The 55,635-nt window shown below is 71.9% G+C and carries 54 protein-coding genes (2 of these 54 only partly in view); 39 read left to right on the top strand and 15 right to left on the bottom strand.

All coding sequences use genetic code 11. The features are described 5' to 3' along the window. A protein-coding gene (locus tag Q7L65_RS20720; protein ID WP_304724068.1) for an Rrf2 family transcriptional regulator crosses the window boundary here: on the top strand, positions 1-44 show its end. The gene continues 349 nt to the left of window position 1, outside the view; the window shows 44 of its 393 coding nt (coding positions 350-393); its start codon lies beyond the left edge, outside the window; it ends in the stop codon at positions 42-44. A gap of 26 nt (positions 45-70) precedes the next feature. Beyond that, positions 71-1,024 (top strand): hypothetical protein, encoded by a 954-nt coding sequence (locus Q7L65_RS20725; protein WP_304724069.1) that lies wholly within the window; start codon positions 71-73, stop codon positions 1,022-1,024. A gap of 29 nt (positions 1,025-1,053) precedes the next feature. Here the strand turns inward: Q7L65_RS20725 and rsgA are convergent, their stop codons facing one another. Then, positions 1,054-2,100, bottom strand: a complete 1,047-nt coding sequence (gene rsgA, locus Q7L65_RS20730) for a ribosome small subunit-dependent GTPase A (protein WP_304724071.1) — start codon at positions 2,098-2,100, stop codon at positions 1,054-1,056. A gap of 59 nt (positions 2,101-2,159) precedes the next feature. On the opposite strand from rsgA, the gene add reads away from it, so the two are divergent. Then, entirely contained in the window at positions 2,160-3,149 is a 990-nt protein-coding gene (gene add, locus Q7L65_RS20735) for an adenosine deaminase (RefSeq protein WP_304724073.1), read from the top strand. A gap of 93 nt (positions 3,150-3,242) precedes the next feature. On the opposite strand, the gene Q7L65_RS20740 is transcribed toward add, so the two are convergent. Then, positions 3,243-3,644 (bottom strand): hypothetical protein, encoded by a 402-nt coding sequence (locus tag Q7L65_RS20740; protein WP_304724075.1) that lies wholly within the window; start codon positions 3,642-3,644, stop codon positions 3,243-3,245. Between the two features lie 99 nt (positions 3,645-3,743). Then, entirely contained in the window at positions 3,744-4,406 is a 663-nt protein-coding gene (locus Q7L65_RS20745; protein ID WP_304724077.1) for an HAD family acid phosphatase, read from the bottom strand. 26 nt (positions 4,407-4,432) lie between these two features. Between Q7L65_RS20745 and cysK the strand changes: the two genes are divergently transcribed. After that, on the top strand, positions 4,433-5,362 hold the full coding sequence (cysK, locus tag Q7L65_RS20750) for a cysteine synthase A (RefSeq protein ID WP_304724079.1): 930 nt from the start codon (positions 4,433-4,435) through the stop codon (positions 5,360-5,362). A gap of 39 nt (positions 5,363-5,401) precedes the next feature. Beyond that, entirely contained in the window at positions 5,402-6,163 is a 762-nt protein-coding gene (epsC, locus tag Q7L65_RS20755) for a serine O-acetyltransferase EpsC (RefSeq protein WP_304724081.1), read from the top strand. Between the two features lie 53 nt (positions 6,164-6,216). Here the strand turns inward: epsC and Q7L65_RS20760 are convergent, their stop codons facing one another. Next, a complete protein-coding gene (locus Q7L65_RS20760) occupies positions 6,217-7,020 on the bottom strand; it encodes a polyprenol monophosphomannose synthase (protein ID WP_304724083.1) in 804 nt (267 codons plus the stop codon). A gap of 109 nt (positions 7,021-7,129) precedes the next feature. On the opposite strand from Q7L65_RS20760, the gene Q7L65_RS20765 reads away from it, so the two are divergent. The 7 genes from Q7L65_RS20765 (at position 7,130) to gatB (ending at position 15,019) form a co-directional block, all read left to right on the top strand. Further along, the gene (locus Q7L65_RS20765) at positions 7,130-8,083 is read left to right on the top strand and encodes a polysaccharide deacetylase family protein (protein ID WP_304724085.1); all 954 of its coding nucleotides are present in this window, start codon (positions 7,130-7,132) and stop codon (positions 8,081-8,083) included. Between the two features lie 91 nt (positions 8,084-8,174). After that, positions 8,175-10,421 (top strand): ATP-dependent helicase, encoded by a 2,247-nt coding sequence (locus Q7L65_RS20770; protein ID WP_304724086.1) that lies wholly within the window; start codon positions 8,175-8,177, stop codon positions 10,419-10,421. Positions 10,422-10,452: 31 nt separating this feature from the next. Continuing rightward, positions 10,453-11,307 (top strand): bifunctional methylenetetrahydrofolate dehydrogenase/methenyltetrahydrofolate cyclohydrolase FolD, encoded by an 855-nt coding sequence (gene folD / locus Q7L65_RS20775; RefSeq protein ID WP_304724088.1) that lies wholly within the window; start codon positions 10,453-10,455, stop codon positions 11,305-11,307. Positions 11,308-11,318: 11 nt separating this feature from the next. Beyond that, positions 11,319-11,804 (top strand): hypothetical protein, encoded by a 486-nt coding sequence (locus Q7L65_RS20780; protein WP_304724090.1) that lies wholly within the window; start codon positions 11,319-11,321, stop codon positions 11,802-11,804. A 37-nt stretch (positions 11,805-11,841) separates the two neighbouring features. Then, complete coding sequence (gene gatC / locus Q7L65_RS20785; protein ID WP_304724091.1) at positions 11,842-12,129, top strand: Asp-tRNA(Asn)/Glu-tRNA(Gln) amidotransferase subunit GatC; 288 nt, start codon at positions 11,842-11,844, stop codon at positions 12,127-12,129. Further along, positions 12,129-13,592 carry an Asp-tRNA(Asn)/Glu-tRNA(Gln) amidotransferase subunit GatA gene (gatA, locus tag Q7L65_RS20790; protein ID WP_304724092.1) on the top strand — a complete coding sequence of 488 codons (1,464 nt, stop codon included), beginning with the start codon at positions 12,129-12,131 and terminating at the stop codon, positions 13,590-13,592. The genes gatC and gatA overlap by 1 nt, the downstream gene beginning before the upstream one ends. Next, entirely contained in the window at positions 13,592-15,019 is a 1,428-nt protein-coding gene (gene gatB / locus Q7L65_RS20795) for an Asp-tRNA(Asn)/Glu-tRNA(Gln) amidotransferase subunit GatB (RefSeq protein ID WP_304724093.1), read from the top strand. The genes gatA and gatB overlap by 1 nt, the downstream gene beginning before the upstream one ends. Positions 15,020-15,027: 8 nt before the next feature. Here the strand turns inward: gatB and Q7L65_RS20800 are convergent, their stop codons facing one another. Then, positions 15,028-16,347 (bottom strand): M20/M25/M40 family metallo-hydrolase, encoded by a 1,320-nt coding sequence (locus Q7L65_RS20800; protein ID WP_304724095.1) that lies wholly within the window; start codon positions 16,345-16,347, stop codon positions 15,028-15,030. Between the two features lie 53 nt (positions 16,348-16,400). Between Q7L65_RS20800 and Q7L65_RS20805 the strand changes: the two genes are divergently transcribed. The 5 genes from Q7L65_RS20805 (at position 16,401) to Q7L65_RS20825 (ending at position 20,918) form a co-directional block, all read left to right on the top strand. Then, positions 16,401-16,592, top strand: a complete 192-nt coding sequence (locus Q7L65_RS20805; protein ID WP_304724097.1) for a hypothetical protein — start codon at positions 16,401-16,403, stop codon at positions 16,590-16,592. 20 nt (positions 16,593-16,612) lie between these two features. Beyond that, the gene (locus Q7L65_RS20810) at positions 16,613-16,930 is read left to right on the top strand and encodes a hypothetical protein (RefSeq protein WP_304724098.1); all 318 of its coding nucleotides are present in this window, start codon (positions 16,613-16,615) and stop codon (positions 16,928-16,930) included. Positions 16,931-17,180: 250 nt separating this feature from the next. Then, on the top strand, positions 17,181-18,857 hold the full coding sequence (ilvB, locus tag Q7L65_RS20815; protein ID WP_304724099.1) for a biosynthetic-type acetolactate synthase large subunit: 1,677 nt from the start codon (positions 17,181-17,183) through the stop codon (positions 18,855-18,857). 9 nt (positions 18,858-18,866) lie between these two features. After that, positions 18,867-19,424 carry an acetolactate synthase small subunit gene (gene ilvN / locus Q7L65_RS20820; RefSeq protein WP_304724100.1) on the top strand — a complete coding sequence of 186 codons (558 nt, stop codon included), beginning with the start codon at positions 18,867-18,869 and terminating at the stop codon, positions 19,422-19,424. 27 nt (positions 19,425-19,451) lie between these two features. Then, positions 19,452-20,918: an isochorismate synthase MenF gene (locus Q7L65_RS20825; protein WP_304724101.1), complete on the top strand. Its 1,467-nt coding sequence runs from the start codon at positions 19,452-19,454 to the stop codon at positions 20,916-20,918. A gap of 46 nt (positions 20,919-20,964) precedes the next feature. Here the strand turns inward: Q7L65_RS20825 and Q7L65_RS20830 are convergent, their stop codons facing one another. After that, positions 20,965-21,786, bottom strand: coding sequence for an RDD family protein (locus Q7L65_RS20830; RefSeq protein WP_304724102.1), 822 nt, complete (start codon positions 21,784-21,786; stop codon positions 20,965-20,967). Between the two features lie 54 nt (positions 21,787-21,840). Next, on the bottom strand, positions 21,841-22,131 hold the full coding sequence (locus tag Q7L65_RS20835) for a hypothetical protein (RefSeq protein ID WP_304724103.1): 291 nt from the start codon (positions 22,129-22,131) through the stop codon (positions 21,841-21,843). A gap of 166 nt (positions 22,132-22,297) precedes the next feature. Between Q7L65_RS20835 and efeU the strand changes: the two genes are divergently transcribed. From efeU to efeB, 3 genes are read left to right on the top strand one after another with little or no spacing between them, the layout of a single operon-like run. Then, positions 22,298-23,182, top strand: coding sequence for an iron uptake transporter permease EfeU (gene efeU / locus Q7L65_RS20840; protein ID WP_304724104.1), 885 nt, complete (start codon positions 22,298-22,300; stop codon positions 23,180-23,182). Between the two features lie 30 nt (positions 23,183-23,212). Further along, positions 23,213-24,424, top strand: a complete 1,212-nt coding sequence (gene efeO / locus Q7L65_RS20845) for an iron uptake system protein EfeO (RefSeq protein WP_304724106.1) — start codon at positions 23,213-23,215, stop codon at positions 24,422-24,424. 4 nt (positions 24,425-24,428) lie between these two features. Continuing rightward, entirely contained in the window at positions 24,429-25,823 is a 1,395-nt protein-coding gene (gene efeB, locus Q7L65_RS20850) for an iron uptake transporter deferrochelatase/peroxidase subunit (protein WP_304724108.1), read from the top strand. A gap of 7 nt (positions 25,824-25,830) precedes the next feature. Here the strand turns inward: efeB and Q7L65_RS20855 are convergent, their stop codons facing one another. Then, a complete protein-coding gene (locus tag Q7L65_RS20855; protein WP_304724110.1) occupies positions 25,831-26,946 on the bottom strand; it encodes a hypothetical protein in 1,116 nt (371 codons plus the stop codon). Positions 26,947-27,157: 211 nt separating this feature from the next. Continuing rightward, positions 27,158-28,939, bottom strand: a complete 1,782-nt coding sequence (gene menD, locus Q7L65_RS20860) for a 2-succinyl-5-enolpyruvyl-6-hydroxy-3-cyclohexene-1-carboxylic-acid synthase (RefSeq protein WP_304724112.1) — start codon at positions 28,937-28,939, stop codon at positions 27,158-27,160. An 86-nt stretch (positions 28,940-29,025) separates the two neighbouring features. On the opposite strand from menD, the gene menH reads away from it, so the two are divergent. The 3 genes from menH to Q7L65_RS20875 all read left to right on the top strand — a co-directional run bounded on the left by menH (position 29,026) and on the right by Q7L65_RS20875 (position 33,368). Continuing rightward, positions 29,026-29,745 carry a 2-succinyl-6-hydroxy-2,4-cyclohexadiene-1-carboxylate synthase gene (gene menH / locus Q7L65_RS20865; RefSeq protein ID WP_304724114.1) on the top strand — a complete coding sequence of 240 codons (720 nt, stop codon included), beginning with the start codon at positions 29,026-29,028 and terminating at the stop codon, positions 29,743-29,745. Positions 29,746-29,901: 156 nt separating this feature from the next. After that, a complete protein-coding gene (locus tag Q7L65_RS20870; RefSeq protein ID WP_304724116.1) occupies positions 29,902-31,011 on the top strand; it encodes a ScyD/ScyE family protein in 1,110 nt (369 codons plus the stop codon). Positions 31,012-31,094: 83 nt separating this feature from the next. Then, complete coding sequence (locus Q7L65_RS20875; protein ID WP_304724118.1) at positions 31,095-33,368, top strand: MMPL family transporter; 2,274 nt, start codon at positions 31,095-31,097, stop codon at positions 33,366-33,368. Here the strand turns inward: Q7L65_RS20875 and Q7L65_RS20880 are convergent. The 3 genes from Q7L65_RS20880 to menB are packed head-to-tail and all read right to left on the bottom strand — an operon-like array spanning position 33,325 to position 36,073. Beyond that, positions 33,325-34,356, bottom strand: coding sequence for a mandelate racemase/muconate lactonizing enzyme family protein (locus Q7L65_RS20880; RefSeq protein WP_304724119.1), 1,032 nt, complete (start codon positions 34,354-34,356; stop codon positions 33,325-33,327). The two genes, Q7L65_RS20875 and Q7L65_RS20880, sit on opposite strands and share 44 nt — an antisense overlap. A gap of 23 nt (positions 34,357-34,379) precedes the next feature. Further along, entirely contained in the window at positions 34,380-35,237 is an 858-nt protein-coding gene (locus Q7L65_RS20885; RefSeq protein WP_304724121.1) for a 1,4-dihydroxy-2-naphthoate polyprenyltransferase, read from the bottom strand. Positions 35,238-35,251: 14 nt separating this feature from the next. Then, a complete protein-coding gene (gene menB, locus Q7L65_RS20890; protein ID WP_370552606.1) occupies positions 35,252-36,073 on the bottom strand; it encodes a 1,4-dihydroxy-2-naphthoyl-CoA synthase in 822 nt (273 codons plus the stop codon). A 56-nt stretch (positions 36,074-36,129) separates the two neighbouring features. On the opposite strand from menB, the gene Q7L65_RS20895 reads away from it, so the two are divergent. Genes Q7L65_RS20895 through ilvC form a run of 3 tightly spaced genes read left to right on the top strand, consistent with a single transcriptional unit; the run spans position 36,130 to position 39,357 of the window. Then, positions 36,130-37,437 carry an AMP-binding protein gene (locus tag Q7L65_RS20895; RefSeq protein WP_304724125.1) on the top strand — a complete coding sequence of 436 codons (1,308 nt, stop codon included), beginning with the start codon at positions 36,130-36,132 and terminating at the stop codon, positions 37,435-37,437. Positions 37,438-37,447: 10 nt separating this feature from the next. Next, a complete protein-coding gene (locus Q7L65_RS20900) occupies positions 37,448-38,317 on the top strand; it encodes a class I SAM-dependent methyltransferase (RefSeq protein WP_304724126.1) in 870 nt (289 codons plus the stop codon). Between the two features lie 38 nt (positions 38,318-38,355). Further along, positions 38,356-39,357, top strand: a complete 1,002-nt coding sequence (gene ilvC, locus Q7L65_RS20905) for a ketol-acid reductoisomerase (protein ID WP_370552607.1) — start codon at positions 38,356-38,358, stop codon at positions 39,355-39,357. Positions 39,358-39,450: 93 nt separating this feature from the next. Here the strand turns inward: ilvC and Q7L65_RS20910 are convergent, their stop codons facing one another. Continuing rightward, a complete protein-coding gene (locus Q7L65_RS20910) occupies positions 39,451-40,137 on the bottom strand; it encodes an MBL fold metallo-hydrolase (protein WP_304724131.1) in 687 nt (228 codons plus the stop codon). Positions 40,138-40,280: 143 nt separating this feature from the next. Here Q7L65_RS20910 and serA point away from each other — a divergent pair, with 143 nt between their 5' ends. From serA to Q7L65_RS20930, 4 genes are all read left to right on the top strand, one after another. Next, positions 40,281-41,891 (top strand): phosphoglycerate dehydrogenase, encoded by a 1,611-nt coding sequence (serA, locus tag Q7L65_RS20915; RefSeq protein WP_304724133.1) that lies wholly within the window; start codon positions 40,281-40,283, stop codon positions 41,889-41,891. Positions 41,892-41,987: 96 nt separating this feature from the next. Then, positions 41,988-42,686 (top strand): hypothetical protein, encoded by a 699-nt coding sequence (locus Q7L65_RS20920; RefSeq protein WP_304724135.1) that lies wholly within the window; start codon positions 41,988-41,990, stop codon positions 42,684-42,686. 182 nt (positions 42,687-42,868) lie between these two features. Next, the gene (locus tag Q7L65_RS20925) at positions 42,869-44,458 is read left to right on the top strand and encodes a 2-isopropylmalate synthase (protein ID WP_304724137.1); all 1,590 of its coding nucleotides are present in this window, start codon (positions 42,869-42,871) and stop codon (positions 44,456-44,458) included. A 248-nt stretch (positions 44,459-44,706) separates the two neighbouring features. After that, entirely contained in the window at positions 44,707-45,459 is a 753-nt protein-coding gene (locus tag Q7L65_RS20930; protein WP_304724139.1) for a hypothetical protein, read from the top strand. 108 nt (positions 45,460-45,567) lie between these two features. Here the strand turns inward: Q7L65_RS20930 and Q7L65_RS20935 are convergent, their stop codons facing one another. Both Q7L65_RS20935 and Q7L65_RS20940 read right to left on the bottom strand, forming a co-directional pair. Next, positions 45,568-46,653 carry a patatin-like phospholipase family protein gene (locus Q7L65_RS20935; protein WP_304724141.1) on the bottom strand — a complete coding sequence of 362 codons (1,086 nt, stop codon included), beginning with the start codon at positions 46,651-46,653 and terminating at the stop codon, positions 45,568-45,570. After that, positions 46,599-47,336 (bottom strand): TetR/AcrR family transcriptional regulator, encoded by a 738-nt coding sequence (locus tag Q7L65_RS20940; protein ID WP_304724143.1) that lies wholly within the window; start codon positions 47,334-47,336, stop codon positions 46,599-46,601. The genes Q7L65_RS20935 and Q7L65_RS20940 overlap by 55 nt, the downstream gene beginning before the upstream one ends. A 164-nt stretch (positions 47,337-47,500) precedes the next feature. Between Q7L65_RS20940 and Q7L65_RS20945 the strand changes: the two genes are divergently transcribed. From Q7L65_RS20945 to cimA, 9 genes are all read left to right on the top strand, one after another. Beyond that, positions 47,501-48,697, top strand: coding sequence for a multicopper oxidase domain-containing protein (locus tag Q7L65_RS20945; RefSeq protein ID WP_304724145.1), 1,197 nt, complete (start codon positions 47,501-47,503; stop codon positions 48,695-48,697). Positions 48,698-48,732: 35 nt separating this feature from the next. Further along, positions 48,733-50,103 carry a right-handed parallel beta-helix repeat-containing protein gene (locus tag Q7L65_RS20950; protein WP_304724147.1) on the top strand — a complete coding sequence of 457 codons (1,371 nt, stop codon included), beginning with the start codon at positions 48,733-48,735 and terminating at the stop codon, positions 50,101-50,103. Between the two features lie 12 nt (positions 50,104-50,115). Continuing rightward, the gene (locus tag Q7L65_RS20955; RefSeq protein ID WP_304724149.1) at positions 50,116-50,478 is read left to right on the top strand and encodes a cupredoxin domain-containing protein; all 363 of its coding nucleotides are present in this window, start codon (positions 50,116-50,118) and stop codon (positions 50,476-50,478) included. 106 nt (positions 50,479-50,584) lie between these two features. Beyond that, on the top strand, positions 50,585-51,175 hold the full coding sequence (locus tag Q7L65_RS20960; protein ID WP_304724151.1) for a helix-turn-helix domain-containing protein: 591 nt from the start codon (positions 50,585-50,587) through the stop codon (positions 51,173-51,175). Positions 51,176-51,226: 51 nt separating this feature from the next. Further along, positions 51,227-52,597, top strand: coding sequence for a 3-isopropylmalate dehydratase large subunit (gene leuC, locus Q7L65_RS20965; RefSeq protein ID WP_304724152.1), 1,371 nt, complete (start codon positions 51,227-51,229; stop codon positions 52,595-52,597). A 9-nt stretch (positions 52,598-52,606) separates the two neighbouring features. Next, on the top strand, positions 52,607-53,167 hold the full coding sequence (leuD, locus tag Q7L65_RS20970; protein WP_304724155.1) for a 3-isopropylmalate dehydratase small subunit: 561 nt from the start codon (positions 52,607-52,609) through the stop codon (positions 53,165-53,167). Between the two features lie 31 nt (positions 53,168-53,198). Next, on the top strand, positions 53,199-54,224 hold the full coding sequence (gene leuB / locus Q7L65_RS20975) for a 3-isopropylmalate dehydrogenase (protein WP_304724157.1): 1,026 nt from the start codon (positions 53,199-53,201) through the stop codon (positions 54,222-54,224). A 9-nt stretch (positions 54,225-54,233) separates the two neighbouring features. Beyond that, positions 54,234-55,166, top strand: coding sequence for a branched-chain amino acid transaminase (locus Q7L65_RS20980; protein ID WP_304724159.1), 933 nt, complete (start codon positions 54,234-54,236; stop codon positions 55,164-55,166). A 7-nt stretch (positions 55,167-55,173) separates the two neighbouring features. Continuing rightward, positions 55,174-55,635, top strand: the 5' portion of a protein-coding gene (gene cimA, locus Q7L65_RS20985; RefSeq protein ID WP_304724161.1) for a citramalate synthase. 1,155 nt of this gene lie beyond the right edge of the window; only the first 462 of its 1,617 coding nucleotides appear in the window; the start codon lies at positions 55,174-55,176; its stop codon lies off the right edge, out of view.

Consider the following 55,635-nt stretch of genomic DNA (forward strand, 5'->3'; position numbering starts at 1 on the left):
AGCGCGAAGCGCGCGACGCCGGCGCGGCGATGTACTACATCTGAGCCGTCGCGGCTCCTCCGACGGCCCTGTGACCCCGATCGCCGGCAACCCGCTCGCGACGCTCGCCTCGACCCCCACCGGACGGCGGCTGCTCGCGGTCGCGAGCGATCCGCGGGCAGAGACGGGCCGCACCGGCCGGCGCGCGCCCGCGATGGCCGGTGCGATCGAGGGCGTCGCCGTGATCGGCGACGCGCTCCCCGACCTCGTCGACGGGCGGACACCCGCGCGGATCGAGCTGACCTGGCCGGGCGAGCCCGCGGAGCTGGCGCAGAAGCTGCGCCGGCGCTTGGGCGGAGATCTCCGCCGACGGGCGTGGCACGACCTCATCGAGCTGCGGGCCGTCGACGGCTCGCTTCAGACGCTGCGCGTCATCCCGCACGGTCGCGGCGCTGGCGGCGCCTGGAGCGATCCCGTGCTGACGGTGCGGGCGGCGAAGCTCGGGCTCGACGGTCGCATCGAGGACCCGACCGGGGACCTTGCGAGACGCTGCGTCCGCTTGGTCGATCCCGATGGGTTCCGCCGCCGGCCTGAGGCCGTCGTGCACCTTGCGCGGCTGGGTGCGCGCCCGAACTGGACAATCGAGCCGGCGACGCTCGCGGCGGCGTGCGAGATTCGCCGCGACGGGGCCCCGGCGACGGCGCCGGTCGTCCACGTCGGCGCGGCGCTGGCGACCCTGCTCGTCTGCGCGGAGCCGATCGCGGCGCTGGAGCTGCTGCAGCAGCTCGCGCCGGACGTCCCGCTCGCCGACGGCGTCGAGGTCGACGGGGAGCGCCTGCGCGCGGCCTTCGCCGCACCGCCGGCCACGCGTGTCGACGCCGTCCTGCGGGCGCTCGCGCCGGGCGCGAGCCGCCACCGCATCGTCGCGTTCCGCGCCGGCGCGGGTCTGCGGACGCTGAACGGCGTGACCGAGCCCGCGCACGGCCGCTCCGACTACGGCACGTGGTCGTGGTCGTCGCGTCTTGCCGGCTGCGCGCCGCGCTGACCCGGCGGGCGTCGTCGCTCCCGTCCGTCCTACTCGTCGCCCTTCACCCACCTGGCGTCGCGCTGGACGCCGCGCAGGGAGCGGCCGAGTCTTTCGCGGTTGCGGGCGGCGGCGCGTCTGTCGTCGACCCAGGCCTGCTCTCTGGCGAGCTTGCGCCAAGCTTCCAGGCGCTCGGGCGGGACCACTTCGCGCACCGCGCAGCCCGGCTCGGTGTCGTGCTGGCAGTCGGAGAAGCGGCAGGCGAGCGCCAGCTCGACGACGTCCTCGAAGGTGTCGTCGACGCCGCCGTCCCACATGCCGACCTCGCGCATGCCGGGGGTGTCGATCAGCAGGCCGCCGTTGGGCAGCGACAGCAGCTCGCGCGTGACCGTCGTGTGGCGGCCGCGTCTGTCGGACTCGCGCACCTCGCCGGTCGCCTGGCGCTCCTCGCCCAGCAGCGCGTTGACGAGCGTCGACTTGCCGGCGCCCGAGGGACCCAGCAGGACCGCCGTCGCGCCCGGCGGCAGCAGGCTGCGCACCGCGCCGATGCCGTCGCCGGTGCGGACACTGACGGCGATCGCGTCCGGCACGCCGATCTCGCGCGCCAGCCGCAGCGCGGTCGCGTCGGCCTCGGGGTCGAGGTCGGACTTCGTCAGCAGCAGCGCGACCGGCACGTCGCCGGCGCCGGCGATCGCGACGAGCCGCTCGGCGCGGCGCTCGTTGGGCTCGGGCAGCGGCTCGGCGACGAGCGCCAGCTCGACGTTCGCCGCCAGCACCTGGCGCTCGGCCCGGCCCTCGCCGACCGCGCGCCGCACGACGACGCCGTGGCGCGGCAGCACAGCGGCGATCGCGTCGCCGTCGTCGAGCGCGACCCAGTCGCCGGTGACGGGCGGGCCGTCGGCCTCCTCTCTCAGCTTCGCGCGGGCGTGCACGAGCCGCGGCTCGAGCGCGTCGGGCTCGGCCACCAGCCAGACGCCGCTGTGCTGCGACAGCACGCGCGCGGGGATCAGCGCCTCTTCGTCGAGGGCGTCGCAGGCCGCGCGCAGATCTGTGCCGAGGTCGTCGCGGCGGCCGATGCCAGCGGGGAAGAGCGTCACGGTGGGGATCTTGACACGCGCCCGGCGAGCGGCCGGGCGGCCGCTGTCAGAATCCGCGCATGAGCGCCGACGACTACCCGAAGATCGAGCTGCACGTCCACCTCGAGGGTGCGGTCTCACCCGAGCTGCTGTTCGCGGCTGCGGCGCGCAACGGCTTCGCGCTGCCGGTCCAGACGCCGCAGGAGCTGCTCGAGTTCATGCGCTTTCGCGACTTCGACCACTTCATCCGCTCGTGGTTCGCGACGACGCCGGCGCTGCAGACCGAGCGCGACTACCGCGAGCTGGTCGTCGACTACGCCCGCCGCGCGCAGTCGCACGGCGCGGTCTACCTGGAGGGGATCTTCTCGCCGACCGACAAGGTCTCCTCCGGGATCGCGATGGAGACCGTCTTCGCAGGCTTCACCGACGGCGTCCAGCAGGCGCGCGAGGAGCTCGGGATCGAGGTCCGCCTGACGCCCGACATCACCCGCAGCGTCGACCTCGACGTGGCGAAGGCGACCGCCGAGCTGGCCGTCCGCTACAAGGACCGCGGCGTCGTCGGGCTCGGGCTCGGCGGCCCGGAGGCGCAGTGGCCGCCCGAGCCGTACGGGCCCGCCTTCGAGATCGCGCGCGCCGGCGGGATCGGCTCCGTCCCGCACGCCGGCGAGGTCGCCGGCTCGGAGTCGGTCCGCGGCGCGCTCGACGCGCTGCACGCCGATCGCATCCGCCACGGCGTGCGCGCGGTCGAGGACCCCGGCCTGCTGCGCGAGCTGGCCGACCGCCGGCTGGTGCTCGACGTCTGCGTGTTGTCGAACGTCTGCCTCGGCGTCGTGCCCGACGTCGCGCATCATCAGCTGCCGCAGCTGATCGCCGCCGGCGTGCCGTTCACGGTCAACACCGACGACCCGACCTTCTTCGCCTGCGAGCTGGGCGACGAGCACGCGGCGGCCCGCTCGCTCGGCGCCGATCCGCGGGCGCTGTTCGACGCCGGCGTCGCCGGCGCGCTCTGCGAGCCGGAGCTGAAGCAGCGGCTGCGGGCGCTCGGCGACGCGTACGCGTGGGGAGGGTGAGCGGCGCGCGCCGCGCATGCGCGGGCGGCTGCGCCGTCGCGCGGGCCGCGTACGCGTCGGTCGGCCGAGCGCGGCCGCCGGGCGCGTCGTCCGCTACGCCGCGACGGCCTCGCGGCGCGCGTGCTCTTCGTCGACGAGCTGCTTGATGACGGTGAACTCGCCGGTCGGCAGCTCGTGCACGGTCGTGAGCGCGGGCGCGTCGGTCGCGACGGCGACGGCGGGCATCGACGCGACCGGCTGCCGGTAGCGGATCACGCAGGCGAGCGCGACCGCGGCGAACGTGCCGGCGACGACGTTGCCGACGCCGAGCAGCACGGCGCCGAGGCCCGCGAGGTTGACGTAGCCCGTGATGACGTTGACGGCGATGCCGATCAGCCAGCCGGTCGGCGACTGGCCGTCCGACGAGCGCGTGCGCACCATCGTGCGGATGTGCGGCACCGTGCCGGCGAAGCCGAGCACGATCGCGAGGGTCGAGGCGATGGAGATGAGGGTCATGGCGAGCGAGGAGGATCGAGGTACCGAAATCGCAGTATGCGCGCGATCGTTGCGTGCGCAAGGGGTCTGTGACCTCACTCACAGCGCCGTCGACGCGCGCTACCGGTTCGAGTACATCCCGTTCGGCAGCTTGAAGAACGTGCCGCAGGCGCCGAGCTCGCAGTCGGCGTACTGGTCGCCGATGTTGAGCGTGATCACCTGCCCGCCGCGCTCCAGTCGCTTGCGCACGCCGGACTTGAACGGCCGCACCGATTCGCGTCTGTCGCGGGTGGGGCGCAGGAACAGCTGGTATCTGCCGCGATAGCCGGCCGCCCGCAGTTGCTGCAGCGTCTGTCTGCGGACGTAGTCGGGGCGGTCGCTGATGAAGACGATCGTCACCCCGGTGCGCCGCACGAAGCGGTACAGCTCCAGCACCTGCGGGATCGGCGGATGCGGGTCGAGCACGACGCAGGCGTTTCTGCGCGCCCATCTGAATCTGCCGCGCTTGATGCACTCGTAGGACGTGATCGCGGTCTCGTCGACGTCGAAGACCGCGACGAGTCTGGCTGGATCTGCGGCGCGTCTGACGCGCTGGCGCAGATACGTTCTCGCCTGCTTCGTCGCCTCGGTGACTTCGCCGGCGTAGGTGCCCTCGTACTGCGCTTCGATCTGATCGATCTCCTGCGCGTTGGGCCCGATGCGGTCGGCTCCGACACCGGGCGCGACGGCCACCCCGAGGGTCAGAAGCGCGGCGATCGCAAGCGTCCGTGCGGATGTCGACATGGCAGACCATTATGGTTCCTCGCGCAATGCCGCGAATTCCGATCAACATTGCCGACCACGTTGGGCGCACGCCGATGGTCCAGCTGACCCGGATCGCGCCCGAGGGTTTGCACGCGGACGTCTTCGGCAAGCTGGAGGCGTTCAACCCCGGCGGCTCCGTCAAGGACCGCATCGGCGTCGCGATGATCGAGGCGGCCGAGCGCGACGGGCTGATCGAGCCGGGCCGCACGACGATCGTCGAGGCGACCAGCGGCAACACCGGGATCGCGCTCGCGTTCGTCTGCGCCGCGAAGGGCTACGACCTCGTGCTGACGCTGCCGCAGGGGATGAGCCGCGAGCGCGAAGGGCTCCTGCGCCTGTACGGCGCGCGCTTCGAGATCACGGAGTCGCTCGGCGGCATGAACGAGGCCGTCGACGCCGCCCGCGCGATGGCCAGAAGCGACGAGGTCTTCCTGCCGGACCAGTTCAGCAACCCGGCCAACCCGGCCGCGCACTTCCGCACGACCGGTCCCGAGATCTGGGAGACGATGGACGGGCGCGTTGACGTGCTGGTCGCCGGCGTCGGCACCGGCGGCACGATCACCGGCACCGGCGAGTTCCTGCGCGAGCGCAACCCGCAGCTGCAGGTGATCGCGGTCGAACCGCGCACCTCGGCGGTGCTGTCGGGGCGCCTGCCCGGGCCGCACAAGATCCAGGGGATCGGCGCCGGCTTCGCGCCGCCCGTGCTCAACCGCGCGCTGCTGGACGAGGTGATCGCGGTCGACGACGAGGACGCGATCCGCACCGCCCGCCTGCTCGCCAGCCGTGAGGGCGTGCTCGCCGGCATATCCTGCGGGGCGGCCGTCTGGGGCGCGCTGGAGGTCGCCAAGCGGCCCGCATCGAGAGGCAAGCGGATCGTCACGATCCTGCCGGACTCCGGCGAGCGCTACGTCTCGACGCCGTTCTTCGCACCGTAGACCGCGGCGGCCTGCGCGCGCTCGACTACGCTGTTGGTCATGGCCGGATTCCGCACGCTCGCACGCGTCGCAGGCGAGATTCGCAGGGACGTGCGCGCCGCACAGGAGCGCGACCCCGCCGCGCGCGGTGTCGGGCCCGCCGAGGTGCTCGCGATCTGGCCCGGCGTCCACGCCGTGCTCGCCCATCGCGTCGCGCACGCGCTGTTCGAGGCGGGCGTGCCGATCGTGCCGCGCGTCATAGCCGGCTTCTCGCGCGCGCTGACGGGGATCGAGATCCATCCGGCGGCGAAGATCGGCTCCGGCTTCTTCATCGACCACGGGATGGGCGTCGTCGTCGGCGAGACCGCGGTGATCGGCGACGACGTGACGCTCTATCAGGGCGTCACGCTCGGCGGCACCGGCTTCGCGACCGGCAAGCGCCACCCGACCGTCGAGGACAACGTCACGATCGGCTCGGGCGCGAAGCTGCTCGGCCCGATCACGATCGGCCACGGCTCGAAGATCGGCGCCAACACGGTCGTGATCCACGACGTGCCGCCGAACTCGACCGTCGTCGGCAACCCCGGCCACCCGGTGCGGATCGACGGCAAGCGGCCCGAGGGCCCCGACGCCGACTGGGTCCACCTGCCGGATCCGGTCGCGGACGCGATCAAGGGGCTCGCGAGCCGCATCGGCGCGCTGGAGCGGGCCGTCAGCGAGCAGGCCGGCGACAACGGCGCCGACGCGCGCGGCAAGCGTGAGCCGGAGCCGGAGCTGCCGCAGGTGCGGCCCGCGCGCGGGCCGAATCCGGCCGGCGGCTGAGCGGCGCGAGAGCGGGCCGGATCCGGCCGGCGGCCGGCGCGAGAGTCGTCCGGCTAGGAGGCGTTCGCCGCGCCGTCGGACGCGGGCGTGGCGGTCGCGGCCGCGTCGCCGGCCGTCACGCGTGCCAGGGCGGCCGGTGCGCTGCTGCGCAGCTGCGGCACGCGCCACATCGCTTCCAGCGCGATCGAGGCCGACATCTTGCTCGTGCCGATCGTGCGGTCTCTGAAGACTATGGGGACCTCGGTGACGCGGAAGCCCGCGAGCACGGCGCGGTAGGTGATCTCGATCTGGAAGACGTAGCCCTGCGAGCGCACGCTGTCCAGCTCGATCGCCTCCAGCACCTCGCGCCGCATGCACTTGAAGCCGCCGGTGAGATCGCGCTGCGGGAGTCGCAGCACCGTCCTCGCGTAGGTCGAGCCGCCGCGGCTGATCAGGCGCCGCAGCGGACCCCAGTCGCTGACGCCGCCGCCCGGCACGTAGCGCGAGCCGAGCACGACGTCGGCGTCTCTGGCGGCGCTCAGCAGCGCCGGCAGGTACTGCGGGTCGTGCGACAGGTCGGCGTCCATCTCGCAGACGAACTGCGCGCCGGCCGCGAGCGCGTGGGCGAAGCCGGCCAGGTACGCGCGCCCGAGCCCGTTCTTCTCCTTGCGGTGCAGCACCTCGACGATCCCGCCCAGCTCCTCGCCGAGCCGCTCGGCGATCGCTCCGGTGCCGTCCGGCGAACCGTCGTCGACGACGAGGATGCGGTGATCGCCCGGTGCGGCGAGCGCGAGCTGCTGCGCGACCAAGGGCAGCAGCAGCTGGATCGAACCGGCTTCGTTGTAGGTGGGCACGATGACCCAGACAGCTGGTGCCATGCGGCGGCGAAGCTTAGTGGACCGGTCCCCGGAGTGTGGCTTCAGCATGGACGGATCGACGGCCCGGAGCGCGGACATCCGGCCGATTCGCGATGATCCCGTGTGTCGTATGCGACTCGAGGACCTGCTCAGGCTGATCCGAGGACCGGCCCGCCCGACCCCGCGGCAGCTGCGCTACCGCCGCCGGCGCGTGACCCTGCTGGCCGGACTGGCGGGGCTGGCGCTGATCCTCGGCATGGTCGCGGGCGCCGGTGCCGGCAGCGACTCCGGCGGCGTCGCGACCGCGGCGACGAAGATCGGCTGGTACGGCCATCTGAGAATGCTCGCGGGCGCGGGCAGGGGCTCGCTGTCGCTGGAGCAGCGCGCGGCCGAGAACGCCGCGATCGACAGAGCGCTCGACAGAACGCCGTTCATCCGCATGGGCGGCAAGCAGACGAGACAGATAGCGCTGACGTTCGACGACGGCCCGGGGCAGGACACCGAGGCGCTGCTCGACCTGCTGGAGAGACTGCGCGTGCCGGCGACCTTCTTCATGCTCGGCAGGAACGTGCCCGAGTACCCCAATGCGGTGAAGCGGCTGATCGACGCCGGCGTGCCGATCGACGACCACTCGATGGACCATCCCGCGTTCGCGTCGCTGTCGGAGGCCGACCAGCGCGCGCAGGCGGCCGGCGCCGCGCAGGTGATAGAGGACGCCGGCGCGCCCTATCCGCGCCTCTTCCGCCCGCCCTACGGCTCCTACAACCAGACGACCCACGCGGTCCTCGGCAGCCTCAGAATGCTGTCGGTGCTGTGGTCGGTCGACAGCGAGGACTACACGAAGCCGGGGGTCGACCGGATCGTTCAGAACGTCGTCTCGGCGATACATCCGGGCGCGATCGTGCTGATGCACGACGGTGGCGGCGACCGCACGCAGACGATCGCGGCGGTTCAGCAGATCGTGCCGCAGCTGCGTAGAGCGGGCTACAGATTCGTGACGGTGCCGCGGCTGCTGCTCGACAACCCGCCGTCGGCCGACGACCAGGGCCTGCCGCCCGGCTTCAACCCCAGCGGCGCGGGCTGAGCCGACGCGGCCGCGCGGCCGTCGCGCCGCGTCGCCGCGCGCTGCCGCACCCGCGGGCGCACCGTCGCGCCCGCTCGCTATCGTCGAACAGATGTCCGCCCACGTCGCAGATCTCGATGCGCTGCTCGCGGGGCTCAACGAGCCCCAGCGCGAGGCCGTCGTGCACGGCGAGGGGCCGCTGCTGATCCTCGCGGGCGCCGGCTCGGGCAAGACGCGCGTGCTGACCCACCGGATCGCCTACCTCGTCGGCACGGGCCAGGCGCGCCCGGACGAGATCCTCGCGATCACGTTCACGAACAAGGCCGCGCAGGAGATGCGCGAGCGCGTCGAGCTGCTGGTCGGGCGCCGCACGCGCGCGATGTGGGTGATGACCTTCCACGCCGCCTGCGCGCGGATGCTGCGCGCCGACGCGCACCGGCTCGGCTACACGCGCCAGTTCACGATCTACGACCAGTCCGACGCGCGCCGCCTCGTCAAGCGTTGCATCGACGAGCTCGACATCGACCCGAAGCGCTTCACCCCGGGCGCGATCCACCACGAGATCTCCGACGCGAAGAACAAGCTGCGTGACGCGGAGGGCTACGGCAGACTCGTCGGCTCCTTCTTCGAGCAGACCGTCGCCGACGTCTACAAGCTCTACGAGGCCGAGCTGCATCGCATGAACGCGATGGACTTCGACGACCTGCTGGTACGCGCGGTCAACCTGATGGAGCTGTTCCCCGAGGTCCGCGAACGCTACGCCCGCGCCTTCCGCCACGTGCTCGTCGACGAGTACCAGGACACCAACCACGTCCAGTACCGCTGGCTCCAGCTGATCGCGGGGGAGCACAGAAACCTGGCGGTGGTCGGCGATGACAGCCAGTCGATCTACGGGTTCCGCGGTGCCGACATCCGCAACATCCTCAACTTCGAGGACGACTTCCCCGAGGCCGTCGTCATCAAGCTGGAGCAGAACTACCGCTCGACGCAGACGATCCTCGATGCCGCCAACGCGGTCATCCGCAACAACCGCGGCCAGCGCGAGAAGGACCTCTGGACCGATCTCGGGATCGGGGATCCGATCAAGGTGCGGGAGCTGGAGGACGAGCACGCGGAGGCGCGGTTCGTCGCGGGGGAGATCGAGCGGCTCGTCGACGAGGGGGTCTCGCGCGCGGAGCTGGCGGTCTTCTACCGCACCAACGCGCAGTCGCGGGTGCTGGAGGACACGCTCGTGCGGGCGCAGATCGGCTACCAGGTGATCGGCGGGACGAAGTTCTACGAGCGCGCCGAGATCAAGGACGCGGTCGCGTACCTGACGATGCTCGTCAACCCGCAGGACGTCGTCGCGTTCACGCGGATCGCCAACTCGCCGCGGCGCGGGATCGGGCAGACGTCGCTGTCGCGCGTCATATCGTGGGCGAACACGGCCGGCATCACGATCTGGGAGGCGGCGCTGGAGCCCGACTCCGTGCCCGGGCTCGGCACCGCCGCGAGAAAGGCCTTCCACCGCTTCATGGGCTCGATGCGCGTGCTCGGCGAGCGCGCCGCCGCGAACCCGCCGGTCGCCGAGCTGCTGAGAGAGGTGCTGGCCGAGTCCGGCTACCTCGACGCGCTGGAGGCAGAGCGCACGATCGAGGCGCAGGGTCGCACCGAGAACCTCGAGGAGCTCGTCAACGTCGCGGCGGAGTACGACGCGACGACCGACCTGCGCGAGGAGCCGCCGTCGCTGGCGGGCTTCCTGCAGCAGATCGCGCTCGTCGCCGACGCCGACGGCCGCAGAGACGACGTCGGCCTCGTGACGCTGATGACGCTGCACAACGCGAAGGGGCTCGAGTACCCGATCGTCTTCCTGCTCGGCTGCGAGGAGGGGATCTTCCCGCACCAGCGCGCGATCGAGGAGGGCGGCCTGGAGGAGGAGCGGCGCCTCGCCTACGTCGGCATAACGCGCGCCCAGCGCGATCTCTACATGACCTACGCCCGCACACGCGCGGTCTTCGGCTCGCGCTCGTTCGGCGCCCGCAGCCGCTTCGTCGACGAGATCCCGGTTGGGCTGACGGACCGCAACGAGCGGCCGGCCTTCGGCGTCGGCAGCGTGCGCGAGCGCGCGACGACGTGGGGGTCCTCGCCGAACCTGTCGCCGCTCGGCAGCGGCCCGATCCCCGGCGGGGGCTGGGACAGCGGCGCGGGCGGCGGGACCGGCTCGACCGAGTACCGGCTCGGCGACGACGTCGTCCACGCGGCCTTCGGCGAGGGCGTCGTGACGGCGGTCGAGGGGGGCGGGATCGTCGTGATCCGCTTCGCGAGAGACCGCTCCGAGCGCAAGCTCGTGGCGGACCTCGCCCCGATCGAGAAGCGCTGATCGGCTCGTCGCCGATAGGATCCGGCGCCGCATGGCAGCCACCATCATCGACGGCAGAGCGATCGCCCGCCAGGTCCGCGACCAGGTCGCCGCGGACGTCGCCGCATTCACTGCCGAGACGGGCGTCGTGCCCGGTCTCGCGACCGTCCTCGTCGGCGACGACCCGGCCTCCGCGGTCTACGTCGCGAACAAGCGCAGAGCGTGCGTCGAGGCCGGCATCGCCGACCTCCACCGTCACCTGCTGGCCGACGTCGCGCAGGAGGACGTCGTCGCGCAGTTGCAGGAGCTGAACGCCGACCCGCAGGTCAGCGGGATCCTGCTGCAGCTGCCGGTCCCGCGCCACCTCGACGCGAACCTGCTGGTCGAGCTGATCTCGCCCGACAAGGACGTCGACGGGCTCACCGCCGTCAGCGCCGGCCGGCTCGTCCAGGGCGTCCCGGGCCTGCGGCCGTGCACCCCGTCCGGCGTGATCGAGCTGCTCGACCACCACGAGGTGCCGCTGGAGGGGGCAGAGGCGGTCGTCGTCGGCCGCTCCGACCTCGTCGGCAAGCCGGTCGCGCAGCTGCTGCTGCAGCGCAACGCGACCGTCACGATCTGCCACTCGCGCACCCGCGACCTCAACGCGGTCACGCGCCGCGCGGACGTGCTGATCGCGGCCGTCGGCGTCCCGCGCCTGCTTGGCGCCGACGCCGTCAAGCCCGGCGCGGCCGTGGTCGACGTGGGCATCAACCGCACCGACGACGGCCTCGTCGGCGACGTCGACTTCGACGCCGTGCGCGAGGTCGCCGGCCTGCTGACGCCCGTCCCGGGCGGCGTCGGGCCGATGACGATCGCGCTGCTGCTGCGCAACACCCTCATCGCCGCGCGCCTGCAGCGCGGCGTGTAGCCTCGCCGCCGATGACGATCGACCTCAAACGCGTGCGGCTCGGCGAGTGGATCGCGGGGGCGGGCGGCGTGCTGCTGCTGCTCTCGCTCTTCCTGCTCGACTGGTACAGCGTCGGCGGCGGCGCCTTTTTCACGCGCGGCTCCGTCGATCTGTCGGCCAACGGCTGGCACACCCACTCGGTCCTGCGCTGGTTCATGCTGCTGACGATCCTCGCGGCGCTGATCCTGTTCGTCGCGACGCTGACGCAGCAGACGCCGGCGTTCTCGTCCGCGTGGGCGCCGGTCCTGACCGCGCTCGCGTTCGTCACGACCGTCTTCGTCGCCTACCGCGTCGTGATCAACGAGCCCGGGCCGAACGAGTTCGTCGACGTCGATGTCGGCGCCTGGATCGGCCTCTTCGCCTGCGCGCTCACGACGTACGGCGGCTACCTGTCGATGCGGATCGAGGGCGGTCCGATCGCGGACGTTCCGGTCCAGCACCGCACCCTCAGCCAGTAGCCGGCGGCGGCGCCCGCGCCGCTACACTCTCGCGCCGATGATCGATCGCGCGCAGGTACTCCACGTCGCCCGGCTCGCTCGCCTCGATCTCACCGACGACGAGGTCGGTGCGATGTCGCGCGAGCTGTCAGCAGTCCTCGACCACATCGAGAAGATCGGCGAGCTGCAGCTCGACGACGTGCCCGCCACGTCGCACGTGATCGACGTCGTCAACGCGCTGCGCCAGGACGAGCCGGTCCCGTCGCTGCCGCGCGAGCAGGCGCTCGCCAGCGCTCCCGAGGTCGTCGACGACGGCTTCGGTGTGCCGAGCCCGGGGGCGAGCTGATGAGCGGTCACGACCTGCTGGCGCTGTCGGCCAAGGAGGCGGCCGACGAGATCCGCCACGGCCACGTCTCCGCCGACGAGCTGTTCGAGGCGTACCGCACCCGCGCGGCCGCCGACGCGGCCGCCGGCGAGAACGGCCTCAACGCCTTCACCTGGGTCGCCGACGAGGCGCCCGCGCCCGCCGCGCCGCCGTCGAAGCAGGCGCCGCTGAGCGGTGTCCCGCTCGCCGTCAAGGACCTCTTCTGCACGGAGGGCGTGCCGAGCCAGTCGGGCTCGAAGATCCTCGCCGGCTACCGCCCGCCGTACAGCGCGACGGTCGTCAAGAAGCTCGCCGCGGCTGGCACGACGCTGCTCGGCAAGACGAACCAGGACGAGTTCGCGATGGGCAGCTCGAACGAGAACTCCGCCTTCGGCGACGTGCGCAACCCGTGGGACCGCAGCCGCGTCCCCGGCGGCTCCTCCGGCGGCAGCGCCGCGGCCGTCGCCGCCGGCCTGGCGCCGTGGGCGCTGGGCACCGACACGGGCGGCTCGATCCGCCAGCCGGCCGCGCTCTGCGGGATCGTCGGGCTGAAGCCGACCTACGGCTCGGTCTCGCGCTACGGGATGATCGCGTTCGCTTCGTCGCTTGACCAGGCGGGCCCGTTCGCACGCGACGTGACCGACACCGCGCTGCTGTTCCAGCAGATGGTTGGCCAGGACAGCTGCGACTCGACGTCGCTGCAGCATCCCGAGGCGATCGAGCTGCCGAAGGGCGTCGACCTGAAGGGGATCCGCATCGGCGTGCCCGAGGAGCTGACCGGCGACGGGATCGAGTCCGGCGTGCGCGACGCCTTCAACGCGTCGCTGGCGCTGGCCGAGCAGCTCGGCGCGACGATCGAGACGACGCACCTGCCGCACGCCCCGCACGCGCTCAGCGCCTATTACCTGATCGCGCCGGCCGAGGCGTCGTCCAACCTCGCCCGCTTCGACGGCGTCCGCTACGGCCACCGCGCCGAGGCCGACGACCTGCTGAGCATGTACACCCGCACGCGCGCCGAGGGCTTCGGGCCCGAGGTCAAGCGCCGCATCATGCTCGGGACCTACGCGCTCTCCAGCGGCTACTACGACGCCTACTACGGGCGCGCGCAGAAGGTCCGCACGAAGATCTCGGAGGACTTCTCCAACGCCTTCGAGACGTTCGACTTCATCGTCACGCCGACGGCGCCGACGGTCGCGTTCAGGCTCGGTGAGAAGACCGACGACCCGCTGGAGATGTACCTGCAGGACTTCTGCACGGTGCCGATGTCGCTCGCCGGCATCCCGGCGATCTCGATTCCCAACGGCCTCAGCGACGGCCTCCCGGTCGGGCTGCAGATCGCCGGCCCGGCGTTCAGCGAGAACCGCCTGCTGAGAGCCGCATACGTGCTGGAGCAGGCGCTCGGCTTCGACGGCTCGGCCGTGCGCCGCAACGGAGGTGCCTCCTGATGAGCAGCGGTTACGAGCCCGTCATCGGGCTGGAGATCCACGTCCAGCTGCGCACGAAGACGAAGATGTTCTGCGGCTGCGAGTTGTCGTTCGGCGACCCGCCGAACGTCCACACCTGCCCGGTCTGCCTCGGCCTGCCGGGCGCGCTCCCGGTCGTCAACGCGAGAGCGATCCACTACGCGCTGATGGTCGGCATGGCACTCGGCTGCGAGCTGGCGCCGCGCTCGATCTTCCACCGCAAGAACTACTTCTATCCGGACCTGCCCAAGGGCTACCAGATCTCGCAGTACGACATCCCGATCTGCAGCGGCGGCAACCTCGGCGACGTGCGGATCCACCGCGCGCACCTGGAGGAGGACGCGGCGAAGCTGATCCACGTCGGCGGCTCCGGCCGCATCCACGGCGCCGACGCCTCGGTGGTCGACTACAACCGCGGCGGCACGCCGCTGGTCGAGATCGTCACCGAACCGGACGTCAGATCGGCTGCGCAGGCGCGCGAGTGGCTGACGCTGCTGCGCGAGACGCTGCGTCAGCTCGGCGTCTCGGACGTGAACATGGAGGAGGGGTCGCTGCGCTGCGACGCCAACGTCTCGATCCGCCCGGTCGGCAGCGACGTGCTCGGCACCAAGACCGAGCTGAAGAACATGAACTCCTTCCGCTTCCTGGAGCGCGGCGTCGAGGCGGAGATCGCCCGTCAGATCGCGCTCGTGCAGAGCGGGGAGGAGGTCGTGCAGGAGACGCTGCACTACGACCCCGTGTCGGGCAGCATCTCGTCGCTGCGCTCGAAGGAGGAGGCGCACGACTACCGCTACTTCCCCGAGCCCGACCTCGTCCCGGTCGTGCTGACCGAGGCGATGATCGCCGCGGCGAGAGCTGAGCTGCCGGAGCTGCCGGCGCAGCGCGCCGCGCGCTACGAGTCGCAGCTGGGCCTGTCGGCCGACTCCGCGCGCCTGTTCGCCTTCCGCGCCGACCTCGCGCACTACTTCGAGGCGGCGCTGGCCGAGGACGACGCCAACGCGCAGGTGCTCGCGAACTGGATCTCCGGCGAGCTGGTCGCGCGCCTCGGCGACGACGACCCGGCGCAGTCGAAGGTGACGCCCGCCGCGATCGCGCAGCTGGTCGCGCTGCTGCACAGCAGAGCGGTCACGCCGGGCGCGGCGAAGCAGGTGCTCGACAGACTGGTCGCCGACGGCGGCGAGCCGGGCGCGATCGTCGAGGCCGAGGGCCTCGGCGCGATCGGCGGGGGCGACGAGCTGGCCGACGTCGTGCGGCGGGCGCTCGAATCCGACCCGTCGGCGGTCGAGAAGCTGAAGGCCGGCAACATGAAGGCGATCGGCCCGATCGTCGGCTTCGTGATGCGCGAGACGAAGGGCCGCGCCGACGGCGGCGAGGTCAACCGCCTCGTGCGCGAGCAGCTGGGGCTGTAGCAGGAGCGCTAGAAGCGCTCCAGCACCCGTGCGATCGCGGTCGTCCCGAACTCGACGGCCGCGACGGGCAGGCGCTCGTCCGGTGCGTGGACGAGCTCGTTGAAGCGCATCTCGGGCGGCAGCTGCATCGGCAGGAAGCCGTAGGTCTGGATCCCGAGGCGCGCGAAGAAGCGCCCGTCGGTGACGCCTGGCAGCAGCATCGGCACCGGCCGCGCCGCGGGGTCGACGGCGCGCAGCGCGTCGGCGAGCGTGTCGAACAGGCCGAGGTCCGGCCGCGCTGTGGCGGCGTCGTGGCGGACGATCTCGGCGTCGAAGTCGACGCCGCCGAGCGCGCGCAGCTCCGTCAGCACCTCGTCCGGGCGGAATCCCGGCAGCAGACGGCAGTCCAGCTCGGCCGTGACCGCGGCGGGGATCACGTTGATCTGCTCGCCGCCGCGCACGAGCGTCGCGCTGGCGGTGTGGTGCAGGAGCGGATCCAGCATCGCGCCGCGCTCGCCGAGCAGGTCGAGCAGGCGGTCGGTCAGGCGCGGGCGCAGCAGCCCGCGCAGCGTCGCGGCGACCGGCGCCGGCACGTCCGCGGCGAGTCCTTCGACCATCATCCGCGCCGACGGCGTGACGTGCACCGGCAGCCGTCCGCGGTCGAGCGCGGCCAGCAGCCGGCCGAGGCGGCCGGCGGCGCTGTCGCGCACCGGCATCGAGCCGTGGCCGGCGCGCCCGCGGAAGGTCGCGCGGATCCAGCAGACCTGCTTCTCGGCGACCATCACGGGATAGAAGCGGCGGCCGGCAAGCTCCAGCGTGAAGCCGCCGAACTCGCCGAGCGCGTAGCGCACGCCGGCGAACAGCTCGGGATGGTCGGCGACGACCTGCTCGGCGCCGTGCGTGCTGCCGGCCTCCTCGTCGGACAGCAGGCAGAGGATCAGGTCCCCGGGCGGCGGGGTCGCGGCCGCGTGCGCGCGCAGGAACGCCGCGGTCAGCATCGCGACGCCGCCCTTCATGTCGAGCGCGCCACGGCCCCACACGAAGCCGTCGGCGATCTCACCCGCGAACGGCGGGTGCGTCCAGTCGCCCGGCGCGGGGACGACGTCGACGTGGCCGTGCAGCAGCAGCGGGGCGGCGGCGCCGCGGCCGGCGATCCGCGCGATCAGGTTCGGCCGCTGCGGATCGCGCCCGACGATCCGCGTCTCGATCCCGCGCTCGTCGAGCAGGCCGCGCAGCCACTCGATGCAGGCGCGCTCGGCGCCGGGCGGGTTGCTGGTGTCGAAGCGCAGCAGCCGCTGCAGCAGCTCCAGCGGGCGCTGCTCGATCGGATCGGCGTGGTCGGCGGGCATCTGCGCAGCTTAATGTCGGTTGGCACCGCTGCGCGACGGAGTACGCTTAGAGGATGTCCACTCAAGACACAGAGAAGAGCGGCGGAGCGTCGATCCTCCAGAAGGCGATCGCGGCGCTGATCCTGATCATCGTCGTCGTGGTGCTGGCGAAGGTCCTGCTCAGCTTCCTCGCGGGCATACTGTGGCTCGTGATCGCCGTCGTCGTGATCGGCGCGATCCTGTGGGCCGCCAACACGTTGCTCTGACGGCGGCGGCGGCGTAGTCGATGGCGTTCCTCGTCATCCTGTTCTTCTTCGGTCTGGCCGGTGGCGTCGTCGGCCGGATCAAGGGCAGCTCGTTCTTCATCTGGTTCCTGGTCTCGTTCTGCGTGCCGGTGATAGGGCTGGCGTGCGCGCTGCTGTATCGCTGGGACAACAACGAGCTGCGGCGCGAGTGCCCCGGCTGCGGCAAGGTCGTGAAGCTGCACGACGCGCTCTGCACGAGCTGCGGGACCGAGCTGGAGTTCCCGGAGACGGCGATCGCCTCCGAGGCGCAGGTCGCCGCGGCGCGGCGGACGCGCGCGGCGGCGTCACACCAGGCGTAGGTCGAGCGCCGCACCGCGCCGCGTGGGCCGCGCCGCCCGCGCGCGCTGACGACCACGCCTACCCGCGCGCTGACGGACGGCGGCCCAGGCGCCGCGCGAACCGCCGCCGACCGCCTTCAGAGCCCGCTGACAGGCCCCGCCCAGGGGCCGGTCCGGGCGCCTGCCCGCTGGTAGGATCAGGAGATCCGCGCGCGTCGGCCACACGGCGCGCGTTCCAGTTTCCGAGCCCCTTGAGAGGAGGCGAGCGCAGATGCGTGCAGTCGACGCCCTGATGGAGTGTTTGAAAGCGGAGGGTGTCGAGGTCGTATTCGGCCTGCCCGGCGGCGCGAACCTCCCGACCTACGATGCCTTCTACGACGCTGGCATCCGGCACATCCTCGTCCGGCACGAGGCCGGCGGCGGCCACGCCGCCGAGGGCTACGCGAAGGCGACCGGCAAGGTCGGCGTCGCGTTCGGCACCAGCGGCCCCGGCGCGACCAACCTGATCACGCCGATCGCGGACGCGATGATGGACTCGGTTCCGGTCGTCTTCATCACCGGCCAGGTGCGCACGGAGCTGATCGGCACGGACGGCTTCCAGGAGGCGGACATGCTCGGCATGACGCTTCCGATCGTCAAGCACTCGTTCATGATCCAGCACCCGCTGGAGATCCCGCGCGCGATCCACGAGGCGTTCCACATCGCCCGCAGCGGCCGGCCCGGCCCGGTGCTCGTCGACATCCCGCAGGACCTCAGCCGCGCGGACATCCCGTACGAGCCGGTCACGGACGTCAGGCTGCCCGGCTACCAGCCCAACAGAGACGGCAACCAGAAGCAGATCCGGCTCGCCGCGAAGGCGCTCGCGAACGCGCGCCGGCCGGTCCTCTACGTCGGCGGCGGCGTCGTCAACGCGAACGCCTCCGAGGAGCTGCGCGCGCTCGCGCTCAGCGACCGCTTCCCGGTGACCGCGACGCTGATGGCGCTCGGCGCCTTCCCGGCGCCGCACCACCAGTGGCTCGGGATGCTCGGCATGCACGGCACGCGCGCCGCCAACTACGCGATGGACGAGGCCGACCTGATCGTCGCGATCGGCGCCCGCTTCGACGACCGCATCACCGGCAAGCTGTCGGAGTTCGCCCCGCGCGCGAAGTTCATCCACATCGACATCGACCCGGCCGAGATCTCCAAGAACGTGCCGGCGCACATCCCGATCGTCGGCGACGCCAAGAGCGTGCTCGCGAGACTGACGAGCGAGTACGTCGCGCTCGAGGCCGACCAGGGCCGGCTGGAGGAGTGGTGGACGCGGATCGACGGCTGGCGCCGTCAGTACCCGCTCACCTACGAGGACTCGGCCGACACCGAGATCACGCCGCAGCGGGGCGTGCAGGCGATCCTCGAGGCGACCGGCGGCGAGGCGATCATCACCTCCGACGTCGGCCAGCACCAGATGTGGACGGCGCAGTACTACGACTTCCCGCAGCCGCGCCGCTGGATCAACTCCGGCGGCCTCGGCACGATGGGCTTCGGCGTCCCCGCCGCGATGGGCGCCGCGGTCGGCGTGCCGGACCGCACGGTCGTCTGCGTCGCCGGCGACGGCTCGGTGCAGATGAACGCGCAGGAGCTGGCGACCTGCGCGCAGAACAGAATCCCGATCAAGGTGATCATCCTCAACAACGGCTTCCTCGGCATGGTCCGCCAGTGGCAGGAGCTGTTCTGGGACAACCGCTACTCGCACGTCGACCTCGGGCAGTACCCGGACTTCGTCAAGCTCGCGGAGGCCTACGGCTGCACCGGCCTGCGGCTGACGGACAAGACGACGCTCGTGGAGGACCTGAAGGCGGCGATCGCGACCGAGGGACCCGTCGTCGTCGACGTCCGCGTCACGAGAGAGGCCAACGTGTATCCGATGATCTCGCCCGGCCAGGCCGCGCGGGACATGGTGGGTTAGGTGACTGTCATGGGTGAACCCGGAACGCAGGAACTGATCAGCCTCGACGACCTCGAGGCGGCGGGCGGGCTGATGACCGGCCGCAAGCACATCCTCTCGATCCTGGTCGAGAACAAGCCGGGCGTGCTGACCCGCGTCGCCGGGCTGTTCGCGCGGCGTGCGTTCAACATCGACACGCTCGCCGTCGGCCCGACCGACGACCCGACCGTCTCGCGCATCACGCTGACGCTCGACGGCGCCGTCCATCCGATCGACCAGGTCACGAAGCAGCTGCACAAGCTGATCAACGTGCTGAAGATCCGCGACCTCGAGCCGGGCGAGACGCTCGCGCGCGAGCTGGCGCTGTTCAAGCTGTCCGCCGACGGCGCCGCGCGCGCCGAGGTGCTGCAGATCTGCGAGATCTTCCGCGCGAAGATCGTCGACGTCGCGAAGCGCTCGGTGATCGTCGAGATCACCGGCACGACCGACAAGATCGAGGCGTTCGAGCGGCTCGTGCGGCCGTTCGGCCTGATCGAGATGGCCCGCACCGGCGAGATCGCGATCTCGCGCGGACGCAGCGAGACCTGATCCCCGTCGAAGGGTAAGACCCGCTTCATGACGTTCAGCCTGCGTGCGCGGTCGGCGAGTCCCGAGTGGCTCGACCGTCCCGCGCGCGAGCTGCTGTCGATGCGGCTGCAGGAGGCGGTGCGGCGCGCGCGCAGCCGCGCGACCGCGCAGGCCGACCGCACCGGCGAGGCGCTCGCGGCGGTCAGCGTGCCGCTGCGCGGCGTCGATCCGACCGCGGTCGTCGTCGCCTCGCGCCAGCCCGGCGAGCCGTGGTTCGCGCTCGAGCAGCCCGACCGCGACGGCACTGCGCTCGCCGCGCTCGGCTGCGTGCGCGCGATCGAGGCGAGCGGAGAGGACCGCTTCGACGCCGTCGCGCGCACGTGGGAGCGGCTCGCGGCCGACGCCGTCGCCGACCCGCCCGACGGACCGGCCGGCACCGGCCTCGTCGCCGTCGGCGGCTTCGCGTTCGCGCCGCAGGGCGGCAGATCGCCGACCTGGTCGGGCTTCGCGCCGGGGTCGCTGCAGGTGCCGCAGATCGCCTTCGCGCGGCGCGGTCGCGACGTGCGGCTGACGGTCGCCGCGCTCGCGACGCCCGACGACGACCCCGCGCAGTTGCTGGCTGCGATCGAAGCGCGGCTCGAGGCGCTCGTCGCGGCGCCGTCGCTGCCGCTGCTGGACCCGGCGCCGTCCGGTCGCTACGACGTCGTCAGCGCGATGCCGCCGGAGCACTACGAGGGCGCGGTCGTGCGAGCGGTCGAGCGGATCAGAGCGGGAGAGCTGGAGAAGGTCGTGCTCGCGCGCGAGGTGCAGGTGCACGCGCCGCAGGCGCACGATCCCGGCGCCGTCTTCGGGGCGCTGCGCGACGGCTTCCCCGGCTGCTTCGTCTACGCCGTCGGCCGCGGCGAGGCGACCTTCGTCGGCGCGACGCCGGAGCTGCTGGTGCGGCGCGACGGCGAACGCGCCTCGACCGTCGCGCTCGCCGGCTCGACCCGGCGCAGCGCCGACCCGGCGGTCGACGACCATCTCGGCGAAGCGCTGCTGCGCAGCGACAAGGACCGCGGCGAGCAGGCGATCGTGACGCGGCGGATCGCGAGGGCGCTGCGGCCGCACAGCGTGTGGGTGACGGCGGCGCCGGAGCCGGTCGTCGTGAGGGTCGCGAACATCCAGCACCTCGCGACGCCGATCCGCGCGCAGCTGTCGCAGCCGATCGGCGCGATGACGCTCGCGAACGTGCTGCACCCGACGCCGGCGGTCGGCGGCGAGCCGTTCGCGACCGCCGAGCGGCTGATCCCGCAGCTGGAGGGCTTCGACCGCGGCTGGTACGCCGGGCCGGTCGGCTGGACCGACGCCAACGGCGACGGCGAGCTGTGCGTCGCGCTGCGCTGCGCGCTCCTGCGCGGCCCCGTCGCGCACCTCTACGCCGGCGTCGGCGTCGTGCGCGACTCCGACCCGGCCGCGGAGCTGGCCGAGACGGAGATCAAGCTGCAGGCGCTGCTGCCGGTGCTCGCGGGCTGAGCGGCGCCCGGGCGCCGCAGTGCCACTCGGCCGCGGGCCGGGCGCGTCAGGCGCCGAACGCTCTGTACGCGTCGTCGTTGTCGGGCGCCGGCGGCTTCGGCTTCTCCGGCGCGGCCGGACGCTCCGGCGCGCTCGGCGGGGCCCACGACTGCTGCGGTGCCTCGCCCGCGGGCGCCGGAGTGCGCGGCGGTTGCTCCTGCGGCACTGTGGGGGCGGGCGCGGGCGCCGGCGTCGGCGCATCCGGCTCCGGCCACGCCTGCCAGCGCTCGGTCGGCGACGGCGCGGCCGGCGGCGGCCACTGCGCCTGCGCGGGCTGCGGCCAATCCGTCAGCGCCTGCGGCTCGCGCGAGGCGTCGGCGCGGTAGACGTAGGTCTTGGCGATCTTGTCGTGCAGGCACTGCCGTCGCTTGTCGAACAGCCCGAACGGATAGTCGATCAGCGAGTAGATCCCGCTCGTCATGACGCTGAGCACGGTCGTGCCGAGCACGTCACGCAGCGCCCCGCGCCAGAACGTGACGGGCACGCCCTCGCTGGTGACGACGCGCACCTTCATCAGCTGCTTGCCGAACGTCTGCCCGTTGTGGGCGCCCCTGCGGCTGAGCGTGAGCGGGTAGTAGAGCAGCACGGCGAGCGCGTAGACGGCGTAGATCGTGATGGCCGTGGCCGTGCCGTCGGCGTCCGAGTCACCGGTGGACACCGCGACGACGATCGCGATCACGAACACGGGGATCGCGATGAAGATCCCGTCCAGCACGATCGCCCAGAAGCGGCGCCAGCGCGACGCCAGCCGCTCGTCGTCTTCGAGCGGCTGCGGCGCCTTCGCATCCGTCGAGGCGGCGTCGGTCGGGTAGGGCTCGTAGGCGCTCATGGCGCGCAGGCTACCGGCCGGCGCAGCGGCGGGCGAGCGGGTTCGGCGGACGGACTACTCGCGCTGCGGCAGCGCCGCCTTGCGCCACAGCCCGACGACTTCGCGCACGCTCGCGCTGCGGTACGAGATGCGGTTGTCGAGCGGGCGCAGCTCCAGCTCGAAGCGGCCGCTGTCGCGCTGCTGCAACGAGATCACGACCGCGTGAAAGCGGCGGCCCTTCTTGTCGACCTCGACGACGTCGCCGGGGGCGATGCCCTTCGAGCTGAGCCGCTGCGGCCTCGGCTCCGCGACCGGCTTCGGCGCCGGGTCTTCGAACTGCAGGAAGCTGATCTGGGCGTCGGACACGGCGGTCGGAAGAAGGTAGCCCTTCGTGCGGCGGAGCGGCGGCTGTGATATCAATTAGGCACACCTAACAAGGACCGGTGCGGCAGGCCCCGTCGCAACGTTCCGAGCACAACGGACCGAGGTCAGAGTCGGTCCCTGCGCCCGAGCCTTCCGTGCCGGCAATGACATGGTCATCGCCGCACTTCCCACCGTCCACTTCGTCATCGGCCTCCGTGAGGGCGTTGAAGCCGCGCTCATCGTCGGCATCATCGCCACGTTCCTGCGTCAGCAGGGGCGCTCCGACGCACTGCGTTGGATGTGGGCCGGCGTCGCCCTCGCGATCGCGCTCTGCGTCGGCGTCGCCGTCGTGCTGGAGCTGATCGACGAGAACCTCCCGCAGAGACAGCAGGAGGCGTTCGAGGCGATCGTCGGGCTGGTCGCGGTCGGGATGGTCACGTTCATGATCGTCTTCATGCGCCGCCACGCGCGCGAGCTGGGCGGGCAGCTGCGCGGCAACGCCGCCAGCGCGCTCGCCGCGGGATCCGCCGTCGGACTCGTCGCGATGGCGTTCCTCGCGGTCATGCGCGAGGGGCTGGAGACCGCGATGTTCATGCTCGCCGCGTTCCAGGCGTCGATGGGCACGAGCCCGCTGGTCGCCGGCCTCGGCGCCGTCGCCGGCGTGCTCGTCGCAGCGGTGATCGGGTGGCTGATCTACCGCAGCGGCATGAAGGTCAACATGTCGCGCTTCTTCCGCATCACCGCGGTGCTGCTGGTGATCATCGCCGCGGGGCTCGTCTCCAGCGCGATCCACCACGCCAACGAGGCCGCGCTGTTCACCTCCTTCAACACGCAGGCGCTCGACCTCTCGTGGTTCGTGATCCCGCGCTCGGACTCGATCACGACGGGGCTGATCACCGGGCTGCTGGGCGTCTATCCCTTCCCGTCGGTCGCGGAGGTCGCCGGCTGGCTGCTGTACGCGGTGCCGATGCTGATCTACGTGCTGTGGCCGCAGGGCCGCACGCTCGGCCGTCGTCGGCGCGACCCCTCGGTCGCGACCACGAGCGCGGCCTGACAGACCTTTCTTCGCCAACCAGGAGCACAGATGAACCCGAACCAGACGATCTCGCGCGGCCTGCTCGCCGTGAGCGCCGCGGCGCTGCTCGCAACCGGCCTCGCGGCCTGTGGCAGCGACGACAGCTCCGGCGGCGGCGGTTCCGGCTCCTCGACGAACGCGAACGCGAACGCGTCGACCGGTCCGGCGAAGGAGCTGAGACTGCAGCTGACCGACGACGGCTGCACGCCCGCCCAGGCGACCGTGCCGGCCGGCTCGGTCAAGGTGGTCGTCAGCAACCCGGACAGCAACAAGACCGACGAGGTCGAGCTGAAGAACGCCGACGGAATCATCATGGGCGAGCGCGAGAACATCGCGCCGGGGCTGTCGTCCGACTTCACGCTGACGCTGCAGCCGGGCAGATACGTGCTCAACTGCACCTTCCAGAACGAGCAGCGCGACAACGGCTCGGTCACGGTGACGGGCGCGGCGGCGAGAGAGGCCGCGGTCGACGACGTCGAGCTGGCGAAGGCCGTCGGCGAGTACCAGCGCTACGTCAAGGGCGAGAGCGACAAGCTGCTCACCAGCACGAGAGCGTTCGTCGCGGCGCTGAAGGCGGGCGACGTCGCCAGAGCGAAGGCGCTGTTCGGCCCGACGCGGATCCACTACGAGGCGGTCGAGCCGATCGCCGAGAGCTTCGGCGACCTCGATCCCGAGATCGACGCGCGCGTCAACGACGTCGCCGACCGCTCGAAGTGGACCGGCTTCCACAAGCTCGAGCAGATCCTGTGGCAGAGAGACACCACGGACGGCACCGGCAGATACGCGGACAAGCTGCTCGCCGACGTGACGAAGCTCGACGACAGCATCGACGGGCTGAGACTGCAGGCGGCACAGGTCGCCAACGGCGCGGTCGCGCTGCTGGACGAGGTCTCCAGCAGCAAGATCACCGGCGAGGAGGATCGCTACTCGCACACCGACCTCTCCGACTTCCAGGGCAACTTCAGCGGCGCGCGCGAGGCGTTCGAGGTGCTCAAGCCGGCGCTGGAGGCACGCGGCGACGGCGCGCTGGTGACGCAGATCGACGAGCGCATCGCGGCGGTCCAGGCCGGTCTGGACCGCTACAGACGCGACACGGCGCTCGGCTTCGCGCCGTATCAGGAGCTGACCGCGAGAGATCGCCGCCAGTTCGCCCAGCAGATCGCCGCCCTGGCCGAGCCGCTCTCGCTCGTCGCCGGGAAGGTGCTGCCAAGTCAGAGCTGACGCGATGGCCGGCGCCGACGACGCGGCTGGGCGGGACGGCATGAGCGGCGAGGCCGACGCGGCTGGGCGGGACGGCACGAGCGGCGAGGCCGACGCGACGCGGCCGACCGGCAGCGGCGCGGCTTCCTCGTCGCGCGGCCTGACGCGCCGCCGGCTGCTGCTCGGCGGGGGCGGGGTCGTCGGCCTCGCCGCCGCGGCCGCGGCGGGCTACGCCGTCGGCGACGCGCAAGCCGACGAGGGCGACGGCGGAGCGAGCGGTTCCGGCTCGTCCGCGATCGTCCCGTTCGAAGGCACCCATCAGGCCGGCATCGCGACGCCGGCGCAGGCGCGGCTGGTGTTCGGCTCGTTCGACGTCGTCAGCGACAGCGCGGACGATCTGCGCGAGCTGCTGCGCGCGTGGACCGAAGCGGCGCGGCTGATGACGGCCGGGCGTCCGACCGGCGCCGTCGCCGGTCAGCCGGAGCTGCCGCCGCAGGACACCGGCGAGGCGCTCGGGCTGGGGCCGTCGTCGCTGACGATCACGATCGGCGTGGCGCCGTCGCTGTTCGAGCGCGACGGCGAGGACCGCTTCGGCCTGCGCGCCCGCCGACCGGCGGCGCTGAAGCCACTCGGCCCGCTGCCGGGCGACCAGCTCGACCCCGCCCGCAGCGGCGGCGACCTCTGCGTGCAGGCGTGCGCGGACGATCCGCAGGTCGCCTTCCACGCCGTCCGCAACCTGCTGCGCGCCGGCCGCGGGATCGCGGAGCTGCGCTGGCTGCAGCTCGGCTTCGGCAGCAACACGGCGACGACGAGCGGGCAGCAGACGCCGCGCAACCTGATGGGCTTCAAGGACGGCACGAACAACCTCAAGGTCGACGACGGCGCGGCGCTCGATCGCCACGTCTGGGTCGGCGACGAGGAGCCGCAGGCGTGGTTTCGCGGCGGCACCTACCTGGTGGCGCGCCGCATCCGGATGCTGATCGAGAGCTGGGACCGCGACCGCCTGTCCGACCAGGAGGCGGTCGTCGGCCGGCGCAAGGTCAGTGGCGCGCCGCTGGGCGGCAGAGCGGAGCACGACAGACCGGACCTGAGCGCGAGAGGCGCCGACGGCCTGCCGACGATCCCGGTCGACGCCCACATCCGCCTCGCCGCGCCGGCGACCAACGACGGCGCCGCGCTGCTGCGCCGCGGCTACGCCTACACCGACGGGATCGACCCCCGCACCGGCCTGCTCGACGCCGGCCTCTTCTTCGTCGCCTTCCAACGTGACCCCGAGCGCCAGTTCGTCGCGATCCAGCGGCGGTTGGGCGCCAACGACGCGCTGACCGAGTACGTCCAGCACACCGGCAGCGGCCTGTTCGCGGTGCCGCCGGGCGTGCGGGGGAGGGGCGGGTTCGTCGGCGAGGGGCTGTTCGGCTAGCGGCTGCCTACCCGCGCGGCAGCGCAGCGCTTCTCGGGACACCCGCCTCCAGCCACGTGACGGTCTCAGACGTGCCCTCGGCGAACGCTGCGCCGGTAATCGAGTCCGCGTCGACCGTGGCCAGCGTGACCGCTCTGCCGCCTGGGCGGCCGGCCTCGACGCGGGTTTCGTAGTCGTAGTGCTGCTCGTACATCCCGTTGGGGGCGATGAAACCGTTCGAGCGCGTCGTCACCAGCGGGAAGGCGAGTGCGCCGTCGTCGGCCAGCGCGAGCTGCGAGATGCGCATGGCGGCGGCTTGGTTGTCGTTCACGTACGTGAACGTCGTCGGCCGCGAGCTGTCGCGGCCGACGTCAGCGACCGAGACCGACAGCTGGTCGTGGAAGGTGATGGTGTCCCCCGAGGCGGTGATCCATGCCACCCAGGTTCCGTTGACGACGACAGACCCGATAGAGCTACCGCCATAGCGGTAGTTGCTGACGGCGGTGAGCGCTCGCGGCCGGCCGGACGAGGTCAGGCAGGTGCGGATGTAGTGGTCGTCGTTGAAGCCGGTCAGCGCTTCCGACGGCGCGAAATCGGTCACCAGCAGCTCGTCGTCGCTTGCGAGGACTCTCTCGGCCGGCGCTGGCGCACAGGACGGCCGTGCGCCCGCCCCCAAGCGCATCTGCGCCTGCAGTCGCACCGTCTGGGCTCTCCCGCGGGTCCCGATGAGCGTGCAGTGGTTTGCGCGCGCCGCGACGTCGCGCGGCAGGCGCACGCGGACCGTGCGCGCCCCGCGTGCCACGTGCACCGCGCGCTGCGCCGGCGGGCTCGTGAACAGCGGCTGGATCGGCGCGTGCTCCCCCTCGTCGAATCCGTTGCCGACCGAGTCGCCGCAACGCGCCACCAGGCGCTGGCCGCCGCGCGGCAGTCTGCTCAGCGGTGCGCGCAGCGTGACCGTCAGCAGGCGGCCTTCGAGGCGGAAGCGCGCGCCGCCGCCGGCCATCGTGCCGGTCACCAGCGCGGCGGGCGCGGGTCTGGGGGCGGTCTTCCTGGCCTGTGCGGTGGTGACGATTCCCGCGGCTCCGCCAGCGCTGCTCTTGCCCTGCGCGGCGGCCGTGCCGGCCGCGATTCCCGCGGCTGACACGACGAGGAGACTCGCCAGCAGCATTCGTCCGTGAACTCTCATGCTGGATCAAACGCGCCGGCGGACACGTGGTTGCGACTATGCGCGATGCCGCCGCCTGCTCGCCGCGCAGGTGGACGCTGACGCCGAGGCGGATCCGCAGGCGGCCGTCGTGTCGCAGCAGGCGTCTGCCGGCGCGCGTCAGCCGCAGCCGCTTGCGGCGCAGGCGGCCCTACTTCGCGGCCAACGCTTCTGCCACGGCCGCCCACACGTGGCGGTGCAGAAGCACGTTCTCGTCGCGGTCGGTCGTCGCCTGCACGATCGTGACGCCGGCGCCCGGCCGCGTCGCGCGGGCCAGTTCGGCGCGCAGCTCCGCGGCGGTCGCGACGGGCACGTGGCGGGCGCCGTAGAGCTGCGCGGCGACGGCAAAGTCGAGGCCGTGCGGGGTCGCGATGTGGTGCTCGAAGTGGTCGCTCTGCGTCGCGACGGGGAGGAAGTGGAAGATGCCCCCGCCGTCGTTGTCGATCAGCACGATCGTCAGGTCGAGCTGCAGCCGCCGTGCCGACAGCAGCGCGCCGAGGTCGTACGCGAGCGTCACGTCGCCGATCAGCAGCACAACCGGACCGTCGCCCGCCGCCGCCGCGCCGAGCGCGGTCGCGACCGTCCCGTCGATTCCGTTCGCCCCGCGGTTGGAGAGGACCCGCGGCCCGTCGTCACGCGCCGGCAGGAACGTCTCGACGTCGCGGATCGGCATCGAGGCGGCGACGACGAGCGTTGCGCCCGCGTCGAGCGCGGCCGCGGCCTCGATCGCGACGAGCGGTTCGCTGAGCGTCGCGTCGCCGTCGGCGACCGCCTCAGCGCGGACGAGCCGCTTGGCGCCGCTCCCGATCGTCGCCGCGATCGCTCGGCCGGCCACTCCGTCGGCGACTCGCCACCGCTCGACCCACGTCGCGTCGCCGATGCCGGAGTGGTCGCGCGCGAACGCTGGGAGCGCCTCGTCCAGATCGCGCTCGAGCCGAGTGCTCACGACCGCGTCCGGGTCATGCCACGCGTGGTGCGGGTCGAGCGCGATCTGGGGGATCTTCGGATCGAGCCCTGCGAGCCAGCCGCGCAGCGGCTTCGACGTGGGCAGGTCACCGATCCGCAGCACGGCCTGCGGTGCGTCGAGCCCGGAGAGGAAGCCGGCGTCGCGCAGGAGGGCGTCGTAATGGGCGACGGCGTTGGGACCGCGCCGCGCCTGCGACAGCGGATCGGCGAGCAGGACGTAGCCGATCGCCTCGGCGGCGGATGCGATCGCGAGGCCGATCGCTCGTCCACCGCCCGTCTGCCCCGCGACGATCACGCCGCGCCCGTGCGGCAGCGGCTCGATGCCGTCCAGGCTCGCGTCAGCGATCCGGCGGCCGCGCGCCACCCACGGCCGCCCGTCCGGCCGGCCCGGCAGCGGATCCTCTTGCGGCAGCGGCTCGCTCAGGACGAGCGGCTCGCGCAGCGGCATGTTCAGGTGCACGACGCCGGGGCGGCCGTCCTGGGCGGTCCAGACGGCGCGGCAGGCGAGCGTGCGCATCCAGCGCAGCGCCGCGGGCGTCGCCTCGCCGACGACGCCGACCTCGGTGAACCACTTCGCCGCGCCGCCGTACAGCTTCAGCTGGTCGATCGTCTGGCCGGCGCCGACGTCCCGCAACTCCGGCGGGCGGTCGGAGGTCAGCACGATCAGCGGCACGCGCGCCTCGGCGGCCTCGATCACGGCGGGCGCCAGCTCGGCCGCTGCCGTCCCCGACGTGACGGTGATCGCGACCGGCCGCCCGGTCTGCTTCGCCAGCCCGAGCGCGAAGAAGCCGGAGACGCGCTCGTCGACGTGCGACCACGAGCGCAGCCGCCGCTCGCGCGCGAGCGACAGCACGATCGGCGTCGAGCGCGAGCCGGGGGAGGTGCAGGCGTCGGTCACGCCGCAGCGCGCCAGCTCGTCGCAGAACGCGCGCAGGAGGAGGTAGGTGTCGGTGACGGTGGCGGTCATGCGGGGGCTCGCGGTGTGGTCGTCGCAGACCGCCGCGTCGGCGGCGACAGGTGTCGGGCGGTCTCGGTCATGGCAGGATCTCGCTGATGGCGCCGCCGACGATCGTCCTGCTGCACGGCTTCACGCAGACCGGGCGCAGCTGGGATCCCGTCGTTGCGGCGATGGGCGAACGCTATCGCGCGCTCGCCCCGGACCTCCGCGGCCACGGCTCCGCGGCCGATGCGCGACCGGTCGACTTCGGCGCGATCGAGGCGGACGTGCTCGCGCTCGCACCCCGGCGCCTCGCCCTCGCCGGCTACTCGATGGGCGGCCGCATCGCGCTCGATCTCGCGCTCTCGCCGGAGGGGATCGGTCGCATCGACCGCCTCACCCTGATCGGCGCCAGCCCCGGCCTGCGCACCGCGGGCGAGCGCGCCGCGCGTCGCGCGGCCGACGAGATCCTCGCGGACCGGATCGAGGCCGAGGGGGTCGAGGCGTTCGCGCGCCGCTGGGCCGCGCAGCCGCTGTTCGCCGATCAGCCGCCCGCCGTCGCCGCCGCCGCGCACGCCGAGCGGCTGCGCAGCACGCCGGCGGGGCTCGCCGCCTCGCTGCGCGGCGTCGGGACCGGCGCGATGGAGCCGTTGTGGGAGCGGCTGGGGGAGCTGCGCGTGCCGGTCACGCTGATCGCCGGCGAGCGCGACGCGAAATTCCGCGCGCTCGCGGAGCAGATGGCCGCGCTGATCCCGGACGCGACGCTCCACGTCGTCGCGGGCGCCGGCCACGCGGTGCAGCTGGAGCAGCCGGAAGCGGTCGCCGCGCTGCTCTGATCGGCGGTCGTGCACGGTCGCGCACGCCGAGCAGGGGATCGCGCGCGACCGCCGCCCGGCCGCTCCGGTCACCCCGCTGACAGCGATCGGCAGGAAACGGGAGCTTTCATCCCGGTTCCATCCCACGTCCGAATCGCGCAGGCGTAGCGTCGCGAGATGACCCACACCACCTTCTGGTCTGGTCGTCTGAGACTGGGCCTTCTCACCGCGGCGACGGCCGCATTCGCGCTCCCGGCGGCCGCGGCGGCGGCGCCCAGACTCGCGGTCGTGGCGCGCGGGATCGACAACCCGCGCCAGGTCTCGCTCGCGCCCGACGGGTCGACGCTCTACGTCGCCTCAGCAGGCCGCGCGGGCAGAAGCTGCTTCGGCCCGAGAAGATCGCCGACCTGCTTCGGCTTCAGCGGCAGAATCGTCGGCGTCAACCCCGGCAGCGGCGCGAAGAGAACCGTCGCCAGCGGGCTGCTGTCGGTCGCCGGCCCGGACGGCACCTTCGCGACCGGGCCCGACGGCGTCTCCGCCGGTCCGGACGGCCGCGTCATGACGGTCATCACGTCGGCCACGCCGAGAGAGATCGCCGGCGTCCCGAGACCTGCGCAGGCACAGGCGGGCGAGTTGTTCCGCGTGCTGCCGAGACCGCTGACCGACGTCGCCGCGATCGACAGCTTCGAGTGGAGACACAACTCCGACGGCGTCAGAGGCGATCTCAACTCCAACCCGTACGCGGTGCTCGCGCTCGAAGGCCGCGACGTCGTCGCGGACGCAGGCGCCAACGCCGTGTTGCAGGTGAGAGGCAGAAGCGTGAGCCTGCTCGCGGCGATCAAGGGACCGGGCAGAACGCAGCGCGTCCCGTCGTCGCTGGCGCTCGGGCCGGAGGGCGACATCTACGTCGGCGAGCTGGCCGAGGGCGCCGGCAACGGCGCCGCGCGCGTGCTCAGAATCCCCGCAAACGGCGGCAGACCGACTGTCTACGCGACCGGATTCACGACGGTCACCGGGATCGACTTCGGCCCCGACGGCTCGCTCTACGTGACCGAGCTGACGACGAACACAAGAGCGAGAAGCGCGCCGGGTCGCGTCACGCGCGTCGCGCCGGACGGCAGAAGAACCAGCTACTCCGGCAGAGACCTGTTCTTCCCGCAGGGCGCAGCGGTCGCGCAGGACGGCAGCGTCTACGTCTCGGACTTCTCCGTGCTGCCGGCCAGCACACCGAGAAGAGGCCCGTTCGGCGGCGCCGGCGGCCAGCTCGTGAGGATCAGCGGCCTGTGAGTGCGCCGTAGCACGTGATTGACCCCGGTCATGTCACAGATATACGGTTCGTCCCCAAATTCGGACTCGGAGCGTGACGTGACATGACCGGGGCTCTGTACCGGCTGGGCAGGTTCTGCGTGCGGTACCGCCTGGCAGTCGTGGTCGTGTGGGTCGCGATCGCGATCGGCCTGGTGATCGGCGCGGGCGCGCTCGGCTCGAAGGCGAGCGACGACGTCAGCCTGCCCGGCACCGGCAGCCAGCAGGTGACCGACCTGCTGCAGCGCGGCTTCCCGTCGCAGGCCAACGGCTCCAGCCCGATCGTGCTGAAGGCCAGAGGTAGCGCCAGAGTCACCGACAGCAGATACGCCGACTCGATCGACAAGACGGTCAGCGACCTGCAGAAGGACGAGTTCGTCGCGAAGGTCGTCAGCCCGCTCGACAGAGCCGGCGCCGGCCAGGTCTCCAGAGACGGCACCGTCGCCTACATCTCCGTCTTCCCGGATCGCAGCCTCGGCGACGTCACGATCGACGACGCCCAGGCGATCCTCGACAAGGCGGACCCGGCGAAGGCGGCCGGTCTGGAGGTCTCCGCGGGCGGCCCGCTCGGCTCGAAGCTGAGCAAGCCGGAGACGGAGCAGAGCGAGGTCGTCGGCCTCGCGATCGCGCTGATCGTGCTCGCGTTCACGTTCGGCTCGTTCGTCGCGATGGGGCTGCCGATCGTCTCGGCGCTGGTCGGTGTCTTCGCCGGCGTCTCGGGCATCACGCTGTTGACCCATCTGACGACCGTGCCGACCTCCGCCTCGACGCTCGCGATCATGCTCGGGCTCGGGGTCGGGATCGACTACGCGCTGTTCATCCTCACGACGCACCGAGAAACGCTGTCACGCGGGATGGGCGTGCACGAGTCAGTCGCGCGAGCGGTCGCGACCTCGGGTGGCGCGGTCCTGTTCGCCGGCTCGACCGTCGTGGTGGCGGTCTGCTCGCTCGCGGTCGCCGGGATCCCGCTCGTGACCGCGCTCGGCCTCACGACCGGCCTGATGGTCGCGATCGCGATCGTCTGCGCGCTCACGCTGCTGCCGGCGATACTCGCGCTCGTCGGCACGCGCGTGAACGCGCTGCCGCTGCCGGGCCGCAGACCGAACGCCGCCGTCGACGTCGGCAACAGCCGCTGGGCCAGATTCGCCGGCTGGATCATGCACCACCCGATCGTCTCGATCGCGGTCGCGCTGGCGATCCTGATCCCGCTCGCGATCCCGGCCCTCTCGCTGCACCTGGGGCAGACCGATACCGCCGCGCTGCCGGAGGAGGAGACCGCGCGCCAGGCCTACGACGCGATCACGGACGGCTTCGGCGTCGGCGCCAACGGCCCGATCGTGATCGCCGCGAGACTGTCGAGACCGGCGCAGCCGGGCGACGCGGACCTGACGAGACTGCAGCAGGCGGTCGGCTCGAAGTCCGGCGTCGCCGCGGTCACGCCCGTCACGCTCGACGGCCCGGGGCAGATCGCGACGTTCAACGCGATCCCGAGAACGGCGCCGTCGGATCGCGCGACCGAGGACCTCGTCGACGACCTGCGCGACACGACGATCCCGGACGCGACCAGATCGACCGACGTCAGCGCCTACGTCGGCGGCTCGACCGCCAGCTTCATCGACCTCGGCGAGGAGATCGCCGACACGCTGCCGGAGACGATCCTCGTGATCATCGCGCTCAGCTTCGTGCTGCTCGCGATCGCGTTCCGCTCGCTGCTGATCCCGCTGAAGGCGGCCGTGATGAACCTGCTCTCGATCGGCGCGGCCTACGGCGTCGTGGTGATGGTCTTCCAGTACGGCTGGTTCACGGGTCTCGTCGGCCTCCAAGGCGAGGTGCCGATCGTCAGCTACCTGCCGTTGCTGATGTTCGCCGGCCTGTTCGGGCTCTCGATGGACTACGAGGTGTTCCTGATGAGCCACGTGCAGGAGCACTACAAGGAGGGCCTCTCCCCGCGCGCGGCGATCGTCAAGGGACTGGCGGAGAGCGCGAGAGTGATCACCGCCGCGGCCGCGATCATGGTCGCCGTCTTCGCCAGCTTCATCCTCAACGGCGACCCGACGATCAAGCAGTTCGGCGTCGGGTTGTCGGTCGCGGTGATCATCGACGCGACGGTCGTGCGCTGCCTGCTGGTGCCCGCGGTGATGGCGCTGATGGGCAGAGCGGCGTGGTGGATCCCCGCCTGGCTGGACCGGATACTGCCGCGCATCAGCGTCGAGGGGCACGGCTACTTCAGAGACGACGAGCCCGGCGGCGGCGACGCCGGCGCGCCGCCGCCCACCCCGCCGAGCGCGCCGTCCGTTACGCCCGGACCCCGAGCCCCGGTCCCGTCGGAACCCGCATAGTCCCGTCGCGGACCGCCAGCACGGGGTCGACGTCGAGCCCGTCGAAGGCGTCGAGCGTCGCGAGCCCGCTCGCGACGCTCGGCTGCAGCGCAGCGGCGGCGTGCAGCGCGCCGGCGATCCCGAGCGGGCCGTCGAAGGTCGAGGCGAGGTAGACCTCGCTGCCGGCCGCGCGGGCGCGCGCGGCCGCCTCGATCAAGCCGGTGATGCCGCCGCAGCGGCTCAGCTTCAGACACACGAGACGCGTCGCGCCGGAGTCGATCGCGCCCGGCCCGACGGCGCTCTCGTCCATCGCGACGGCCAGTCCGGGCAGCGTCTCCTGCACGTCGCGCAGCGCCTCGACGCCGTGGATCGGCTCCTCGATCAGCTCGATCCCCGCGTCCTGGAAGGCGCGCAGCTGCGCGACCGCCTCGCGCGGCGTCTCCCAGGCGCCGTTGGCGTCCAGTCGCAGCAGCACCTCCGGTCCGACCGCTGCGCGCACGGCTGCCACGCGGCCGGCGTCGTCGCCGATCCCGGCCTTCAGCTTCAGGCAGCGGTGGCCGGCGGCGACGAGCGCGGCTGCCTCGGCGGCGGCGCCGGCGCGGTCGCTGGCGGAGACGAGCGCGTTGACCGCGATCGTCATGCCGGCCTCGGCGCCCAGCAGCGAAGCGACCGGCGCTCTCACTCTGCGCCCCTCGCGGTCCCACAGCGCGAGGTCGATCGCGGCGATCGCCTGCGGCAGCACCGCCGCCCCGCGGCACAGCTGCAGGATCTGCGCGCGCGGCAGTCCCTCCGACTCGCGCAGGACCGGGCGGCAGTCCTCCAGCGCGGCGTGCACGTCGTCGAGCGCGACGCCGTCGTAGGAGGTCAGCGGCGCGGCTTCGCCGGCGCCCGCGACGCCGTCGGCGCCGATGATCAGCACGTCCAGCAGCTCGCGCTCGGCGATCGTGCCGTGCGCGGTCCGCAGCGGCGTGCGCAGCGTCAAACGGCGAGGTGCGATCGCGAGGCGCATGTGCTCGATCGCCGCCGTTCGTCCTAGCTGAGCAGCACGCCGGCCGACAGCAGCACGCAGAAGATCAGCTCCAGCATGCCCGTTCTCGCCAGCGCTCTGTTGAGCGACGGCCCGTCGGTGCGGTTCTTCACGAGCCTGACCGCCGGCGCCGCCAGCGGGATGCTCAACAGCGGCAGCAGCACCCACGGCGAGAGCGGACCGAAGATCCACGTGATCGGCGTCAGCACGTACGCGCCGTAGACCATCGCCGCGTACAGCACGCGCGTGCGCTCGCGCCCGAGTCGCACCGCGAGCGTCTTCTTGCCCGCCCTGCGGTCGGTGTCGGTGTCGCGGTAGTTGTTGACGACCAGCACCGCGGACGCGAGCAGGCCGACCGGGACCGCCAGCGCGAACGCCTCCCACTCGAGCGTCTCGGTCTGCACGAAGTAGGAGCCGGCGACCGCGACGATCCCGAAGAAGAGGAAGACGAACAGCTCGCCGAGGCCGTCGTAGCCGTACGGGCGCGGGCCGCCGGTGTAGAGCACGCCGGCGACGATCGAGGCGATCCCGACCAGCAGCAGCTGCCAGCCGGCGACGGCGACGAGGTAGGCGCCGCACGCGACGGCGAGCGCGAACGTGACGTAGGTCGCGATCAGCACCTGGCGCGGCGGGACGAGGCCGCCGGCGGTCACGCGGACCGGGCCGAGGCGGTCCTCGGTGTCCGCGCCGCGGCGCGCGTCGGAGTAGTCGTTCGAGAGATTCGCCCCGACCTGGATGAAGAGCGCACCGAGCACCGCCGCGACGAACCGCAGCGGGTGGAAGACGTCCTCGACGCCGGCCAGCGCCGTGCCGACGAGGACCGGCGCGAGCCCGACCGGAAGCGTCCGCAGACGCGCTGCCATCAACCAGATGCGGATCACGGGCGGCGGGGGAATCTGGAGAAGTCGGGCTGGCGCTTCTCGAGGAACGCGGTGCGTCCCTCTCTCGCCTCGTCGCTGCCGTACAGCAGCAGGTTCGTGTCGTGCGCGAGCTGCTGGATGCCGGCGTAGCCGTCCTCCTGCGCGTTGAAGCTCGACTTCACGAGGCGCAGCGCGAAGGGGGAGAGCGCGAGCATCTCGCGGCACCACTGCACCGTCGTCTCCTCGACCTCGGCGAGCGGCACGACGGCGTTGACGAGGCCCATCTCCAGCGCCTCCTGCGCGTCGTACTGGCGGCACAGCAGCCAGATCTCCTTCGCCTTCTTGGTCCCGACGAGGTCGCGCAGGACCGATGCGCCGAAGCCGCCGTCCCACGAGCCGACCCTGGGGCCGGTCTGGCCGAAGCGGGCGTTGTCGGCTGCGATCGTGAGGTCGCAGATCACATGCAGGACGTGGCCGCCGCCGATCGCGAACCCTCTCACCATCGCCACGACGGGCTTTGGCGTGCGGCGGATCTGGACCTGCAGGTCGGTCACGTGGAAGCGGCCGACGGCCGCCGTGCCGCCGACTCTGTAGCCGGACTCGCCGCGCACGCGCTGGTCGCCGCCGGAGCAGAACGCCTTGTCGCCCTCGCCGGTGAGGATGATCACGCCGACGTTCGTGTCCTCGCGCGCCTTGTCGAACGCGTCGGACAGCTCGATCACGGTCTCGGGCCGGAACGCGTTGCGGACCTCGGGACGGTCGATCGTGATCTTCGCGATGCCGTCGTCGGACAGCTCGTAGCGGATGTCGGTGTAGTCGCCGGCGGCGGTCCAGTTCACGGGCAAGTCGTACGTCTCCTAGGTGCGAGTCCGGTATACGGGACACTAGCCCTTCGATGGTCTCCCTCGACGCATGGCTTCCGCGCGCGGCCGCGCTGCGCCCCGAGCACCCGGCGCTCGTGACCGGCGACGGGGTCGTCACGACCTATGCGCAGCTGCATGCGCACGCCCGCTTGGCTGCCGGCGCGCTGGCGCTGCAGGGCGTGCGCGCCGGCGATCGCGTCGCGCTGGGCCTGCCCGCGGGCGTCGAGTTCGTCGCGGTGGTGCACGCGGTGCTGGGGCTGGGCGCGGCGGTCGTGCCGTTGGACGCGCGGCTGTCGGAGGAGGAGAACGCGGTGCGGGCGGTGGGGGCGAAGGTGGTGGTGGATCGGCCGCTCGCTGGAGAGGAGCACGATCTCCTGACCCGCTTCGACCCGGCCGCCGTCGCGACCGTGATGCACACCTCCGGCACGACGTCGGCGCCGAAGCCGGTCGAGCTGACGATCTCCAACTGGCACTGGAACGCGCTCGGCTCGGCGCTGGCACTCGGCCTCGACCGCGACGAGCGCTGGCTCTGCACGCTGCCGCTCAGCCACGTCGGCGGCCTCTCGATCCTGCTGCGCAGCGCGATCTACGGCACGACCGTCGTGCTGCACGAGCGCTTCGACGCGCAGCGCGCGGCCGCCGCGCTCGGCGACCCGGCGCAGGGCGTCACGCTCGTCTCGCTCGTCGCGACGACGCTGGCGCGCGTGCTCGACGCGGGCCTGCAGCAGCCGCCGCGGCTGCGCTGCGCCCTGATCGGCGGCGCCCCGCTGGCACCGGCGCTCGCGGCCCGCGCCGCCGCCGCCGGCATCCCCGCCGCGCAGACCTACGGCATGACCGAGGCCTGCTCGCAGGTGACGACGTCGCTGCCCGGCGAGCCGGAGACCGCGGGCCGCGCGCTCGCAGGTCAGCAGGTCGAGCTGGCCCCCGACGGCGAGATCCTCGTCAGGGGCGAGACCGTCGCCGTCGCCGCGCCGGCCGCCGACGGCTGGCTGCACACCGGCGACCTCGGCACACTCGACGCGAGCGGCCGCCTGACGGTCACCGGCCGCAAGGCCGACACGATCGTCAGCGGCGGCGAGAACGTCGCCCCTCAGGAGGTCGAAGCCGTCCTGCTCGCCCACCCGGCGGTGGCGGACGCGGCGGTCTTCGGCGAAGCGGACCCGGAGTGGGGGGAGGCGGTGGCGGCGACGGTGGTGCTGCGAGGGGAAGTCGATGCAGAGGATCTCCGCACCCACGTCGCGCAGCGTCTCGCCCGCTTCAAGGTCCCCAAGCGGATCTCCTTCGCGGACTCGCTGCCGCGCACGCCGTCAGGCAAGCTGCTGCGCCGCGAGCTGAGATAGCCTCGCAACGATGAGCGGCGCTGACGAGCACGAGATCGATCCCGACGAGGTGCGCGCGGGTGTGCGCGACCACTGGGAGCGGGCGGCGCCCGGCTGGCGCGAGAGCAGCGGGCGCTTCAACGCGACCGCGATGGACGTCGCGCAGTGGCTCGTCGATGCGATCCGCCCGCAGCCGGGCATGCGCGTGCTGGAGCTGGCGGCCGGCATCGGCGAGACGGGCTTCCTCGCGGCCGAGCTGATCGAGCCCGGCGGCGTGCTGGTCTCGACCGACGGCGCCGAGGCGATGCTGGAGCAGGCGCGCGGGCGGGCGCAGGAGCTGGGGCTGCGCAACGTCGAGTTCAAGCCGGTCGACATCGAGTGGATCGACGCGCAGACGGCGGAGTTCGACGCCGTCCTGTGCCGCTTCGGCTACATGTTCGCGCTCGACCGCGAGGCCGCCTTCCGCGAGACCCGCCGCGTGCTGCGCCCCGGCGGCCGCGTCGCGTTCGCGACCTGGACGGCGTTCGAGCGCAACCCCTGGTCGCGGATCACGCGCACCGCGCTCTACGACGCCGGGCTGACCGACACGCTCGAGATCCTGAGACCGAACCCGTTCGACCTCAGCACCCCCGAGATCGTCACGGCGCTGCTGGAGGACACCGGCTTCGACGAGGTGCGGACGGCCGAGATCGAGGTCGGCTTCCCGTACGAAGGCGTGATCGACCTCTTCACGCAGACGAAGACGCTCTCGCCCGCGTTCGCCGACCTCGTCAGGGACCTCGACGCCCGCCAGCTGACCGACCTGCAAGAGCGCCTGACCGAGAAGACCGCCCCGTACACGCAGCCCGACGGCAGCTTCACGCTGCCCGGCGTGGCGCTGGTCGCGTCGGCGCAGGCGTAGACGCTCCGGAAGCTGTTGCAAAGCGGGCTTCCGCTACCCTGCCGCGAATGTTCTACGACGACGACGCTGATCTCAGACATCTCGACGGCAAGACCGTCGCGATCATCGGCTACGGCTCCCAGGGCCACGCACACTCGCTCAACCTCAAGGACTCCGGCGTCCAGGTCGTCGTAGGCCTCCGTCCCGGCTCGTCGAGCGTCGCGAAGGCCGAGGCCAACGGCCTCGAGGTCGTCTCGCCCGTCGACGCCGCCAGCCGCGGCGACGTGATCATGATCCTCGTCCCCGACGAGCTGCATCACGACGTCTACGAGGACATCAAGGACGGCGTCGCGACCGGCAACATGCTGCTGTTCGGCCACGGCTTCTCGATCCACTACGGCGAGATCGTCGCGCCCGAGGACGTCGACGTCGCGCTCGTCGCGCCGAAGGGCCCGGGCCACCTCGTCCGCCGCCAGTACACGGAGGGCTCGGGCGTCCCCGGCCTGATCGCGATCAACCAGGACGCGACCGGCAACGCGAGAAACATCGCGCTGGCGTACGCGAAGGGCATCGGCTGCACCCGCGGCGGCGTGATCGAGACCTCGTTCCGCGAGGAGACCGAGACCGACCTCTTCGGCGAGCAGGCCGTCCTCTGCGGCGGCACGTCGGAGCTGGTGCGCGCGGGCTACGACACGCTCGTCGACGCCGGCTACGACCCGCGCCTGGCGTACTTCGAGGTGCTGCACGAGCTGAAGCTGATCGTCGACCTGATGTACGAGAAGGGCATCGCGGGGATGCGGTACTCGATCTCGAACACGGCCGAGTACGGCGACATCACGCGCGGCAGACGCGTCGTCACCGACGACACGCGCAAGGCGATGAGAGAGATCCTCGGCGAGATCCAGTCCGGCGCCTTCGCGCGCGAGTGGATCGCGGAGAACCGCGCCGGCCAGGAGAACTTCAACCGCATGCGCGCCGAGCAGGCCGGCCACCAGGTCGAAGTCGTCGGCAGAGAGCTGCGCGCCCAGATGGACTGGATCGACACCGCGTTCCACGAGTAGGCCGGATCGGCTGGCGCCGATCCAGACGCGAGTTCCACGGCGGCGGGCCGGCACCGCGTCACGTCGCCGGGAACTCCCTCGCGTCGGTCCGCCTCAGGCTCCCGCGCTCGCCAGCGCCCGCTCCATCTCACCCGTCGGCTGCTCCAGCACCCGCCCGTGCCCGACGGCCAGCCGCGCCGGCTCCAGCCCGCGCAGCGTGCGCGCGGTCGCGAGCGCGGTGGGGCGGTGCCAGCTCACCAGGGAGGGGAACGGGAACGGCCACTTCGGCTTGCCGACCGCCTGCACGCCGCCGAGCGTGACCCACGAATCGCCGGCGATCAGCGTCCGCTCGCGCGGGTCCAGCAGGGCGATCTGGCCGGGCGTGTGGCCGGGCGCGGCGTGGACCTCGAGCGAGCCGACGCGGTCGCCGGGCACCAGCAGCGCCGTCGGGCGCGTCTTCGTTCTGAGGATCCTCGCCCCGCTCAGCGGCGGCTCGCCCGGCTCCATCACGGGGTCGCCGTCCATCAGCTTCGCCTCGCGCGCGCTGACCAGCACCGGCACGTCCGCCAGCGCGGCGTGGAGGTCGTCGAGCGACCCGGCATGGTCGGCGTGGCCGTGCGTCAGCACGATCCGCACGATCGGCGCGCCGGCCGCGGAAGCAGCCGCCAGGATCGCCTTCGCGGAGCCGCTCATCAGCGTGTCGACGAGCGTCAGCCCGTCGTCCTCGCGCACGAGGAACGCGTTGACGGCGCCGAAGCGGGTCAGCGCCGTGAGGTGGGCGCCGTGCGTGCTGGTCTTCATCGAGCTGAGCCTCCGCGGCAGAACGGACAGGAGCACGGAGACGCTAGTCTTCGCGCGCCGCCAATGACGACGATCGAGTTGAATCCGATGCCCTCAGCAGCCCCGTTGAAGCCCGCGTCCATCCGTTCGAAGGCCCCGCGCGCATGAGCGACAGACTGAAGATCCTGGTCAAGGAGAAGCTCGCCGACACCGGCGTAGAGCTCCTCCGCGAGCACTTCGACGTCGACCTCGGCGACAGCTGGTCCGACGACGAGTTCCGCGCCAGACTGCCCGACTACGAGGGCATCATCATCCGCTCCGCGACGAAGATGACCGAGGAGTACATCGCCCTCGGCACGAATCTGCGCGTGATCGGCCGAGCCGGTGTCGGCGTCAACAACGTCGACGTACCCGCGGCGACCAGACGCGGCATCGTCGTCGCCAACGCGCCGCAGAGCAACGTCGTGACCGCCGCCGAGCACACGATGGCGCTGCTGATGTCGCTCGCGCGCAACGTCCCGCAGGCCGACGCCTCGCTCAAGGCCGGCAAGTGGGAGCGCTCGAAGTTCGGCGGAGTCGAGGTCTACGAGAAGGTGCTCGGGATCGTCGGCTTCGGCCGCATCGGGCAGCTCGTCGCCGAGCGCGCGAAGGGCTTCGGCATGCGCGTCGTCGCGTACGACCCGTTCGTCGGGGCGGAGCGCTACAAGGACCTCGGCGTCGAGAAGGCCGACACCTCGGCCGACGTCTACAAGGTCGCCGACTTCGTCACGATCCACCTGCCCGTCACGCCCGAGACCAAGGGCTGGCTGAACGCCGAGGCGTTCGGCCAGATGAAGGACGGCGTGCGCGTGGTCAACTGCGCCCGCGGCGAGCTGATCGACGACGCCGCGCTGCAGGCGGCGCTCGACTCCGGCAAGGTCGCCGGCGCCGCGCTCGACGTCTTCCCGAGCGAGCCGATCACCGACTACCCGCTCTTCGACGGCTACCCGCAGGTCGTCGTGACACCGCACCTCGGCGCCTCGACCGCCGAGGCACAGGACCGCGCCGGCGTGCAGACGGCCGAGCAGGTGATCGCCGCACTGACCGGCGGCACCGTCACGACCGCGGTCAACATCCCCGCGATCGCCGCCGAGGACATGGAGGTCCTCAGCCCGTTCGTGCCGCTCTGCCAGAAGCTCGGCAAGCTCGCCGTCTCGCTCGCGGACGGCTCGATCGACGGGCTCGAGCTGGAGTACTTCGGCCGCATCGGTGACCGTGACACGCGCCTGCTGACGATCGCCGTCCTGCAGGGCGTCCTGACCGGGCACACCGAGGAAGAGGTCAACCAAGTCAACGCGCCCTCGATCGCCGACCAGCGCGGCATCGAGGTCACCGAGACCAAGCGCGCGACCGCGCGCGACTTCAACGACATCGTGCGTGTCACGGTCGTCAGCGGCGACACGCGCCAGCGCGTCGTCGGCACCAACGTCGGGCGCCTCAACCGCCCGCACCTGCTCGAGGTCTGGGGCCAGCGCTTCGACCTGCAGCTGGAGCCGAACCTCGCGCTGTTCGCCTACTCCGACGTGCCCGGCATGATCGGCCGCGTCGGCTCGACGTTCGGCGAGAAGGGGATCAACATCGTCTCCGCCGCCGTCGGCCGCACGGCGGACGACGAGGACGGCACGGGTGAGAACGCCGTGATGGTCGTCACGACCGACGCGCCGGTCGAGGCCGCCGTCGTCGAAGAGATCGCCGCGACCGACGGCTTCGTCCGCGGCCGCGCCGTCTCGCTGTAGCTCAGTGGTCGTTGGTACGGCCGCGCCGCGCATCGGCCCGGCCGTACCCACTACTGGTCCTTGCTTCTCCCCGCCCGGCGCGCCATCGTGCGCACGATGAGCGTTGACTTCAGACTCGGGCGCGCGCTGCTGCTGGGCGCGCTCGCCGCCCTCGCGGCCCCCTCCATCGCCGCGGCCGCACCCGTCTCGACGGCGCCGCCGAGCATCAGAGGCACGCTCGCCTTCGGGCAGACCGTCAGATGCGATCCCGGCCAGTGGAGCGGCGCGCCGACCGCCTTCACGTACGACTGGATGCTGAACGGCAGCTCGCGCGGCAGCGGTCCGACGTTCGCGATCGACGACCCGTACTTCACCGCCTATCCGCTCGCCTGCCAAGTGACCGCGACCGACGCGACGGGCGCGACCGCCGTCGCCAGCTCGGCCGCCGCGACGCCCAGACCGGGCACCGCGAAGATCGTCGTCAGCAGATTCGTCGCGCAGAGAAGAGGCCGCATCCTCGCGACCGGCAAGATCACCCCGGCGGCGATCGGACGCAGATGGGACGGCGGCAGCGTGGTCCTGCGGCGCAACGTGCCGGGTCGCAGAGACGGCGCCTCCTTCCAGCTCAGCGACCCGACGCCGATCCGCAGAGACGGCAGCTTCAAGGTCATCGGCGCAGACGCGCCCGGCAGATGGCAGATCCGGCTCGACTTCGTGCCGGCGGCGCTGAACCTGTGGAGCACGCCCGAGGTCGTCAAGCGGCTGACGATCTCCAGCGGCGGGCGCGGCTGCGGCGGCTGCTCGCTGACCGGCTGAGCGGGGGGCGAACCTTCCTGCGGCGCGAACGGAGCAGGTGGTAAGCTCTCCGCGTTCATGTCGCGTCAGCTCGCCCTTCGACTTCTTCTCCTCCCCCCTCGGGGGGAATAGTGCGTGGCGGCCGCGTAGCCGCAAACCATTGAGAAGATTCGAAGCACCGAGCCGATAAGGAAGAGCACGACATGAGCCCCGCCGAGCAGGACCCCAACCGAGTACTGATCTTCGACACGACGCTGCGCGACGGCGAGCAGTCGCCGGGGATCTCGCTCAACACGAGCGAGAAGCTGGAGATCGCGCAGCAGCTCGCGCGCCTCGGCGTCGACGTCATCGAGGCCGGCTTCCCGATCGCCTCGCCGGGCGACTTCGAGGCGGTCGAGGCGATCGCCCGTCAGGTCGACGGCCCCGTGATCGCCGGGCTCGCGCGGATCCACGTCGGCGACATCGACGCGGCATTCAACGCCGTCAGAGACTCGGCGCGACCTCGCATCCACACGTTCGTCTCGACGTCCGACATCCACATCGAGCACCAGATGCGCTCCACCCGCGCGGACGTGCTCGGGCTGACGCGCGCCGGCGTCGCGCACGCCAAGGCGTACGTCGACGACGTCGAGTTCTCGCCGATGGACGCGACCCGCTCCGACGTCGAGTTCACCGCCGAGGTGCTGCAGATCGCGATCGACGAGGGCGCGACGACGATCAACATCCCTGACACCGTCGGCTACACGATGCCGCACGAGTACACGGCGTTCCTGGAGCGCCTGTACGAGCTGACGCCGGCGTTGAGAGACGTCGTGCTGTCGGTCCACTGCCACGACGACCTCGGCCTCGCCGTCGCGAACTCGTTCGCCGGCGTGCTGGCCGGCGCGCGCCAGGTCGAGTGCGCGATCAACGGCCTCGGCGAGCGCGCGGGCAACGCGTCGCTGGAGGAGATCGTGATGCTGCTGCGCACGCGGCAGGCCGACGTGGGGCTGAGAACCGGTGCGGTGACGACCGAGATCGCGCGCACCAGCCGCCTCGTCTCGCGCCTGACCGGCTACTCGGTCCAGCCGAACAAGGCGATCATCGGCCGCAACGCGTTCGCGCACGAGTCCGGGATCCACCAGGACGGCGTGCTGAAGAACCGCGAGACGTACGAGATCATGGACGCCCAGAGCGTCGGCCTCGACTCCAACTCGCTGGTGCTCGGCAAGCACTCCGGGCGCCACGCGCTGAGAGACGCGCTGGCCGAGATGGGGATCGTCGTGGACGGCGCCGCGCTGAACACCGCCTTCAAGCGCTTCAAGCAGATCGCGGACAAGAAGAAGCAGGTCACTGCGATGGACCTGGAGGCGCTCGTGACCGACGAGCTGCGCGAGGAGATCCCCTCGTACGCGCTCGAATGGTTCGAGGTCGAGGCGTCGTCGAGACGGCCGCCGCACGCGACCGTCGGCGTGCGGCTGCCGGACGGCTCCGAGGCGACCGGCTCGTTCACCGGCGACGGCCCGATCGACGCGGTCTTCCACGCGATCAACGCGGCGACCAACGTCGACGCGCGCCTGCGCGAGTTCCGCATCGACGCCGTCACCGGCGGCCAGGACGCGCTCGGCGAGACCTCCGTCGTGCTCGAGGTCGGCGGCGTCGCCGGCTCCGGCCAGGGCGTCTCGACCGACATCATCGAGGCGGCCGGCCGCGCCTACGTGCGCGCCCTCTCCAACGCCGTGCGCCGCCGCTCGGTCGCGACCGAGGCCGAAGAGGCCACGGCGGCGGCTGCTTCGCGCGTCACGACGCCGTAGGAAATCGCGGTTCGCGCGCCGCTTGCGGGCGGCGCGCCGTCGTGTCCGCGGCGCTTTCGGCGTCGCTCAGCCGCTCAACGCTCGGCGCCGGTCGCTTCGACCGTCGCCGAGCTGCAGCCGCGCTGAACAGCTCGACAGCGGATCGTCGCCGCGGACGCCCGCGTCGTGCGCACGCTGCGCTGTCACGAGCGCGGCCGCGCCACGTGCTAGGTTCGCGCGAGGTCGACGCGACAACGGGGAGAGATCACATGGGACTGCTCGCAGGATGTCGCGCAGGTGGCGCCGCGATCGTCGCGGTCGCCGTCGTCACGTCGCTGATCCCCTGCGCTGTCGCGCCGGCCGCGACGCCGACCGCGGTCCTAACGGTGGACGGCGATCTCTACGACGTCAGCGGACGTCCGGACGAGTGGCTGCACGGCCCCGGCGGCCCGCTCGGCACAGCCGTGGCGGTTGCGCGCTTTCCGTTCAGTGGCAGCGTCCTCTACAGCGAGCCGCCGACGTCGGTCGACGCGCGCCTGCTCGACCGCTCGTTCAAGCGGGTGCCCGGCGCCGCGGTGAGCGTGCGGCAGATCGACGATCTCGTCTGGGACGTCGGGGTCGCTCGAGCCGTACCGGACGAGACGAAGGTCTGGCTCGTGGCGCACTACGCCGAGCCGTCCGATGGAGTCAACTTCGCTCAGACCAGCGTGTTTCGACTGATCTGGCAGGACGATCTGCAGTTCGTCGGGCCGCGCGCTCCCGCGCCGACCGTCGAGCTGACGCAGGTCAGGCGGCGCGGCGCGAGAATCGTCCTGCAGGTCCGCACGAACATCACCGGCGTCGTGACCGGGAGCGTTCGCCAGGCGGGATCCACGCACAGCTTCTCGCGCGGCGGGATGGTCGCCGGCACGCACCGCTTCTTCGCCTATGTCCCGCGTCCGCGCACACGCGTCGCGACGGTGACGGTCCGCCTGACCGACCTCGCCGACCGCAGCGCGAGCGCCGTGCGTACGCTTCGCTGACTGAGACCGGCGCCGTTGCGCACGCGCGAGCGTGACGCGACGCCGCGGGCGAGTCGCGATGGCAGGGCGCCGTTCGCGCGAGGTCGCGCGAGTTGCGACCGCCGCGCGTCAGTCCTCGCGCGCGAGCGCGACGCCCTGGCGGAAGCCGGCGGCGACCGCCTGCTCGGCCGGGTCGTCGCCGGACTGGCCGACCCAGCCGCCCGCGAGCGCCGAGGCGGCGGCGCGGTCGGGGGCGACGATCGTCACGAGCGCGCCGCGACCGCGCAGCGTCTGCGCCTCCAGCGCCGCGGCGGAGCGCGAGGTCGTGCGGATCACGCCGTGCGGCGCAGCGTCGCCGGCGGCGCTGCCCGTCGGGTTGAGGCACAGCACGCGCGTCTCGCGTGCGGCCGGCGCGACGTCGATGCTGGTCGGGCTCCAGAGTCCGCCGTCGACGTATTCGTGCTCGCCGATCCGCACCGGGCGGTAGAGCCACGGCACGCTGCACGACGCCTGCACCGCCGCGGCGACGGTGGCGCGCGGCGCTCCGGGCGCGCCGAAGACGACGCGGCGCCCGCTCTCGCGCTCGACGCAGACGACGCGCAGGCGCCCGTCGAAGCGCAGCTCGTCGCGCGCGATCCTGGCGCCCAGCTCGTCGAGCGTCGCGCGCGGCGTCTCGATCCGCCCCAGCACGTTGGCGCGCAGCAGCGCTCCGGGTGGCCGCGTCGCGGCGAGCGCGTACGGCGCCAGCGGTGCTCCGACGACGCGCGCAGCTCGCCCGGCGCCGCCGCCGACAGCACCGAGCAGCCGGCGCGCGCGGCCCGGGCCAGAAGCCTCCGCATCCCCGGCAGCGCCCGTCGCCGCGTCCGCGCCGCGCTGGGCGACATCCGTTTCGGCCGCTCCGCCCGTCGGCGCGTCCGCGCCGCGCCCGCCCCCGCCGGCGGCGACGTCGTGCAGCGCGGCGGCGAGATCGCTCGGCCCCACCGGCTCCCGCCCCGCCAGCAGGTGCGCGGCGACGATCGCGCCGGCGGAGGTGCCGACGAGCTGCTCGGTTGCGCGCAGGTCGAGGCCGCTGGCGTGCGCCAGCCCAGCCAGCACGCCGTGCATCCAGCGCTCGGCGAGCGCTCCGCCCGCGCCGAGCACGAGCACGTCGGGACGGTCGGTCACTGCGTCGGGGCGGCTGCGTCCGCGTGCGGCGCGCGCAGCCGCTGCTCCCACGCCGCGTGCTCCTCGGCCGACATCGCGAACGGGATGAACAGCTCCAGCAGCGCGTCGGCGAGCGTCGAGGGCTTGCGCACGGCGCTCGCTCCGGCCACGCCGGCGGCCGTCGCCGCGCTGCCGGTCGCGCCACCGCCGCCGTCGTCCCCCGCCGCGAACGCCGCGTGCAACCCCAGCCCGTCCGTCATCGCGACGAACAGGCGCGCGCCCGCCGTGGCGCGCGGGGCGCCGGCGGCTCTCAGCGCCGCCTCGGCGACCTGGACGTACATCGCGACGCACTGCTGCGCGGCCGCCTGCAGCCTGGGCCGGCGCGACGCCTCCAGGTACAGCTCCCACTGGACACGCTTGAGCGGCACCGGCCACGGCGACCCCTCGGCCAGCTCGCGCGCGAACATCTCGGCGATCTCGATCGGGGCGGCGGACGTGTCGCGCAGCTGCTCGGCGAGCGCGCGCAGTCGCGCGGCCTCCTCGCTGACGAACAGCAGCAGCGCCTCCTCCAGCAGGTGGTCGATCGACTCGAAGTAGTAGGTCGTGGTCGCCAGCGGAACACCTGCGGCCTCGGCGACGGCCCGGTGCGTCGTCGCCTGCACGCCGCGCTGGTCGATCACCACCAGCGCAGCCTCCAGCAGCTCACGCCGCCGTCGCTCGCCGCGCGCTCGCCGGACCTTCGTCGCAGTCGCCATCACCGAGCATCCTAATGCCATGCCAACGAAGAAGACTGGACTTTTGTTCAGGTAGCTGCGTAGAGTGACCCTGGTCGCGTGCGAAACCGCACATCGCATCGCGACGCAGTCGGAATCAGGCACGGCGCGCGTCCACCCCGGTCGCGCGGAGTTGGAGGGCAGAGGTGGAAGAAGAGCCGCGAGCGCGTGGGGCGAACCCGTCCCACGAGGCCCCGATCGCGCACCAGTTGCAGGAGCTCGATCGCGAGCTCTCCGCAGCCGCCGCACCCAGCCGCTTCGCCGGTCTCGACCGGCGCGGCTTCCTCGCGCTGGGCGGCACGGGCGCGCTGTTCTGCTCGCTCGCGGCGACCGGCAGCGTCGGCGGCGACACGAAGCAGACGCTGCGCGCCGTCGCGGCCGCCGACGTCGCCGCCGCGAAGGTCAAGCGCCCCAGACGCGTCGCGCTGGACCCGCGCGACCGCGACAGATACCCGACGCCGCAGCCGCAGCCGGGCGGCGTCGTGCGCGAGTACTGGGTCCAGGCGAGATCGCTGATGTGGGACTGGGCGCCGAGCGGCCGCGACGAGTGGATGGACGCGCCGATCCCGCAGAAGAAGCGCAAGCGACAGTTCCGCGGCTTCGCGTACCAGCTCTACAGCCCGGGCTTCGCGCGAGCGCTGCAGCAGGCGTCGATCCCCGGCCCGACGTTGCACGCCGAGGTCGGCGACACGCTCGTCGTGCATCTGCGCAACGGCGACGAGCACTTCAACCAGGCGATCACGATGCATCCGCACGGGGTCAAGTACACGCCCGACTACGACGGCTCCTACTTCGGTCCGTTCACGCGCGTCGGCGGCTTCATCGCGCCGGGCGAGGAGTTCACCTACACGTGGGAGGCGACGCCGGACTCCGTCGGCGTCTGGCCCTACCACGACCACGGTCCCAACCACACGCTCAACACCTTCCGCGGCCTCTTCGGCGCGATCGTGATCCGCGACAAGGGCGCGAATGCGCCGGACGTCGAGGAGATCGTCTGGTTTCACTCCTTCGGCCCGGAGGTGACCGGCCTGGATCGCCTGCTGCACTGCATCAACGGCCGCGCCTACGCCGGCAACACGCCGACGTTCCGCGCGAAGGTCGGCCAGGACGTCGCCTTCCACGTGATCGGCGGCAACAACGACTTTCACACGTTTCACATCCACGGCCATCGATGGAAGGACTCGGCCGGGGTCGTCAACATGGACACGCCGACGGTCGGTCCGTTCGAGACGATCACCGCTCGCTTCACCGAGGACAATCCAGGCCGCTGGATGTACCACTGCCATGTGATGTCCCACCAGGACGCCGGCATGGCGGGCTGGTACATCGTCGACCCGGCATGACACGGGTGCAGACACGTCCACGAGAGGAGCAGTGCATGCGGCGCAAGATGCTCATGCGCACCGCGGTCGCCGGCTTGGCGCTCGCGCTGGCGGCACCGGCGGCGGCAAGTGCGGCGGAGTACCCGGCGCCGGGTGATCCCGGCAAGGTGAGACCGCGACCGGGCGGCGGCAAGACGTTCAAGGTCTGCACCAAGCAGCAGGCCAGAGCGCTCGCGCGCGCGAGAAGAGGCGCCAGAGGGCCGAACTGCTCGCCGACGATCCAGGCGGCGGTCGACAAGACGCTGCCGGGCGACACCGTCAAGGTGCCGGCCGGGACGTATGGAGAGAGCGTCACGATCAGCGGTCACAGACACGACGCGATCAAGCTGATCGGCTCGCCGTCGAACCCGCGCAAGACCGTCATCGACGTCGGCTCGCTGAACAGAAACCAGCGTCAGAACGCGGTCATGATCAACTCGGCCGACGGCGTCACGGTGAAGGGCTTCTACGGTCGCAACTACCTCGGCAACGGCTTCTTCGCGGTCAACGTCACCGGTTACACGTTCACGAAGCTCGTCGCCGGCTACGGCGGCACGTACGGGATCTACGCCTTTCATTCCAAGGGCGGCACGATCAGCGACTCGGAGGCGTTCTACAACAACGACGCCGGTTACTACATCGGCGAGACGCCGAAGCAGAGCAAGCCGATCCGCTCGACCGTCACGAACGTCAGAGCGTGGGGCAATCAGCTCGGCTTCTCGGGCACGAACATGCGCTACACCACGATCACGAAGTCGCAGTGGTACAACAACGGCCTCGGCATCGTCCCGAACGCGCTCGACTCGGAGAAGTTCCCGCCGGCCGAGGACAACGTGATCGTCGACAACGACGTCTTCTGGAACAACTTCAACTACTTCCGCGGCGCCCCGTTCGAGGTCCGCGGCGGAGCGAAGGGCCTGGCCTACCCAGTCGGTTCAGGGATCCTGCTGTACGGCAGCCAGAACACGACGATCGAGGGCAACCGCGTGTGGGGGCACTTCCTCTTCGGCGTCGGCGCGGTCGACGCGATCGAGTTGAGAGACGCCGACCAGGCGGCGATCAGAGGGATCACGGTGAAGGGCAACGCGTTCGGTCGCGACGGCACCGACCTGAACAACTACGACCTCTTCTATCCGGGCAGAATCCGCGGAGCGAACGTGGACAACTGCTTCTCAGACAACAGCGGCGTCCAGAAGACGCTCCCGCTCGACGGCTCGACGCTGAAGCCGTGCCCGTTCACGGGCGAGATCCCGCTCGACCAGAGCGCCTACTTCAGCGGGCTCGCGTGGCTGGGAGACAGAACGCACGAGGCGGCCTGGGTCCGGCACTCGCATCCGCCGTTCGAGGGCATCACGCCGCTCGTCCACTACACCGGCAAGAAGAAGTGAGGAGCCATCCGAATGTCCCGACGTCTCACCGTCCTGCTCGTGCCCGTCGTCCTGCTGGCGGCGATCTTCGCGCTGCCGGCGCAGGGGGCGAAGAAGAGAGCGCCGGTCAAGACGGTGGGCGTCGTCGACTACGCCTACACGCCGGCGAGACTGACCGTCAGACCGGGCACGAGGATCGTCTGGAAGTGGGACGCGGCCAACTCCGCCCCGCACGACGTGAAGCTGACCGCGGCGCCCAGAGGCGTCAGAAGGTTCCTCTCGCCGACGGCGACCGCCAGCTTCACGTTCGCGAGAACGTTGACCGCGAAGGGCACCTACAGACTGCTCTGCACGTTCCACGCGACGGTCATGAGACAGACGATCGTCGTGAAGTGATGCGCCGAGCCGGCGCCGCCGGGCACGGGCGGCGCCCAGCGCCGCGCCCGGCGGCAGCGCCCGGCGCTCGCTCAGGACGCTTGTACGTGATAACGTACAGTCGACCATGGCAACCGTCGACGCCAGCTCCGTCGCCCTGATCGGCTCGCGCGTGCGCGCGTTGCGTGAGGCGATGGACCTCTCGCTGCGCGACCTCGCGGAGCGGTCCGGGGTCTCCGCACCGATGCTCTCGCAGGTCGAGCGCGGCGAGACGAGCCCGACGCTGCAGGTCGCCGCGCGGATCGCCAACGGCCTCGACCTGAGCCTGTCGCAGCTGCTGCGGCTGGACGAGGGCGGCGCCGTCACGATCGTGCGCGTCGACGAGCGCCGCAGAGGCCCGACGAGCGTCTCCGGTCACAGCTACGAGGTGCTGACGCCGCCGCTGCCCGGTCAGCGCGCGGAGCTGTCGCGCCACCTGCTGTCCGGCGGCACGGCGACCGGCGGCCCCGGCGACCCGCCGGTGCACGAGCCCGGCAGCCGCGAGACCGCGCTCGTCGAGCGCGGCCGCGTCGTGCTGCACTGCGACGGCGTCCAGTATCCGCTCGACGCCGGCGACACCGTCACGTTCGACGCCGACCTTCCGCACCACTTCGAGAACCCAGGACCCGAGGAGGCGTCGCTGCTGGCGATCGTCTCCGCGGGTCTGCGCCGCAGCTGAAACACACCCCCCGAGTCCCCGCACCGCCCCCCGCCCAAGGAGCACGAACCGATGCCGACGACGCTGTTCGACAAGATCTGGGCCGCCCACGAGGTGGCACCGGGCCTGATCTACGTGGACCTGCACCTGGTCCACGAGGTCACCAGCCCGCAGGCGTTCGACGGGCTTCGCCTCGCCGGCCGCAAGGTCCGCCGCCCGGACCGCACGCTCGCGACCGCCGACCACAACACGCCGACCGACGGCACGCCCGTCGCGAGGCTGATCAAGGACGAGCTGTCGCGCGTCCAGGTCGAGACGCTCGAGCGCAACTGCCAGGAGTTCGGCGTCCCGGTCTATTCGCTCGGCTCCGAGCGCCAGGGCATCGTGCACGTCATAGGCCCCAACCTCGGCGTCACGCAGCCGGGCATGACGATCGTCTGCGGCGACTCGCACACGGCCACGCACGGCGCCTTCGGCTCGCTCGCGTTCGGCATCGGCACGAGCGAGGTCGAGCACGTGCTGGCGACCCAGTGCCTCGTGCAGCACAAGCCCAAGTCGATGCGGATCCGCTACGAGGGCGAGCTCGGCTTCGGCGTCACGGCGAAGGACCTGATCCTCGGCACGATCGGCCAGATGGGCACCGACGGCGCGACCGGCTACGTCGTCGAGTTCGCCGGCCCGGCGATCGAGAAGCTGTCGATGGAAGGCCGCATGACGATCTGCAACATGACGATCGAGGGCGGCGGCCGCGCGGGCATGATCGCGCCGGACGACACCACGTTCGAGTTCGTCAAGGGCCGTCCGGCGGCGCCGCAGGGCGCTGACTTCGACGAGGCCGTCAAGCAGTGGCGCACGCTGCGCACCGACGAAGGCGCGACGTTCGACAGAGAGATCGTCGTCGACGCCTCGGCGCTGGCGCCGCAGGTCACGTGGGGCACCGCTCCCGACATGGTCACCGACGTCGCGAGCACGGTCCCGCAACCGCAGAGCGACGGCCACGAGCGCGCGCTGCAGTACATGGGCCTGGAGGCCGGCACGCCGATCCAGGAGATCGCGCTCGACCGCGTCTTCATCGGCTCCTGCACGAACTCGCGCATCGGCGACCTGCGCGCCGCCGCCGAGGTCGTCAAGGGCCGCACGGTCGCCTCCAGCGTCAACGCGATGGTCGTCCCGGGCTCGCAGGAGGTCAAGGCGCAGGCCGAGGCCGAGGGCCTCGACGAGATCTTCCGCGCCGCCGGCTTCGACTGGCGCGTCGCGGGCTGCTCGATGTGCCTCGGCATGAACCCCGACACGCTGTCGCCGGGCGAGCGCTGCGCCTCGACCTCGAACCGCAACTTCGAGGGTCGCCAGGGCCGCGGCGGCCGCACGCACCTCGTCTCTCCGCAGATGGCCGCAGCCGCGGCGATCGAGGGCCGTTTCGTCGACATCCGCACCTGGAGCTAGGAGCCGACCATGGAACACGTCATCAGAATCCACGGTCAGGTCAGCGTGCTCGACCGCGACGACGTCGACACCGACCAGATCATGCCCAAGCAGTTCCTCAAGCGGGTCGAGCGGACCGGCTTCGGGGAGTTCCTCTTCTACGACTGGGCCAAGCAGGACGGCTGGGACCTGCCGCGGCACCCGATCCTCGTGACGGGCCGCAACTTCGGCTGCGGCTCCTCGCGCGAGCACGCGCCGTGGGGCCTGCAGGACTACGGCTTCAGAACGATCATCGCGTCGAGCTTCGCCGACATCTTCTTCTCCAACTGCACGAAGATCGGCCTGCTGCCGGTCGCGTTGGACGAGTCGGCCTGCAAGGCGATCGCGGCGGCCGGCGAGGCCGAGGTCGACCTCGAGGACCTGGTCGTGCGCGCGGGCGGGCAGGAGTACCCGTTCGAGCTCGACGCGGAGATCCGCCACCGTCTGCTCAACGGCCTCGACGACATCGCGATGACGCTGCAGAGCGCCGTCGAGATCGAGGTCTACGAGAACGAGCGCGAGCGCTCCGGCCCCGTCACGACCGCGCTCTAGGCGCGACGACGACCGCGAGCGAATCACAGATATGACCAAGACCATCGCACTCCTGCCCGGTGACGGCATCGGGCCGGAGATCACCGCGCCGACGGTCGAGCTGCTCAACAAGCTCGGCGACTTCACGTTCGAGGAGCACCTCTTCGGCGGCATCTCGATCGACGCGCACGGCGTCGCGCTGACCGACGCGGTGACCGCTGCGACGCAGCGCGCCGACGCGGTCCTGCTGGCGGCCGTCGGCGGCCCGAAGTGGGACACGACCGATCCCGCCAAGCCGCGGCCGGAGCAGGGTCTGCTCGGGCTGCGCAAGGCGCTCGGCCTGTACGCGAACCTGCGCCCGGTGCGCCCGGTGCCGGCGCTGTACGACGCCAGCCCGTTGAAGCGCGAGATCATCGAGGGCACGAACCTGCTGGTCGTGCGCGAGCTGACCGGCGGCCTCTACTTCGGCGATCGCGGCCGCAGAGACGACGTCGCGTGGGACACGATGATCTACTCCGTCGAGGAGATCGAGCGGATCGTCCGCACGGCGTTCCAGGCGACGAGAAAGAAGCTGACGAGCGTCGACAAGGCCAACGTGCTGGAGTCCTCGCGGCTCTGGCGCGAGGTCGTGCTGCGGATCCACGCGCAGGAGTTCCCGCAGATCGAGCTGGAGCACGTGCTCGTCGACAACGCGGCGATGCAGCTGGTCTCCAACCCGACCAGCTTCGAGGTGATCGTCACCGAGAACATGTTCGGCGACATCCTCAGCGACGAGGCGGCGATGCTGACCGGCTCGATCGGCCTGCTGCCGAGCGCCTCGCTCGGGGGCGACGGCCCGGGCCTGTTCGAGCCCGTCCACGGCTCCGCGCCGGACATCGCCGGCAAGGGGATCGCGAACCCCTTGGCGATGTTCCTGTCGGCCGCGCTGATGCTCCGTCACGGCTTCGCTATGGAGGCGGAGGCATCGGCGGTAGAATCCGCGGTCGATCGCGCGCTGGCCGACGGCCTGCGCACGGCCGACCTGGGCGGCGACGCCACGACGGACGAAGCGGCCCAGGCCGTCCTGAACAACCTGTAAGGAGCAGTCGTGGACCAAGCGGACCTCATCTGGATGAACGGAGAGCTCGTCGCCTGGGAGGACGCGAAGGTCCACGTACTGACGCACGCCCTGCACTACGGCACGGGCGTGTTCGAGGGCATCCGCGCGTACGAGACGGAGAGGGGCACGGCGATCTTCCGCAACAGGGAGCACGTCGACCGCCTCTTCGCCTCCGCCAGCCTCTACTACATGCCGGTGCCGTACACCCAGGAGCAGATCCGCAGCGCGATCCACGAGCTGATCGGGCGCAACGGGCTGCCGTCCTGCTACATCCGCCCGCTCATCTACCGCGGCGCCGGCGTGATGGGCCTGAACCCGCTCGACGCCCCCGTCGAGGTCGCGATAGCGGCGTGGTCGTGGGGCGCCTACCTCGGCGACGACGGCAAGACCAGAGGCGTGCGCGCGAAGGTCTCCAGCTGGCGCCGCATCAGCGGCGAGTCGCTGATCCCGCACGCGAAGGCCTCCGGTCAGTACCTCAACAGCGTGCTGGCGAAGATCGAGAGCCACAAGGCCGGCTACGAGGAGGGCATCCTGCTCGACAGCCAGGGCAACGTCTGCGAGGGCACGGGCGAGAACCTCTTCCTCGTGCGCGAGGGCAAGATCTTCACGCCGGGCGAGACGGGCGGGATCCTCAACGGCATCAACCGCCGCTCCGTCATGCAGATCGCGCAGGACGAGGGCTACGAGCTGATCGAGCGCGACATCGCGCGCGCCGAGCTGTACCTCGCCGAGGAGATCTTCATGACCGGCACGGCGGCGGAGCTGACTCCGATCCGCGAGATCGACGACCGTCCCGTCGGCAACGGCGAGCCGGGCCCGATCACCAAGCGCCTGCAGTCGGTCTTCGACGACGCCCTCCACGCGCGCGACGAGCGCTACCTGGCATGGAACGACATCGTTCCCGTCGCGGCGACGCCGTGAGCATGCCGTGACCGCGATCCAGCTGTATGACACGACCCTGCGCGACGGCATGCAGGGCGAGGGGATGTCGCTCTCGGCGGAGGAGAAGCTGCGCGTCGCGCACCGCCTCGACGCGCTCGGCATCCAGCTGATCGAGGCCGGCTTCCCCAGCTCCAACCCGAAGGAGCTGGAGCTGTTCGAGCTGCTCGGGCGCGAGTCGTTCGCCAACGCGCAGATCGCGGCGTTCGGGATGACCCGCCGCCGCGACGCGCGCGCCGAGGACGACGCGGCGCTGCGCGTGCTGGCGGAGTCGTTCGCGCCCGTCTGCACGATCGTCGGCAAGACCTGGAGCCTGCACCTCGAGAAGGTCGTCAAGGTCGACCGCGACGAGAATCTGCGGATGATCGAGGAGTCGGTCGCGTTCCTCGTCGCGCAGGGCAAGCGCGTCGTCTACGACGCCGAGCACTGCTTCGACGGCTGGCACGCGGAC

Source organism: Conexibacter sp. CPCC 206217, assembly GCF_030646165.1.
In the GTDB taxonomy this organism is placed as follows: Bacteria; Actinomycetota; Thermoleophilia; order Solirubrobacterales; family Solirubrobacteraceae; genus Conexibacter.

Excerpts from the sequence above, each read along its gene's own strand:
- Q7L65_RS20805 (WP_304724097.1), top strand. The coding sequence starts at position 16,401 with ATGTCCACTCAAGACACAGAGAAGAGCGGCGGAGCGTCGATCCTCCAG.
- ilvB (WP_304724099.1), top strand. The coding sequence starts at position 17,181 with ATGCGTGCAGTCGACGCCCTGATGGAGTGTTTGAAAGCGGAGGGTGTC.
- Q7L65_RS20780 (WP_304724090.1), top strand. The coding sequence starts at position 11,319 with ATGACGATCGACCTCAAACGCGTGCGGCTCGGCGAGTGGATCGCGGGG.
- Q7L65_RS20925 (WP_304724137.1), top strand. The coding sequence starts at position 42,869 with ATGAGCCCCGCCGAGCAGGACCCCAACCGAGTACTGATCTTCGACACG.
- Q7L65_RS20800 (WP_304724095.1), bottom strand. The coding sequence starts at position 16,347 with ATGCCCGCCGACCACGCCGATCCGATCGAGCAGCGCCCGCTGGAGCTG.
- gatB (WP_304724093.1), top strand. The coding sequence starts at position 13,592 with ATGAGCAGCGGTTACGAGCCCGTCATCGGGCTGGAGATCCACGTCCAG.
- Q7L65_RS20810 (WP_304724098.1), top strand. The coding sequence starts at position 16,613 with ATGGCGTTCCTCGTCATCCTGTTCTTCTTCGGTCTGGCCGGTGGCGTC.
- Q7L65_RS20900 (WP_304724126.1), top strand. The coding sequence starts at position 37,448 with ATGAGCGGCGCTGACGAGCACGAGATCGATCCCGACGAGGTGCGCGCG.
- Q7L65_RS20920 (WP_304724135.1), top strand. The coding sequence starts at position 41,988 with ATGAGCGTTGACTTCAGACTCGGGCGCGCGCTGCTGCTGGGCGCGCTC.
- efeU (WP_304724104.1), top strand. The coding sequence starts at position 22,298 with ATGGTCATCGCCGCACTTCCCACCGTCCACTTCGTCATCGGCCTCCGT.
- Q7L65_RS20875 (WP_304724118.1), top strand. The coding sequence starts at position 31,095 with ATGACCGGGGCTCTGTACCGGCTGGGCAGGTTCTGCGTGCGGTACCGC.
- Q7L65_RS20930 (WP_304724139.1), top strand. The coding sequence starts at position 44,707 with ATGGGACTGCTCGCAGGATGTCGCGCAGGTGGCGCCGCGATCGTCGCG.
- Q7L65_RS20870 (WP_304724116.1), top strand. The coding sequence starts at position 29,902 with ATGACCCACACCACCTTCTGGTCTGGTCGTCTGAGACTGGGCCTTCTC.
- efeO (WP_304724106.1), top strand. The coding sequence starts at position 23,213 with ATGAACCCGAACCAGACGATCTCGCGCGGCCTGCTCGCCGTGAGCGCC.
- efeB (WP_304724108.1), top strand. The coding sequence starts at position 24,429 with ATGGCCGGCGCCGACGACGCGGCTGGGCGGGACGGCATGAGCGGCGAG.
- Q7L65_RS20955 (WP_304724149.1), top strand. The coding sequence starts at position 50,116 with ATGTCCCGACGTCTCACCGTCCTGCTCGTGCCCGTCGTCCTGCTGGCG.
- leuD (WP_304724155.1), top strand. The coding sequence starts at position 52,607 with ATGGAACACGTCATCAGAATCCACGGTCAGGTCAGCGTGCTCGACCGC.
- Q7L65_RS20740 (WP_304724075.1), bottom strand. The coding sequence starts at position 3,644 with ATGACCCTCATCTCCATCGCCTCGACCCTCGCGATCGTGCTCGGCTTC.
- Q7L65_RS20960 (WP_304724151.1), top strand. The coding sequence starts at position 50,585 with ATGGCAACCGTCGACGCCAGCTCCGTCGCCCTGATCGGCTCGCGCGTG.
- cysK (WP_304724079.1), top strand. The coding sequence starts at position 4,433 with ATGCCGCGAATTCCGATCAACATTGCCGACCACGTTGGGCGCACGCCG.
- leuC (WP_304724152.1), top strand. The coding sequence starts at position 51,227 with ATGCCGACGACGCTGTTCGACAAGATCTGGGCCGCCCACGAGGTGGCA.
- Q7L65_RS20745 (WP_304724077.1), bottom strand. The coding sequence starts at position 4,406 with ATGTCGACATCCGCACGGACGCTTGCGATCGCCGCGCTTCTGACCCTC.
- Q7L65_RS20910 (WP_304724131.1), bottom strand. The coding sequence starts at position 40,137 with ATGAAGACCAGCACGCACGGCGCCCACCTCACGGCGCTGACCCGCTTC.
- gatA (WP_304724092.1), top strand. The coding sequence starts at position 12,129 with ATGAGCGGTCACGACCTGCTGGCGCTGTCGGCCAAGGAGGCGGCCGAC.
- menH (WP_304724114.1), top strand. The coding sequence starts at position 29,026 with ATGGCGCCGCCGACGATCGTCCTGCTGCACGGCTTCACGCAGACCGGG.
- ilvN (WP_304724100.1), top strand. The coding sequence starts at position 18,867 with ATGGGTGAACCCGGAACGCAGGAACTGATCAGCCTCGACGACCTCGAG.
- menD (WP_304724112.1), bottom strand. The coding sequence starts at position 28,939 with ATGACCGCCACCGTCACCGACACCTACCTCCTCCTGCGCGCGTTCTGC.
- Q7L65_RS20880 (WP_304724119.1), bottom strand. The coding sequence starts at position 34,356 with ATGCGCCTCGCGATCGCACCTCGCCGTTTGACGCTGCGCACGCCGCTG.
- Q7L65_RS20885 (WP_304724121.1), bottom strand. The coding sequence starts at position 35,237 with ATGGCAGCGCGTCTGCGGACGCTTCCGGTCGGGCTCGCGCCGGTCCTC.
- gatC (WP_304724091.1), top strand. The coding sequence starts at position 11,842 with ATGATCGATCGCGCGCAGGTACTCCACGTCGCCCGGCTCGCTCGCCTC.
- Q7L65_RS20950 (WP_304724147.1), top strand. The coding sequence starts at position 48,733 with ATGCGGCGCAAGATGCTCATGCGCACCGCGGTCGCCGGCTTGGCGCTC.
- Q7L65_RS20830 (WP_304724102.1), bottom strand. The coding sequence starts at position 21,786 with ATGAGCGCCTACGAGCCCTACCCGACCGACGCCGCCTCGACGGATGCG.
- Q7L65_RS20895 (WP_304724125.1), top strand. The coding sequence starts at position 36,130 with ATGGTCTCCCTCGACGCATGGCTTCCGCGCGCGGCCGCGCTGCGCCCC.
- Q7L65_RS20765 (WP_304724085.1), top strand. The coding sequence starts at position 7,130 with ATGCGACTCGAGGACCTGCTCAGGCTGATCCGAGGACCGGCCCGCCCG.
- Q7L65_RS20825 (WP_304724101.1), top strand. The coding sequence starts at position 19,452 with ATGACGTTCAGCCTGCGTGCGCGGTCGGCGAGTCCCGAGTGGCTCGAC.
- folD (WP_304724088.1), top strand. The coding sequence starts at position 10,453 with ATGGCAGCCACCATCATCGACGGCAGAGCGATCGCCCGCCAGGTCCGC.
- epsC (WP_304724081.1), top strand. The coding sequence starts at position 5,402 with ATGGCCGGATTCCGCACGCTCGCACGCGTCGCAGGCGAGATTCGCAGG.
- add (WP_304724073.1), top strand. The coding sequence starts at position 2,160 with ATGAGCGCCGACGACTACCCGAAGATCGAGCTGCACGTCCACCTCGAG.
- Q7L65_RS20770 (WP_304724086.1), top strand. The coding sequence starts at position 8,175 with ATGTCCGCCCACGTCGCAGATCTCGATGCGCTGCTCGCGGGGCTCAAC.
- serA (WP_304724133.1), top strand. The coding sequence starts at position 40,281 with ATGAGCGACAGACTGAAGATCCTGGTCAAGGAGAAGCTCGCCGACACC.
- Q7L65_RS20760 (WP_304724083.1), bottom strand. The coding sequence starts at position 7,020 with ATGGCACCAGCTGTCTGGGTCATCGTGCCCACCTACAACGAAGCCGGT.
- leuB (WP_304724157.1), top strand. The coding sequence starts at position 53,199 with ATGACCAAGACCATCGCACTCCTGCCCGGTGACGGCATCGGGCCGGAG.
- Q7L65_RS20940 (WP_304724143.1), bottom strand. The coding sequence starts at position 47,336 with ATGGCGACTGCGACGAAGGTCCGGCGAGCGCGCGGCGAGCGACGGCGG.